The sequence below is a fragment of the Eisenbergiella tayi genome (assembly GCF_001881565.1).
Taxonomy (GTDB): domain Bacteria; phylum Bacillota; class Clostridia; order Lachnospirales; family Lachnospiraceae; genus Eisenbergiella; species Eisenbergiella tayi.
In genome coordinates this window covers 568271-625941 of the sequence record NZ_MPDJ01000001.1, presented here as the reverse complement: position 1 = coordinate 625941, position 57671 = coordinate 568271, and the positions used below count along the sequence as shown (strand labels likewise).

41 protein-coding genes (1 of these 41 cut by a window edge) are annotated in these 57671 nt (G+C 47.4%); 27 read left to right on the top strand and 14 right to left on the bottom strand.

Annotation, left to right across the window (positions count from 1 at the left end):
• The 4 genes from BLA28_RS02555 to BLA28_RS02540 form a co-directional block, all read left to right on the top strand.
• Nucleotides 1-1423, top strand: the 3' portion of a protein-coding gene (locus BLA28_RS02555) for an ABC transporter substrate-binding protein (RefSeq protein ID WP_071698876.1). It extends 191 nt beyond the left edge of the window; only the last 1423 of its 1614 coding nucleotides appear in the window; the start codon falls outside the window, past its left edge; its stop codon occupies nucleotides 1421-1423.
• A gap of 127 nt (nucleotides 1424-1550) precedes the next feature.
• Complete coding sequence (locus tag BLA28_RS02550; RefSeq protein ID WP_071698875.1) at nucleotides 1551-6026, top strand: beta-galactosidase; 4476 nt, start codon at nucleotides 1551-1553, stop codon at nucleotides 6024-6026.
• Nucleotides 6027-6251: 225 nt separating this feature from the next.
• Nucleotides 6252-7310 (top strand): AAA family ATPase, encoded by a 1059-nt coding sequence (locus tag BLA28_RS02545; protein ID WP_069151930.1) that lies wholly within the window; start codon nucleotides 6252-6254, stop codon nucleotides 7308-7310.
• Nucleotides 7300-7890: a DUF6661 family protein gene (locus BLA28_RS02540; RefSeq protein ID WP_069155895.1), complete on the top strand. Its 591-nt coding sequence runs from the start codon at nucleotides 7300-7302 to the stop codon at nucleotides 7888-7890. The genes BLA28_RS02545 and BLA28_RS02540 overlap by 11 nt, the downstream gene beginning before the upstream one ends.
• A 124-nt stretch (nucleotides 7891-8014) precedes the next feature.
• Here BLA28_RS02540 and BLA28_RS02535 read toward each other — a convergent pair whose 3' ends face one another.
• On the bottom strand, nucleotides 8015-8728 hold the full coding sequence (locus BLA28_RS02535; RefSeq protein WP_069151932.1) for a hypothetical protein: 714 nt from the start codon (nucleotides 8726-8728) through the stop codon (nucleotides 8015-8017).
• Nucleotides 8729-8962: 234 nt separating this feature from the next.
• On the opposite strand from BLA28_RS02535, the gene mscL reads away from it, so the two are divergent.
• Both mscL and BLA28_RS02525 read left to right on the top strand, forming a co-directional pair.
• The gene (gene mscL, locus BLA28_RS02530) at nucleotides 8963-9439 is read left to right on the top strand and encodes a large conductance mechanosensitive channel protein MscL (protein WP_069155894.1); all 477 of its coding nucleotides are present in this window, start codon (nucleotides 8963-8965) and stop codon (nucleotides 9437-9439) included.
• Nucleotides 9440-9580: 141 nt separating this feature from the next.
• Complete coding sequence (locus BLA28_RS02525) at nucleotides 9581-10186, top strand: cytidylate kinase-like family protein (protein ID WP_009251134.1); 606 nt, start codon at nucleotides 9581-9583, stop codon at nucleotides 10184-10186.
• A 71-nt stretch (nucleotides 10187-10257) separates the two neighbouring features.
• Here BLA28_RS02525 and BLA28_RS02520 read toward each other — a convergent pair whose 3' ends face one another.
• The 8 genes from BLA28_RS02520 to BLA28_RS02485 all read right to left on the bottom strand — a co-directional run bounded on the left by BLA28_RS02520 (nucleotide 10258) and on the right by BLA28_RS02485 (nucleotide 21028).
• On the bottom strand, nucleotides 10258-11766 hold the full coding sequence (locus BLA28_RS02520; protein WP_069155893.1) for an alpha-L-arabinofuranosidase C-terminal domain-containing protein: 1509 nt from the start codon (nucleotides 11764-11766) through the stop codon (nucleotides 10258-10260).
• Between the two features lie 12 nt (nucleotides 11767-11778).
• Nucleotides 11779-13248: an ABC transporter substrate-binding protein gene (locus tag BLA28_RS02515; RefSeq protein WP_069155892.1), complete on the bottom strand. Its 1470-nt coding sequence runs from the start codon at nucleotides 13246-13248 to the stop codon at nucleotides 11779-11781.
• Nucleotides 13249-13287: 39 nt separating this feature from the next.
• Nucleotides 13288-14118 (bottom strand): carbohydrate ABC transporter permease, encoded by an 831-nt coding sequence (locus BLA28_RS02510; protein WP_069155891.1) that lies wholly within the window; start codon nucleotides 14116-14118, stop codon nucleotides 13288-13290.
• Nucleotides 14119-14128: 10 nt separating this feature from the next.
• A complete protein-coding gene (locus tag BLA28_RS02505) occupies nucleotides 14129-15040 on the bottom strand; it encodes a carbohydrate ABC transporter permease (RefSeq protein ID WP_044969302.1) in 912 nt (303 codons plus the stop codon).
• A 234-nt stretch (nucleotides 15041-15274) separates the two neighbouring features.
• Entirely contained in the window at nucleotides 15275-16267 is a 993-nt protein-coding gene (locus BLA28_RS02500) for a LacI family DNA-binding transcriptional regulator (protein WP_069155890.1), read from the bottom strand.
• 257 nt (nucleotides 16268-16524) lie between these two features.
• Nucleotides 16525-18942, bottom strand: coding sequence for a transglutaminase-like domain-containing protein (locus BLA28_RS02495; RefSeq protein WP_069155889.1), 2418 nt, complete (start codon nucleotides 18940-18942; stop codon nucleotides 16525-16527).
• Nucleotides 18939-20093, bottom strand: coding sequence for a DUF58 domain-containing protein (locus BLA28_RS02490; protein WP_069155888.1), 1155 nt, complete (start codon nucleotides 20091-20093; stop codon nucleotides 18939-18941). The genes BLA28_RS02495 and BLA28_RS02490 overlap by 4 nt, the downstream gene beginning before the upstream one ends.
• A complete protein-coding gene (locus tag BLA28_RS02485; protein WP_069155887.1) occupies nucleotides 20090-21028 on the bottom strand; it encodes an AAA family ATPase in 939 nt (312 codons plus the stop codon). Before BLA28_RS02485 ends, BLA28_RS02490 begins: the two co-directional genes overlap by 4 nt.
• A 316-nt stretch (nucleotides 21029-21344) precedes the next feature.
• On the opposite strand from BLA28_RS02485, the gene BLA28_RS02480 reads away from it, so the two are divergent.
• The 3 genes from BLA28_RS02480 to BLA28_RS02470 all read left to right on the top strand — a co-directional run bounded on the left by BLA28_RS02480 (nucleotide 21345) and on the right by BLA28_RS02470 (nucleotide 26188).
• Nucleotides 21345-22559, top strand: coding sequence for an ATP-binding protein (locus BLA28_RS02480; RefSeq protein ID WP_069155886.1), 1215 nt, complete (start codon nucleotides 21345-21347; stop codon nucleotides 22557-22559).
• Nucleotides 22560-22706: 147 nt separating this feature from the next.
• Nucleotides 22707-24773: an MGH1-like glycoside hydrolase domain-containing protein gene (locus BLA28_RS02475; RefSeq protein ID WP_069155885.1), complete on the top strand. Its 2067-nt coding sequence runs from the start codon at nucleotides 22707-22709 to the stop codon at nucleotides 24771-24773.
• Entirely contained in the window at nucleotides 24770-26188 is a 1419-nt protein-coding gene (locus BLA28_RS02470) for an MATE family efflux transporter (RefSeq protein WP_069155884.1), read from the top strand. Before BLA28_RS02475 ends, BLA28_RS02470 begins: the two co-directional genes overlap by 4 nt.
• A gap of 11 nt (nucleotides 26189-26199) precedes the next feature.
• Here BLA28_RS02470 and BLA28_RS02465 read toward each other — a convergent pair whose 3' ends face one another.
• Nucleotides 26200-27993 carry a sigma-54-dependent Fis family transcriptional regulator gene (locus tag BLA28_RS02465; protein WP_069155883.1) on the bottom strand — a complete coding sequence of 598 codons (1794 nt, stop codon included), beginning with the start codon at nucleotides 27991-27993 and terminating at the stop codon, nucleotides 26200-26202.
• A gap of 277 nt (nucleotides 27994-28270) precedes the next feature.
• Between BLA28_RS02465 and BLA28_RS02460 the strand changes: the two genes are divergently transcribed.
• The 11 genes from BLA28_RS02460 to BLA28_RS02410 all read left to right on the top strand — a co-directional run bounded on the left by BLA28_RS02460 (nucleotide 28271) and on the right by BLA28_RS02410 (nucleotide 41638).
• Nucleotides 28271-29584, top strand: coding sequence for a four-carbon acid sugar kinase family protein (locus tag BLA28_RS02460; RefSeq protein ID WP_069155882.1), 1314 nt, complete (start codon nucleotides 28271-28273; stop codon nucleotides 29582-29584).
• On the top strand, nucleotides 29535-30710 hold the full coding sequence (locus BLA28_RS02455; RefSeq protein ID WP_069155881.1) for an iron-containing alcohol dehydrogenase: 1176 nt from the start codon (nucleotides 29535-29537) through the stop codon (nucleotides 30708-30710). The genes BLA28_RS02460 and BLA28_RS02455 overlap by 50 nt, the downstream gene beginning before the upstream one ends.
• A complete protein-coding gene (gene dapA, locus BLA28_RS02450; RefSeq protein ID WP_044970340.1) occupies nucleotides 30703-31596 on the top strand; it encodes a 4-hydroxy-tetrahydrodipicolinate synthase in 894 nt (297 codons plus the stop codon). The genes BLA28_RS02455 and dapA overlap by 8 nt, the downstream gene beginning before the upstream one ends.
• Before the next feature lie 13 nt (nucleotides 31597-31609).
• Entirely contained in the window at nucleotides 31610-32713 is a 1104-nt protein-coding gene (locus BLA28_RS02445; protein WP_044970338.1) for a PdxA family dehydrogenase, read from the top strand.
• 12 nt (nucleotides 32714-32725) lie between these two features.
• The gene (locus BLA28_RS02440; RefSeq protein ID WP_069155880.1) at nucleotides 32726-34390 is read left to right on the top strand and encodes a type 2 periplasmic-binding domain-containing protein; all 1665 of its coding nucleotides are present in this window, start codon (nucleotides 32726-32728) and stop codon (nucleotides 34388-34390) included.
• A gap of 82 nt (nucleotides 34391-34472) precedes the next feature.
• Nucleotides 34473-35444 (top strand): ABC transporter permease, encoded by a 972-nt coding sequence (locus BLA28_RS02435; RefSeq protein ID WP_050018810.1) that lies wholly within the window; start codon nucleotides 34473-34475, stop codon nucleotides 35442-35444.
• A gap of 16 nt (nucleotides 35445-35460) precedes the next feature.
• Nucleotides 35461-36336, top strand: coding sequence for a carbohydrate ABC transporter permease (locus BLA28_RS02430; RefSeq protein ID WP_044970333.1), 876 nt, complete (start codon nucleotides 35461-35463; stop codon nucleotides 36334-36336).
• Nucleotides 36337-36370: 34 nt separating this feature from the next.
• A complete protein-coding gene (locus tag BLA28_RS02425; protein WP_071698874.1) occupies nucleotides 36371-37540 on the top strand; it encodes a sialidase family protein in 1170 nt (389 codons plus the stop codon).
• Nucleotides 37541-37710: 170 nt separating this feature from the next.
• Nucleotides 37711-39483: a sensor histidine kinase gene (locus tag BLA28_RS02420; protein WP_069155878.1), complete on the top strand. Its 1773-nt coding sequence runs from the start codon at nucleotides 37711-37713 to the stop codon at nucleotides 39481-39483.
• Nucleotides 39461-41044, top strand: a complete 1584-nt coding sequence (locus tag BLA28_RS02415) for a response regulator transcription factor (RefSeq protein ID WP_069155877.1) — start codon at nucleotides 39461-39463, stop codon at nucleotides 41042-41044. Before BLA28_RS02420 ends, BLA28_RS02415 begins: the two co-directional genes overlap by 23 nt.
• Before the next feature lie 57 nt (nucleotides 41045-41101).
• The gene (locus BLA28_RS02410) at nucleotides 41102-41638 is read left to right on the top strand and encodes a DUF2284 domain-containing protein (protein WP_069155876.1); all 537 of its coding nucleotides are present in this window, start codon (nucleotides 41102-41104) and stop codon (nucleotides 41636-41638) included.
• Between the two features lie 473 nt (nucleotides 41639-42111).
• Here the strand turns inward: BLA28_RS02410 and BLA28_RS02405 are convergent, their stop codons facing one another.
• The gene (locus tag BLA28_RS02405; RefSeq protein WP_071698873.1) at nucleotides 42112-43683 is read right to left on the bottom strand and encodes a DUF5597 domain-containing protein; all 1572 of its coding nucleotides are present in this window, start codon (nucleotides 43681-43683) and stop codon (nucleotides 42112-42114) included.
• Nucleotides 43680-46310: a beta-glucosidase gene (locus tag BLA28_RS02400; protein WP_069155872.1), complete on the bottom strand. Its 2631-nt coding sequence runs from the start codon at nucleotides 46308-46310 to the stop codon at nucleotides 43680-43682. The genes BLA28_RS02405 and BLA28_RS02400 overlap by 4 nt, the downstream gene beginning before the upstream one ends.
• A gap of 209 nt (nucleotides 46311-46519) precedes the next feature.
• On the opposite strand from BLA28_RS02400, the gene BLA28_RS02395 reads away from it, so the two are divergent.
• The 5 genes from BLA28_RS02395 to BLA28_RS02375 all read left to right on the top strand — a co-directional run bounded on the left by BLA28_RS02395 (nucleotide 46520) and on the right by BLA28_RS02375 (nucleotide 53367).
• On the top strand, nucleotides 46520-48166 hold the full coding sequence (locus BLA28_RS02395) for a type 2 periplasmic-binding domain-containing protein (protein ID WP_069155871.1): 1647 nt from the start codon (nucleotides 46520-46522) through the stop codon (nucleotides 48164-48166).
• Between the two features lie 128 nt (nucleotides 48167-48294).
• Nucleotides 48295-49200, top strand: a complete 906-nt coding sequence (locus BLA28_RS02390) for an ABC transporter permease (protein ID WP_044973234.1) — start codon at nucleotides 48295-48297, stop codon at nucleotides 49198-49200.
• A gap of 13 nt (nucleotides 49201-49213) precedes the next feature.
• On the top strand, nucleotides 49214-50095 hold the full coding sequence (locus tag BLA28_RS02385; RefSeq protein WP_044973236.1) for a carbohydrate ABC transporter permease: 882 nt from the start codon (nucleotides 49214-49216) through the stop codon (nucleotides 50093-50095).
• Between the two features lie 48 nt (nucleotides 50096-50143).
• Nucleotides 50144-51658 (top strand): GH39 family glycosyl hydrolase, encoded by a 1515-nt coding sequence (locus BLA28_RS02380; RefSeq protein ID WP_069155870.1) that lies wholly within the window; start codon nucleotides 50144-50146, stop codon nucleotides 51656-51658.
• 83 nt (nucleotides 51659-51741) lie between these two features.
• Nucleotides 51742-53367, top strand: coding sequence for a glycoside hydrolase family 43 protein (locus tag BLA28_RS02375; RefSeq protein WP_069156575.1), 1626 nt, complete (start codon nucleotides 51742-51744; stop codon nucleotides 53365-53367).
• Nucleotides 53368-53512: 145 nt separating this feature from the next.
• Here BLA28_RS02375 and BLA28_RS02370 read toward each other — a convergent pair whose 3' ends face one another.
• Both BLA28_RS02370 and BLA28_RS02365 read right to left on the bottom strand, forming a co-directional pair.
• Entirely contained in the window at nucleotides 53513-54358 is an 846-nt protein-coding gene (locus BLA28_RS02370) for an aminotransferase class IV (RefSeq protein ID WP_069151957.1), read from the bottom strand.
• A gap of 27 nt (nucleotides 54359-54385) precedes the next feature.
• Nucleotides 54386-55531 (bottom strand): YkvI family membrane protein, encoded by a 1146-nt coding sequence (locus BLA28_RS02365; protein WP_044964585.1) that lies wholly within the window; start codon nucleotides 55529-55531, stop codon nucleotides 54386-54388.
• 210 nt (nucleotides 55532-55741) lie between these two features.
• Between BLA28_RS02365 and BLA28_RS02360 the strand changes: the two genes are divergently transcribed.
• Together BLA28_RS02360 and BLA28_RS02355 are read left to right on the top strand one after the other, a co-directional pair.
• Nucleotides 55742-56659 (top strand): LysR family transcriptional regulator, encoded by a 918-nt coding sequence (locus tag BLA28_RS02360; RefSeq protein WP_069155869.1) that lies wholly within the window; start codon nucleotides 55742-55744, stop codon nucleotides 56657-56659.
• A 124-nt stretch (nucleotides 56660-56783) separates the two neighbouring features.
• Complete coding sequence (locus BLA28_RS02355; protein ID WP_069151958.1) at nucleotides 56784-57395, top strand: DedA family protein; 612 nt, start codon at nucleotides 56784-56786, stop codon at nucleotides 57393-57395.
• Nucleotides 57396-57671: the final 276 nt, after the last annotated feature.

Below are 57671 nucleotides of genomic sequence, written 5' to 3'. Positions count from 1 at the left end.
CTATGATCTGGCGGAAAGAAAGAATGTAGTCCTGTATGTGCTGGGAGATGCGCCGGCGGATATGGACAAGGTTCTGGAAGAAGCCAATAACAAATATCTGATTCCCAACCTGAATACCACGCTGGAAATCAAATTTCTGAACTGGAGTGATTATCAGACCAAGTATTCCCTGGTGCTGGCAGGCGGCGAGGATGTGGATCTGATTTATACCGCATCCTGGTGCTATTATAATGAAGAGGCTGCCAAGGGCGCGTTTAAGGAACTGGATATGGATTTCGTGCAGAAATATCTGCCTTATACTTATGAGCAGCAGCCGGAGGTAAGCTGGGAACAGGCAAAAATCGGGGATAAGCTTTATGCGGTGCCGAAGGGAAATGCGTCCTTCAGTAATTATGACTTTATCGTAGCCAGAAAAGATCTGATCGACAAATACGGTCTCACCGAGCCTGAGGACTGGGAAACCTTTAAGGAATTTTTGACGGAGCTGGCGAAGGTACAGGGAGAAACAGGTGTGATTGCCCTGAACACCAATGCCAACAGAAATCAGACACTGGAACCTTATTTACAGGCAAAGGGCTATGACTATTTTACGGAAGGCTTTGATTATTTCTATAATGCGGAAAATAAAGAAGAGCTTCCTGCATGGGATTCCGTCATTTATCTGTATACCTCCGATTTATATCTGGAATATGCCAAAGAGATGGCTGAACTGGCGAAAGCCGGCGTATGGTCCAAAGATGCCATTAATGACACAAACGATGCTACTGCCTATTTTGAAAACGGAACCTCCGGATGTATCGGCTGGAACTTCTCCGCTATTGATGCCGGGGAAAAAATGGAGAAGGCGGGTCTGGGAACCTTTGCGGTTTACGATGTGTCTCCTGACATCCATATGGCAAGAAGCCGTTATAACGGGGATATGATTGCTATCGCAACAAATTCCAAGCAGCCGGAGAGGGCCGCACTTGTACTGGATTATATGAAGAGCGATGTGGATCTGAACCGTACCATGCTGGGAGGCATCCGGGGAGAGCACTGGGATCTGAATGAAGAAGGACAGCGGGAGGTACTGGACGCTGCAGAAAATTACAGCTGGAACAGCTGGGCATGGGCTCTGAACCGTGCGGATGAACCGGTTATGGCAGGGACTGATGAAAGAAGGCTGGCGATTACCGAGAGCATTGATTCCAGGGAGCTGTTCGCCGAAGTAGCGGGCTTTACCTTTGATTCCTCTTCCGTAGCCACGGAGCTTTCCGTAGTTAATTCCATTGTGGACGAGTATGAATACAGCTTTTCCCTGGGAATTTACGGGGATAATACAGAAGCTAAATTCAATGAATTCAAATCAAAGCTGGAAGCAGCCGGCCTTGATAAGGTGACCGAAGCGATGAAGACGCAGTATGAAGCGTTTGCCGCACAGTAAACGGAGCTTGCCGGATGATGAATTAAAATAAGAACGGAAATGGGAATAAAAAAAGGGTACCGGAAGGTAAAAGATTACCGGAGGGTATCCTTTTTTCTCAAACAGACAGAGGAGCAGGAGAAAAAGGATGAATGAAGAAAAAAGCAGCTATTCTTATAACAGTGACTTCCTTTTGAAAAACGGGAAGCCCTGGTTTCCGGTTATGGGGGAACTCCATTATTCCCGTTATCCGAAGAAGCTCTGGCCGGAAGCCCTGGCTAAAATGAAAGCGGGCGGAGTGACGATTGTCTCTTCCTATATTTTCTGGATCCACCATGAGGAGAAGAAAGGGGAATATGACTTTACCGGGAACCGGGATCTGAGAGGCTTCCTTCATGCGGTGCGGGATGCGGGCCTTCCTGTGTTCCTGCGGATCGGCCCATGGTGCCATGGCGAAGTGAGAAACGGCGGGCTGCCTGACTGGATCATGGAAAAGGACTATGAACCAAGGACGAATGATAAGGGATATCTGGAGGAGGTAAAGACCTATTTTGCCGTACTGGCGGAACAGATCCGGGGGCTGCTGTGGGAAGACGGAGGTCCTGTTATCGGCATACAGATTGAAAATGAATATGGCTGCTGCGGCGGGCTGGATGGGGAAGAAGGGGAAGCGCATATGCGTATTCTGAAAAAACTGGCCCTGGATGCGGGGCTTAAGGCGCCTTATATGACCGCTACCGGCTGGGGAGGCGCCCATACCGCGGGGCTGCTCCCGGTCATGGGAGGATACTGCGACGCCCCCTGGGACAGGAGCCTGGAAAAGCTTCCCCCTAATGGGAATTACGTATTCACGCCGGAACGGGATGATTCGAATATCGGAAGCGATTTTGGGAAAAAGGAGACCGCACGGACAGCGGATGGAAACTATCCTTACCTGACAGCGGAGCTGGGAGGAGGGCTGCAGCCCACCAGACACAGAAGGCCGGTGCCCTCCGCGAGTGATACGGGTGCCATGTCTTTGGTGAAGCTCGGCTGCGGAGCCAACCTGCTGGGATATTATATGTATCACGGCGGAATGAATCCGAAGGGGAAATACAGTTCGCTGCAGGAAACGAAGGCTGCAGGTTCCTGGAATGATCTGCCGGAATATAATTACGATTTCAACGCACCTGTGGGAGAATACGGACAGGTACGGGAAAGCTTCCGGGAAATAAAGCTGCTTGCCCTTTTCCTTCAGGATTTCGGAGAAGAGCTGTGTGCCATGAAGCCGCGGTTTCCCGAACCGCTGATGGATAATCCGGAAGATTTGCAGACGCTCCGGACCTGCGTCCGTGAAAAGGACGGCAGAGGCTATCTGTTTGTCAATAATCATCAGCGCTTGTATCCGATGAAAAACCATGCACAGGTGAGTCTGAAGGTAAAAGCAGGGGAGGAGGAGCTTTGCTTTCCCGCGGAGAATGTACGGGATGGAGATTATTTTTTCTATCCCTTTCATATGCCGGTGGGCGATCATGCGGAAATCGTGACGGCCATGGCTTCCCCTTTGTGTGTGTTAAGGCGCAGAAAAGGCAATATCTATGTATTTTATTCGGATACGGATCCGCAGTACCGTATCAAGGGGGATTTGGGGGATAACCGCATTGTGACCCTGACCAGAAGGGAAGCCCTGGATGCATGGAAGACAGAGCTGCAGGGAGAGGATTATCTCCTTTTCACCTCCGGGGTCATCCGGGAGCAGGAGGGAAAGGTGCTTTTCAGCCGGACCTTCACGGAACAGGAGGAGACGGCCGCCTTTTATTCTTTCCCGGAGCTGCCGCTGGTGCCGGAAGGCTTTCAGAAGGTGGCGGGTGAGGGGCTTACCCGCTATGAAATCAGGATGAACAGAGAAAGAAAAGCCGGGATTTCATGGAAGGAGACAGGAAAAGGGGAAGGATTTCGGGAATATGAACTGTTCCTGGATTACCCGGAAAATACCGGAGGGAAAGAATGCTTTCTGGAAATTACATATGACGGGGAAAGCGCCTGTATGGAAAGGGGAGGGGAAATATGCGCCGATCATTTTTATACAGGACAGCCCTGGTGTGTTGGAATGGGGCATTTGGGTTTCCCCGTCCGCACAAAAATTCGGGTGTACGCCCTGGAAGAAAACGCACCGCTGTACCTGGAGCAATGGCCGGATATGGTTCAGGGGAAAGCGGATACTTTGAAAGAGGTGAAGATATTGGAAGAATATGAATTCCCTTTATGGGAAAAGGAAGAGGAAAGCTATTTCCTGGCGCCGTTTTCCGGGCAGGGGCTGACGGATATAGCCCTGCATTTTAAATGGACTAAAGAGAAGGGCAGCAGGGCTGTGGAATACATTCTGGAGATGGCGGATAATGAAGAGTTTGCCGGTGCCAGACGGATGGAAGCCGTTATTCTGGAGGATTCGGAGGTTGGTTATTATTTTCCCCGGAAGGAGGAACTGCCATCCCACGGAGGCCGCTGGTTTGCCAGAGTGAGAGAGAAGGCAGGAGACAGATGGTCACGGACCGCGGATTTTTGTATCGATATGGAACATGGAAGAAGGCCGGTAAAAAGAAGGATAAATGCGCAGAATCCGTGGTTTACCGTCTTTGATTACAGTGAGCATGAACCGGCGGAGGTCTGGGAAATGCTGCCGGAAGATTTGAAGGCCTATACCGGAATGGGGCTGATCGCTTCCTATAAGGCAAAGGCGGATCAGGTCATCCGCTATATGATGGATGAGGATGCCAAGGGCTATTTGTGGCATCTGGGAGCGCTGGGCCCTCACGAAACCCAGTTTGGAAAGTATTGTATTACCAGCCTGTGCGAGATCGAATACGTGATGCAGCACAGCAGGAACCTGGTGAGCACAGGGTTTGTGGAGCAGTATCTGGGGACAAAGGACGAGGTCTACTGGAGGAATGAATACTTTTTCCGGCTGCTTGCCTTATGTGCCAAATATGGAATCCCCTTTATTTATTCCGATGGAAACCGGAATAACCTGGAACTGGCCGCGATGATAAAACGCCCGTTTTTCATGGATAAAATGAGGGAATATTCCGATTACTTTATTTTCTCCTTTAAGCAGAACCATGCCCATGGGGCCTATTCCTGCTTCGGAGCCATCCTTGGGGCCTGGATGGACGGGGCCTGCTGTGAAATAGGAGTACAGCCGGAAAACTGGTACTGGAATGACGCCGGCTTCCGTGACCGTCCGGGAGAATGCCATGGGTATCTGCAGGGAAACGAACAGCAGATAACAGCCTGCATGACAGCGGAAATGCTGCTGACCGGCTTATCCATAGGAGCAGCCCATTATTCCTGCGAAGGGGAAAGCTGGCTGATAGAAAGAGGCACGGACGGAAGGCTTGCCTGGTCTGCCCAGGGAACGGCGGCACTTTCCTTGTTCAGAGCTATAGTCAGCCACAGGCTGATCCCCAATAAACAGGAGGTCCTGAAAAAAATCCATATGGCGGTCGATTATGAAGGCTGGAGTCCTGAGGAGCTGGGAGATGCCTGGACCGGAGGAATCCTGCACGAGGTTTTTGAGCCGGTATACCATATCCGCAACGGATTTGAACTCATGCCGAAGGAATCACGCTTTTTCTACCTGCCGCTGGTTACGGACCGCAGGGATGCCTTTGAAGGGCTGGAAAAGCTAAAAGCAGGGGAAATGGACAGAGAAGAGGCACAGATATTCCTTTCAGGAGCCTACCAGGAAACCGGATATGGAAATGCATACTATGCTGTTTACCCGGAAGTGATAATTGTGATGAACTCCCGGGAGAATGAAGAAGAGTCTCAATGGTTCTGCATTCCGGGAGGGGATGATTTCCTGATGCGGATGCAGGGAGCTTTATCCCTGTGGCAGTATATTGTGGTAAAAAAGAAAGACAGGGGATATTTGTTTCATGTAAATACGGAAAAAGGGAAGAATCTGTGCTTCCGGCTGTATTTTTCACGCAGGCCTGTATGGACGGAGACTTCGAATCAGGTGAATATCCTGTGGCAGGATGATTTCCTAGAAATCCATGTGCAGGGGGATGGAAACCCTGTGGAATTCGGAGCCGCCGATATGCAGGAGCATCTGCCGCGGCCGGAGCAGGCGGTACGGAATCCGGCGCCTGAAGAGACAATCCTTCTTTCTGACCTGCCATGGTCTGTTCTGGAAGCGGCAGACGGGTGTGTGCCCCAAAAGGATGCCTGTGCAGATACCGCATTCGGCAGGCTGCCGCTTGCCGTGGATCATCTGCGTTACAGCCGCGGGCTGAGTATGGGGAATAAAACCAGGATTACATGGGATCTGGACGGACAATACAGACGTCTTTCTTTCTGGTATGGATTCGATATGGACGCGTGGATGCCGAAGATACTTGACCGGGAAACGATAATCTGGGACAGGGCGGATAAAAGTATCTCCATGCGGGTACGGCTGTTTGGCGACGGGAAAGAACTGTTCTGTTCTCCGGAGCTGATTAGTACGGGCGGCGTGCATGAGGGAGAGGCCGATTTGCAGGGGATTAACCGGCTGGAACTGGTGGTTGACGGGGCTGTGGTTTCGGAAGATCCGGAGGCGAGGGTTTACCTGGATATTCTGAATCCGGTGCTGGCGTTGTAAGACGGAGAACGCTGTTCCTAAACCGGTTTTGACAATATTCTTAGTAGCCCTTGATTGATAAAAGAAATATGAATAAGTTGTATCCGATCATGAACTAAGGTATAATCAGATTGATTATACCTTAGTTCATTTAAAGGGAAACCTATAATGATAGAAATAAGGATTATTTGTTTATCCAAAAAGAAAAGAGTCAAAAATATTATAGAATAGATGAGAGGTGAAAGAATGAAGATAACAGAATTAAAAATAAATAATTTTATGCTTTTTGATAAACTGGATATTAAATGGTCACCCAATATTAATATTATCAGCGGAGAAAACAGTACCGGTAAAACGACATTATTAAAATTGATGTATTCGTCATTAAAACCTTTAAGTAAAAAAAATTTTTCAACTCTGACACAGGAACAGATTGAAGATAGTATTGTCAGAAAAATGCTGGGTGTTTTTCGGCCGGATGAAGATAAGCTCGGCAGGCTGGTAAGCAGAGTACAAGGCAGCAACAGAACGGAGTTTACGCTGGGACTGGAAAAGAAGGGCAATATATCAATTGGGTTTGGAAACCGCCAGGAGCGCCATGCGGATATAGCAATTAATATAAATGATTACAAAAAATTTGAACCTATCTATCTGCCTCCTAAAGAAATGATATCTGCTACGGAACATTTTCAATCTTTGTATGAGGATTATCATATCGATTTTGAGGAGATGTACTATGATTTGACAAAGCTTCTTGACAGACCTTTAAAGAAAGGTGCAAATACTGCAGAACAAAATAAAGTATTGGCAAGCTTTGAAAAAATTATTGATGGCAATATCATTCAGAGAGACAAGAAATTTTACCTGAAAATGAAGGGGGCCGGAGAATTTGAAATGGGTCTGGTTTCAGAAGGGTACAGAAAGCTGGCTACAATTATATATCTCATAGCATCAGGCAGCCTGGATAAAAACGCATTATTTTTCTGGGATGAACCGGAAACGAATATGAATCCTAAAATGATGCAGTATTTGGCTGAAGCAATATTGGAATTGGCCAAAATGGGAGTACAGGTTTTTATTACAACGCATGATTATTTTGTACAGCAAAGCTTTAATCTGATTTCATCGTATCCTAAACTAAATGCTGAAAATTTAGATATTCAGTTTATATCGCTGTACAGAGACAGTGATAAAAGAATTCAATATACTTCAGCCGCCAGTGTCTCAGATTTGGAGCATAATTCAATAATGGAAGAATTTGACGCACTGTACATGAGGGAGCAAGATATATTATATGATAATTGAAGAAAGCGGTCTGCATTTTCGTTTCAGGGAAGATTCTTTTGTCAAAAAATATGATGACAGCAATTTTTACAGAAATTATGTGAATCAATTGCCGGAGGCCAAAGGAGTGGATTTTATCTCTATGGAAGATGGCCGTTTGGTACTGACTGAAATAAAAAATTGCAAAGGACATGAAGCAGATAATAACTGGAGAATATTTCCCGATAATAAAAAGGTAACTACCTCAAAGACATCCGTCAATACAACAGGGAGAGAAAGTCTGGACATAGAAGTATCTAAGAAAATAGCATTGACTATTGGCGGATTGATTGGCGCTTATACCAAATCTGCCGGCAGCAGTTCCGCTGAGGAATTAACGAAGTATGCTGAGGTTCTTGTTTCTCCGGCAGCTAAAGCAGGGAATAAACAGATACTGGTTATTCTGTTTCTGGAAGGGGATTTCGGCTGCGAGACAAGACGGAAGACAACGATTATGATGGAATTGCAGAGAAGCATTAAGAAGAAGCTGTCATGGCTTAACTGCGTTGTTTCCGTAGTTGATTCTGCTACATATCAAAACAAAATATTCAGTGTGGAATAGCCAATTGATAATACTCTTTCCATTTACTTATTTATAATGGTTAACATGAAAATATAGATGAATAAAAAATCAGCCAGGGCATAATGATTTTGTTATGCCCTGGCTGGTTAAAGTTAGACCAAATTTAAGAAACAGGTATTGCCGCACTGACTATTTCTGCCGGAACTGCCAGGTTATCATACATATTGTAGGTAATGACATACTCCATACGGTTGATATTGTTCGCAGGTGTACCCGGGAATTCTGCATGTATTGCGATAAGAAGCAAGGAAGCAGCATCAAAAGTATAAACAAGCGATGAGGATCCTTTGGAGGCCTGTTCGGTAAACTGATATACGACTCCGTCTGTATAGACCGGAATAGCGGCTTGGCCGGCATTCTTTTTAAGCAGACTGAAGGAATCCGGCATGCTGAAGCTTGTTACTCCTTTCTGCGTAACAGGGCGGGAGCGAAAACCCCAGGGCAGATTGTTATTATGCGTATATTCTTTCAGAGTGTTTCCCTCAAAAGAGGTATACCGCTCCACAGTTTTTGTCTCGGTACTTCCGCCGGTGGTAACACTTTCCACAACCTGATAATATATACAGCTGGGGGTTGCGGTGAGCTGGCTGGTCTCCACATAGGAAAAATTCGCCTGAGGAGTTGCCGGATACGTAAATTCCGTAGATTCGACACTGTCAACATGATAAGAAGAAACCCCTGCGAGAGCCGCGCGGGATAAATCTACCAGCTGATCCGCCGTATACGGCGCCGGAACCATCGGCGCGGCCGCTGCAGTCAGCGGGCACATAGTGAACAAAGCAATTCCCAGTACCAACCCCGTAATTTTTTTAAACATAAGATATCCCCCTCATATTCAGACTTGATTTTCGGTGCGGTATCCGCATCCGATGTCCATGAGAAAAGTATACAAAATTACGTAAAGGAATTCAATGACTAATTCGCTGCGTTTATGGTACCGGGCTGGACTATAACGTGTTTATTATTGCCAGATTGAAAAGCATGGCAGAAAAAGCTTGTATATGCTAAAATAACTATATAGAAATATTTACGGATGAGAAGGGGAAATGCAATGAAAAAGTTATTAAAGGAATTTGAGAAATTCATCATGCGCGGCAATGTTATCGATATGGCAGTCGGTGTTATCGTGGGAGCCGCCTTCCAGGGAATTGTGAATTCACTGGTAAATGATGTGATTTCTCCTTTGCTGGGGCTTATTGCCAATACGGATTTAAGTTACCTTGTACTCAACGTCAGGGGGGTGGATATTAAATATGGTTCGTTCCTGACTGCGGTGATCAATTTCCTTATCATGGCCTTTGTGATTTTCCTGCTGGTAAAAGGTATCAATAAGCTGGCGGAACTGGGAATCAGGAAGGATAAAAACAAAAAGGCGGAGGAACCGGCAAAGCCTGTCACAAAGATCTGTCCTTATTGTAAAAGTGAGATACCGGCCGATGCGGTTAAATGCTGTCATTGTACCTCTGATTTGGAGGAACCGGTTTCCGAGTCAAATACCCCGCCGCAAGTAACGGGGCAACAAACTTGAAACGCCGTGAACGGCGGGATATTTGACCCTCGCGGCAGTCGCCAAGTGGACACGCTGGCGTGCCCGTTTGGCTTGTTGCCCGCGGGAATAAACAAGCTGACTGCATGGGAATTGCATGGAAAAGAAAAGGAGGGATTCGGTATGAAGAAAAAAGTAACGGTTACCATCGGGCGTGAATATGGAAGCGGCGGACGGGAAGTGGGTGAAAAGCTGGCCGAAAAGCTGGGGTTTACTTTCCTTGACAAAAATATCCTGAATGAAATTTCAGGAAAAAGCGGCATCAGTGTGGAAGAATTGATGGAAAACGATGAAAAGCCCTCCAGTCCTTTCCGGGAGTCTTTCATCCCCTATGATTTTGATGCGGATACCCTGAGTGAAAGGCTTTTTGATATGCAGGCTGACTTAATCCTGAACAAGACACGGGAGGAATCCTGTGTGGTAGTGGGCCGCTGTGCCGATGTAATCCTCGAGTATCAGGAGGATGTGGTGAATATATTCATTTATGCGGATATGCAGGATAAAATCAAGAGGATCATGAGGCTGTATTCCATGGAGGATAAGCAGAAGGCAGCCAAGCTGATTAAAAAAACGGAAAAAATCCGCAGGAATTATTACCAGTATTATACGGATGAAGTCTGGGGGGATAAGAGGAATAAGGCCCTGATGATTAATACTTCGGCCACCGGTGTGGACGGCGCGGTGGAATTGATAGCGGACTATCTGAAAATGAAAGGTTATGTGGAATAAAGATACAGAATGATAGAAGGGCAGCCCTGAAATGATATTTCAGGGCTGCCTATTTTCCTGCAAAACAATGGTTACGGTAAGAAGGTAACAGTATTAATGGAGTGCGGCGGGAAAGTTATGCGGCATGCGTTATTTTCCAGAGGCAGTTCCCGGGAAACGGTTTTCACCTCATCCGGATTCTGCGTGTTATCTGCATGCAGATCCGGATGCCAGAGAGTGGAGACCGCAAGACGTTTATATGTGCGGCGGCATTCCTTCAGTTCAAGCAGGGCTTCCATTTCCTGATCAGGGCTGACGTTGGTTACAAAGGCGGTGACAGAATCATCTGTTGCGCGTGTGACCGCCACGTCCAGAAGCGGTATCTGACGTTCTTTTTTCTGAATCATGCCATATTTGGGCCATCGGTGATCTACCGGCATATCAATGGTTACCTTTTCCACATCGTTCCAGCTTTCAAGCAGGCTGTCACCCAAATGGTCTGCATACAGCTTCATCATATAGAATTCGGGCTGAATCAGCATCCCTTTTTCCGTAACCTGAATGGGACCGTTTCCTCCAACAAAGAAGGTGTAATTTGCCATTTCCACATATTTGGAATCCCGGATAAAGGAGTTTAAGATGGTGGATGACCAAAGAGCCATTTCCAGAGTGAATTCGCTTCCGTCTCTTTCCCCCATGGGATTCCATTCATCCCACACGACTTTGATCGGACATTCAGAATCATCGGCGGCATTTTCAATTGCGTGACGCATTAAAATGGTGCGTTCATGGAAGAATTCTCCCATTGTCATGCGGGTGCGGTAGTCGGAATTGGCGTAGGCGCTATCGTTTCCGATGGGATAATAGTGGGCGGAGATATAGTCTATGTATTCTCCGGCTTCCGGCGCATAGGGCGCCTGCCGGACATTGAGCTTTTCCACTGTTTTGTAATTCCATACAGGATCGGTTTCAAGTCCTACTGCGGTCAGTTTGATGGAAGGATCAACCCGTTTCATGGCATAGGCGAAATGAACCGCTTCTTTTGCATAATCATCCGCATTCAAAGCGCCGAACTGCCATTGTGCATACATTTCATTGCCGAGACACCAGTATTTCACATGAAAGGGTTCTTCATAGCCATGGGATTTCCGGAGATCGGCATAATAGGTGCCTCCGGAACCATTGCAGTATTCCACCCAGTTCATCGCCTCCTCAGGAGTGCCGCTGCCCATGTTCACCCCGATTACAGGTTCTGCACCCACTTTGCGGCACAGCTTGATAAATTCCGCGGTACCATGTGCATTATCTTCAATTCCGCCCCAGGCAAAATTGATTTTTGCGGGACGCAGCAGTTTGTCCCCCACTGCGTCCATCCAATGATAATGGGAACTGAAATTACCAGCCCATCGAATCTGTGTAACTCCTGCTTCTTTCATCTTTTCAATAACATCAGTCCGCATCCCGTCCGTATCGGACAGGGGATTTTCAGGCATATATATGCCGCCGGGTATATTCCCGCGAAACTGTTCTGCGAAATGACCGAGCAGAAAAGGACTTATTTTGTTTTTTACATGCTCCGGATAAATTGTAATACGATTCATTATGTCGCTCCTTTAGTGATTGATTCCCACAGATTTGAGGGCGGTATCAATTTCCGATACCATATTGTTTAAGGCATCTTCTGCGGATATGCTGCCTTTGTACATGGATTGTGTGTAGGTGTCTATGATGGAGCTTCCCTGGGAACCGAGATAAGGAAGGCAGATATCACCCCAGCAGGTTTTGTCACAGCCCAGGCTGTCTGTAATTGCAGTATAGTAACCCACATCTTCTCCGGCATCCATGAGACGTTGAATGTTTATATCACGGGCAGGTGCCACACCGTTGTCAATCCGTGTCATTTCGCCATCTTCCGAGGTGGCAAATTCGATGAATTTCCAGGCGAGTTCCTGTTTTTCGGAGAGTGCGTTGATTCCCAGGCTCCAGCCGGAAATAACGGGACTGTTTCCAGGGGTAACACAGCAGCCGATTTTCCCGGCCATATCTCCTGCATTGATGGAGGGGTAAGCGCTGCTCCAGTTTTCACACATAAAAACTTCGCCGGAGGCCATCATGGCGTTCACTTCATCAAAGCCATATTCATTCCAGTTGGCCGGACCGTATGAAAGAAGGGACTTGTTATAATTCATGGCGTCAATACCGGCCTGGCTGTTGAATTCAGCTGTCCAGTCATCGCCGAACATAGTTCCTCCGAAGCTTCCCAGGCGGGACATCCAGGACCACATGGCAGCATTAGTCACACCCTGTGACAGAAATCCATATGTGGTAGGGGAATCAGGATTTTCGCTTTTCGAGAAATAGGCGGCTATTTCCTTCAGCTCGTCTGTGGTTTCAGGAACGGTCAGCTCCTTTCCTGTTTTTTCCTTATAATCGGCTTGAATGGCAGGATCTTCGATAAGGTCTTTCCGATAAAAGCCCATCATTTCACAAACCTGGTAGGGAACAGCAAAAACTCCGTCAGAATCACTGGTTCTTTCAAGCAGTGCTTTGGAGAATCCATTCCAGTTATAGTCAGGGGAACCATATTGATCGGAAAGCTCCGTCAGGTTTGCCAGCTGCCCCACACTGTTAAAGGTATCCATGTAGGCGCTTACAAAGCAGGTGATATCCATTTCTTCATCTCCGGCCAGGGCCAGTGCGATTTTGGAGTTGAGTTCATCAAAACTGTAAATATAAAGGTTTACGGTTGCACCGCTCAGCTTCTGGAAAGCATCAATGGATTCCTGGAGCGGTTCGGAAAATTCACCGGTACAGCAGAAGACGGTGAGGGTCTGTCCTGCATATTGTCCGTTTAGGCTCCCGCCCGGATTGAGATTCAGTTCATATCCGAAGGCTTCTGCTTTGGCGGCATCTGAATTCTGGGCGGAAACAGCCGGTTCGCCGGAAGCTTCGGAAGAACCTTCTGACTGCGTCGTGTTTTCCTGGGGTGCAGGTGTTTCCGGCTGCTGACTGCCGCAGCCCGTGAGCAGCCCTGCGAGCATGGCGGCTGCCGTTAATGTTGCGAGTAAGGTTTTCTTTTTCATGTGTACCCCTTTCCGCGCGTTATGCGCTTGAAATCATATTTATCCCTTGACCGCACCGCTTACAAAGCCCTTCACCAGATAATTCTGTGCGAAGATGGTAATGATCACGGTGGGAACAATGCAGATCATGCCGGCGGCAGCCATACGCGCATAAGGCGTTTCCAGCGTATTTGCCGCCCAATATTTGATGCCGACAGCCATGGTTCGGTTTGCGTCCTTATTAATCAATACCATGGCGAGAGTGAGTTCATTCCATGCAAAAAAGAAAGTCTGCAGTACGACTACAACAATACTGTTAGCGATTAGGGGAAGGCCGATTCTGTAAAATAATTGAAATTCATTGGCACCGTCCACCACGGCCGCTTCATAAATACTGTCCGGAATATTCCGGTAAAAGCCCATGCACAGCCAGGTCGCCAAAGGAAGGGAAAGGGCGGTGTAGCACAGCGTCAGGGCAGGAAGGGAATTGATCCAGCCCAGCTGCTTAAAGAGCAGGTAGAAGGGGATAGTCATTACCATAACCGGAATCATTCGAAGCATCAGGATAGCTCCGGATAACCGTTCGCTGCTTTTTCCGGAAAGCCGCTGCAGGCCGTAGGCGCATGTGGCAGAAAAAAGAACGACAAGCACGGTAGTGCACAGGGAAACAAAGAAGCTGTTTTTAAAGAAAGTGAAGGCGCCGCTTGTCCCGAATACTTCACGGAAATTCTGCAGAGTCCAGGTATGGGGAAACAGGGGAGGAGTATTTGTGAAAATATCCGTCCGTTCCTTAAAGGACATGGTAAAGGTCCAGAATATGGGAAAAAGGAATGCTGCCGCTGCCGCCAACAGACATAATTTGAACAAAAAGCTTCCTATTTTATCTTTCATAACGCACCTCCTACAGGTCTGTCGGGACCAGCTTATCTGTGATTTTCAGAAACAGAAAGGTAATTATTATAATCATGGAAAAGAGCAGGAAAGCCGCGGCAGACGCCTCTCCGACCTTTAAATATTTAAAGCCGGTTTCATATATGAAATAGGCCAGTGTCTGTGTGCTTTTAGCAGGTCCTCCTTCTGTCAGGGCGTATGAGATATCAAACATACGCAGGGCGTCCATGAGACGTATGGAGACCACGAGTACAACAAAGTTTGAAATGCAGGGCAGGGTTACATGGAAAAATACCTGCAGCTTGTTGGCTCCTTCCAGTGCCGCGGATTCAAGAAGCTCGGCGGGGACTGTGGTCAGTGCGGCCAGAAGGATGATCATGACATAAGGGGTTCCCCACCAGAATTCTACGGATAATACAGCAAATTTGGCCCAGAAGGTATCACCGAAAAAGCTGATGGTAGACATCTGGATTCTGGAAAGAGTAGAATTGACCAGGCCATAGTTAGGAGCAAAAATGATGTACCATATATTGGCGACAATCAAAGGACAAAGCATCATGGGAAGAATAAATGCTGTTTTTACCAGCCGTCCGATAAATCCTTTTACTTTGGGAGAATTGAGTGCCAGCGCCAGCAGCATGGCAAGAAAAACGGTTCCTGTTACCGCGATGACAACAAATTCCAGTGTCCAGGAAAAGGAATGTCTGAAATCAGGATTTGACAGGACACTTTTGTAATTCGCAAGGCCGCAGAAGATTCTTGTAGATGCAGGCATTGCTATATTGTAGTTCTGAAAGCTTATTTTAAAGCCATACAGGATAGGAACTATTATAAATAGGAAAAGCAGAAGGAATGTTGGCAGGATAAAAAGGATAGAGATGAGTTTTCTTTTTTGGTTTATGGATGTTTTTGCTTTGCGCATGACAGGCCTCCCTTTACTTAAGTGGTAATATATGGATGCGTACACGTGTACGCAGCTACAAAAAAACCTAAAATTATTTCTGTGATCAACGAACCAAACGGGTATGGCAGAGTATTCATTTGGCGATTGCCGCGAGGATTAAATATCCTGCCATTCACGGTGCTTCAAATTTGATGCCACGTTGCTTGCGGCAGGGTATTTGACTTATAAACGGCTGTTTTATCAGCCGCAGGATTATAAAGAAGTTCCGTCAATAATCTGGTAAGGCACATAAATTGTCTGTTTTTTCCTGTCATTTTCAATCATATCAAGCAGCAGGCCGATCGCTTCATTTCCGATCTGTTCCACATTATTTTCAACGGATGCGAGAGATATGGGAAGCATCTGCATCAGATCAAGACGGTCAAACCCCATGATTCCATAATCCACTCCGGCAGTGAAGCCTTTTTTTTGCAGATTGAGAATGATATATCCTGCATAAATATCACCGGAACACAGAAAGGCGGGTTTTTCCCCTGCGTTCTTTGCAGCTGAAGTAATCCGGGCCGCCTGTTCCATATAATCATGATCACCAAGGACGGAAAAACTCATATTACAGCCTGCGGCAGCAGCCTGCGCGCCGTTCAGCCGTTCTCTGTGGCCGCCGTAAAAATCGGCTTCTTTTCCTTCAAATCCGGGGAAAACAAAGTGCAGGGAATGATATCCCTTCGCCGCAATAAATCTGGCGGCGCTGTCGGCAGCTTCAAATTCATTATTACCAACAAAAGATAGGTCTTCCAGTCTATCACCGCCGATGATAACAACCGGGAAAGGAAGTTTTTTCAGATAATCGTAGTGTGCTTTTTCACGGCTTGCGGGATCCAGGAGGAGGCCGTCGATTTTATGGCCGGCAAGCTGGGTGATTATATTTTCTTCTAAAATCTTGCTGTTGTCATGTAAGGTGATGTTCAGCAGATAACCATTGTCACGTGCGACCCGTTCCATGGCATCGATGATACTGGGAAAGAACATATTCTTTAAATCACATAAGACTACGCCGATAGTCATGGATCTTCCTTTAACCAGGCTGCGGGCAAGGAGATCGGGCTGATAATCCAATTCTTTTGCCATGTTCAAAATACGGTTCTTGGTTTCTTCGCTGATGCGGCCTGTTCCGGAAAGTGCTCTTGTAACAGTAGTTCTGGAAACACCGCAGACTTTGGCGAGATCCTTTGTCGTTATGCTCATATTATATAAAACCTTTATCTTTTTATTTGTTAATATGTATGCCGCAAAAATGTATTCTCGTAATCCTCATGGTATTTATTCTTGCGTTCTCGTGTACGCATTTATTGTATCTTATATATTGTGTTTTGTCAAGCAAAAAGGTTCGTTTCCTGATCAGACTGACTGAAATCCGGAAAACGAACCCAAAATGAAATAAACGGCATCTCTATTTATGTAATTTGAGAATAATCCCCCTTTGCCGTTGCTTATTCTCCCGACTATTTAAGCCGGTAAAGCAGTCTTTTCATCCTGCCGCAGCCGAAGAGATACTGTTTCTCCAGCATTTGTGTATAAAGCTCCGTTTTTTGTACCTGCTCCTCTGATGCCGGTACACTCCCAAAACGTACACTCTGATACAAATAAATGATGTCGGCAAACAGACACTCAGGAGTATCCAGGATACCGCCTGCACGCTTGCCATAGGAGGATAAGGTTTCCCCTTTTTCCAGCCATATGCCCTGAAGCTCTCCCAGGTATAAGGCTTTTTTCATCCCCGCCTCCAGCTTTTCTGCTGCACAGAGCTGGCTGTAGGCACGATGACGGAGCCGGTTCCGGCAGAAAAGAAACAGCATCAGAAGAAGGAGCAGCACCAGCAAAAGGATAAGAACTTCCCCAACATATATGATAATGGACTTACCATGAAGGGAAAGGTAAGATGCAGCCGGGGAAGGCTGGATTTCGGCAGCGGTTTCCTGTTCCATTTTCGGTTCCGGCTTTGACGGACCCGGGAGGCCTGAGGAGGAAGCTGCGGGGGCTGCAGGCTGGCTCCACGCGGCGGCGGCCGCTTCATAGTAACGAGGCGTGGGTTCGAACGGAATCCATCCGACATTGTCGATATAGCATTCTGTCCAGGCATGTGCGTTGTCTCCGGTGAGATAGACCTGCCGGCCGTCAGCCCTGCGTGTGTCGGTGGTTATATAGCCTTCCACGTACCGGGTGGGAATCTTGCAGCAGCGCCCCAGGACCGCCATGGCTGTGGCAAAATAGGTACAGTAGCCTTCGGGACTGTCAAACAGGAAATAATCAGTAAAATCCTGTCCTTTGGGGCATACCGAAGGGGAGGTAGTATAGGCCAGGCCGCTCAGCCAGACCTCTATCTGCTTCAGCTTGTCGTAATCAGTGGAGGCGCCCTGCGTGATTTCTTCCGCCAGTGCATAAACCCTTGAGGGTACCGTATCCGGCAGGACCGTGTAATTCTGATAGATATAAGCTTCCCGTCTGCGCTGATTTTCATCGGAAACCGGTGCCTGGGCCCAGGCTTCCTGACGGAGAAGCTGCTGTATCAGAGGGCTTCCCCAGTCCACATCCAGGCATAAAAGAGTATAGCTGTAGCCTACTCCCTGGGCCTTTGGAAGGACAAGGCTGTCATAGCGGGTATCCGGCGGCTTGCCTTTGGTGAATACAAATTTACTGGTATAGGGGGCGAAAAATAAAGTCTCTGTTTTCAGACCTTCATATTTTACCTCAAACCGGCAGGTGCGGATCAGGGAGGACTGTTCCTCCGGGGTGAGGCTGCTTTGGGCTAATGCGGATTCCAGCTGCTGGTATTGCAGCAGATATTCTTCTCCGGAATAGTTTTTATCGAGCGCTCTTTGCTCCCAGCCGTGTCCGTTATAAAAATCATGTATGGTGCCGGTGAGATAGAGCGGGGATTTGGTTCTGCTGCCCGTTACGGAAAGCTGGGAGGAGGGAGCGGGTAAAAGACTGCCCTCCACACTGCCGTCACCGCTGTAGCCAGTGAAAGAAAGGCCGTAGGTATCCCTGCTTCCTGAAAAAATATAGTTGGTATGGACAAGCAGGGCATTTGTTTTTTCTTCCAGTACGGCGGCAATCGAACGCAGCGTGTCCCAGCGCACCGGTTTTTCTCCCGCAGGGATCAGGGTGAGGAGCAGGGCGGCGGCGAGGAAGACCGGCGTCAGATACAGTATATTTTCCGATGGAGGGGAAAAGAAAAAGGCAAGCCCTTTTTTGAGGGTAACAGATGCCGTTTCTTTCCCACGGTTGATAAAGCATGCGGCTGTTTCCGCCATAAAAAGAAGCAGGCAGAAAAGAATCAGGGCAATCCCCAGCTTGGAAAAGGAAATCCGGAAGACAGCATAAACGACGAGAATGCTTATCTGGAACAACAGGATCAGTCCTTTCAGCCATAGCCTTCCCAGCGATATATAAGCCATAAAACCGCATAGCAGAACAAAAAGAGCGGTGATGACAAAAAGCAGATACAGTTCCCGTGCGGCGGCCGGATTAACGGAAGAAATTGCGGCCTCGGAAGAGGATATCCCTGTAATATTACGCCCCCGCAGGAACACAAATAATTCGGCCAGGATAGTTAATAAAAACAGACCGCCCCATACAGGTAGACGGAGCCTTTTTTCTTCCGACCAGGTAATAAGGAGCAGACAGACTGCGGAAAAAAGAAGAAGGCAGCCGGGAGAGTAAAAAAACTCCGCCCTGATGCTTTCCGTTTCCGTCAGTCCGGGCAGAAAGAAGGCAGCAGGAGCATCCGCAGCCCCTGCGGTAAGAGTACCTGTATAAAGCTCCCAAAAGCTTTTCAGGATAAGCAGGCTTCCGGTACAAAGGCAGGAGGCAGCAATAAGGGCATATGCTTTTTTTAGTCGGTTCGATCCAGGTTTCATAAAGAAAGCTCTCCCACATTGACAAGCAGTACTTCATTTCCGGCCAGCTGTTTCTCGGCCACACTGCGGGCCAGGGCATCCGTGACGGAAGCGGTTACGAGGATATAGGCATTGGGCCTGTCTTCAGAAGAAAGGAAGACCTCCCATACTTTTTCCGGAGGATAAGGAGAAGTGAAGGAGAGGTCGGAACACTTATCATAAAAAGGCTCAAACCCTGTGCTTTCATCCACCAGAATTTCCCGCAGCGTGTCCTCCATAAAAAGGATACGGATAGGGATATTCTTTAAATAATAATCGTGGACAAAGGACAGGGCGGTTTCTATGATATTATCTTCCCGCTGAAGTCTTTTTTCCATGGAGGATTGGTCATCGACAGTGTCTTTCGATACCGGTGCCCCATCCGCGGGAGCCAAATCCATAATAAGAATGGTGTCAAAAAGTTCCTCCGGCATCTGCTTCCTGACAAGGAGTTCTCCCGCTCTGGCGGAATTTTTCCAATGGATATATTTCATGGAATCTCCCGGAATATAGGAACGAAGCTCATAATCTGGCAGATCCTGAAGGCGGGATACCGGAAACAGGGAGGTTTTGGGATCTTGCTCCTGCAGGACGATTTTCAGCTGTTCCATTGGAATAATACGTGGTCTGGCCGTCAGGCGGATCTGTGACATCATCGGGTAGGGAATGGTGAAAAGGCCGAGGAAATCCGTTATTTCCACGCTTTTCACACCAACCGGATAGGTTCCCCTGTATTTGCAGTACATTTTGGTATCCACTCTGATTTCCTCGTGGGGAAGCAGAGAAATCACGCCGGTATCCTCAGGCTTCATACGGACCATATCGGAAAAGAAATGCAGGCGGATATGGGTAAAAGGCAGGATATCTTCGTTAGCCAGCAGCAGCCTGTAAGGAACTTCCTGGGCTTTTACAACCACCCGGGATACCTCCTGGACAATTTTGAAACGATTAAAAACATACAGGGAATAGAGAAAAGCCAGTACAGGCAGCAGGAGTGCAAAATAAAAAAGCAGATAGGAAATATTTCCTCCCCGGAAGCTGACCAGGATTGTGGAACCGATGAGGAAAAGCAGATAAATGAGCTTGCCCCATCGGTTTTTCAGGCGTTTTCCCTTCTTTTTCCTTCTCTTCATAAAACAGGCACTTTTGCTGCACGCATGGCTTCCTGCAGCACATCCTTTTCTTTTTTCCCTTCCAGACGTGCCTGCGCCGACAGGATCAGCCGGTGGAGAAGCACCGGCTGGGCAAGGGCGGCTACGTCCTCCGGCGTGGTGAAGCTGCGGCCTTCCAGGTAGGCCCGGCTTCTGGCGGCCCGGACGAGAGCGATGGCGGCCCTGGGGCTGGCACCCAGGGTGAGATATCTGCTTTTTCTTGTATTCCGTGCAATTTCCACGGCGTAGCTCATAATATCATCATGAACCCGGACATCCCGGAGTTCTTTTTTCATTTCTATGATTTCTTCCCTGGTGGTTACCGGGGAGAGCTGTTTTACCGGTTCTCCGTTCAGGGCACGGCGGACGATATCGGCCTCCTCTTTCTCCTTTTCCGGATAGCCCATGGAAATTTTCATCAGAAAACGGTCCAGCTGTGCTTCGGGAAGACGGTAGGTGCCCAGCTGTTCCACCGGATTCTGTGTGGCGATAACCATGAAAAGCTCCGGCAGAGGCAGGGTATTCCCGTCTACGGTAATCTGCCGTTCCTCCATGGCTTCCAGCAGGCTTGCCTGTGTCTTCGGGGAGGTCCGGTTGATTTCATCGGCCAGCAGGATATCGTTCATAACCACGCCGGGCATAAAACGGAATTCCCCGGTCTGCATCTGATAAATAGACATGCCCGTCACGTCTCCGGGCAGGGTGTCGGGGGTGAACTGAATGCGGGCGAAGCTGCAGCGGATAGACTGGGCCAGAGCCTTTCCCAGGGTGGTTTTCCCCACGCCGGGAACATCTTCCAGAAGAAGATGACCGTCCGAAAGCAGGGTGATTAGGGCCAGCTCAATGACCTCTCTTTTTCCTACGATTACGTTTTCCATATTAGTGATGATTTGCTGCAGGATTTGTGACTGGGCCATGGGGAACCTCCTTTATTGCCGCGGGCAGCTGGCTGGGTAAAATAATAGCTGTCGTGTTGTTCTTGTTACTTATACAATAGCAGGGGCGGGGGCAGATGTAAATGGATAAAGAGGGGAAATATTGGATGGAACCGGGAGACTGGTTGCCGGTGGGTAATTTACGGAAAATTGAGAATAGCTGGCCTCTGGGAATACATTTGGAATTGTTTGGTGAAAAATGCTGAAAAATAATAGTTTTTGGAATAGAATCCAAAAACATTTGACATTTAAATAGTTTTTGGAATAGAATATAACAAAATGGGTTTAGGAGGTTATCATGGCCATTCAAAGAATTGAAAGAAAAGAATATTTGGATAAACTTATTGCTTTCAGGGACAAAAAGATTATTAAGGTGGTTACCGGAGTCCGTCGATGCGGAAAGTCAACGATAATGGAAATCTATCAGGATTATTTGAGGGAACAGGGAGTAACGGGGGAACAGATTATAGCCATTAATCTTGAAGATTATGATTTCTATGAGCTGCGTGATCCGAAGAAACTCCATACCTATGTGAAGGAACGTCTGAAGGAAAATATAATGACCTATGTTTTTTTGGATGAGATACAGCATTGTGAAGATTTCGCAGGGGTAATTGACAGTCTCCATATAAAAAAGAATGTGGATTTGTATATCACGGGTTCCAATGCTTATATGCTTTCCTCTGAAATCGCGACGCTGATTGCCGGCAGATATGTGGAAATAAAAATGCTGCCATTATCATTTAAGGAATATGTGGGCAGCACGGGAAATAACAGTGAACTTGCACGAAAATATACCTCTTATATTGAAAACAGTTCCTTTCCATATGCATTGGAGCTGTCAGGACAGCCGAGAGAACTCAAAGATTACCTTGATGGTATTTACAATACAATCGTAGTCAAGGATATTTCTGTGAGGCATAAATTTTCAGATACCATGATGCTTGAAAGCATTGCAAGATTTGTTTTCGATAACATTGGAAATCCCCTTTCCACTAAAAAGATTACCGATACGATGACTTCAGATGGAAGAAAAATCGATGTAAAAACGGTTGAAAAGTATCTTCGGGCACTTATGGAAAGTTATATTATCTATCAGGCAAAGAGATATAATGTTAAGGGAAAACAATATCTCAAAACCCTGGAAAAATATTATGTAGTAGACATTGGTATGAGATATATGCTGCTTGGTTCCCGTTCCACTGATGTGGGACACATACTTGAAAATGTGGTATACCTGGAGCTTTTACGCAGAGGCTATGATGTTTTTGTGGGTAAAGTTGATGAACTGGAGGTTGACTTTGTTGCCATGGAACCCAAAAAGACCATTTATTATCAGGTTGCCGCTTCCGTACGGGATGAAACAACTTTGAAGAGGGAATTAACGCCGCTTCAAAAAATAACGGATCACTATCCCAAAATCATACTGACGCTTGATGAAGATCCTGAAGCGGATTATGAAGGCATTCGACGGATGAATGTTTTGGATTGGCTTATTGGCACAATTGAATAAATACAGCAACTAAAAGGCGGCTCCGGTGTTTTTTATCTCGCCCGGAGGAAGGCAGATTGTTTAATTTTGTAACTGATAGGCCCAGTCGTTTTCTTGCTAATTTATAAGCCCTGCGGTATGGTTACAAATAGGGAGGAGGTAATTGATATGACTATGATTATCGATACGATACTGGAGGGAAAAAGACGAAGACTGCGTACGAATCCTGAAAAAGTGTTAATGGATGCCAGCGGACTCAGGCTTTGGGCGGATTATCTGGATGTGGAGCCCGGGTTTTCCGGAAGGATAGATTTTATTCACAAAATAAATATCCCTTCCCTTTTCCGAATCCGATGTTCTGCGGTGAAAGAGTACGAACCTTCCCAAATAACATGGAAACCGAGCCACATTACATTACGTTTTGAAAAAGAGGGAATACGGCTGAAGGAACGGAAATTTATAACCATATATGACACTGCAGTTTCCTGTATGACATGGGAAAATACAGGAAACAGTCCTTTTACCCTCTTTTTGGAATTGGGTACGGAGGACGGCAGTTTTCCCACGACTTACGGGAAAAGGTTAGCTGCCGTTTATTTTTGTAATGGGGAGCGGATAAAAGAAAGGGAGTGGGCAGTCTCTCCCGGAGAAAAAAAGGATCTCTGCGTGGCAGTACAAATCTGTCTGGAAGAAGAAACGGAACGGATGGAATCAGCCTGCAGGGAAATCGGTAAGAAATTCCGCAGCGGAAAGGAAGGGCTGGATATTCACATAAAAGAGTATCAATCCTGGTTTGATAAAGCGCCGGAATTCATATCGGATAATCCCGTGATTGATAAAACATGGGCATACCGTTGGTTTATATTCCGGCATAATATGATGGAACCCGGGATCGGTAATTTAAAAGAACGATATTTCTGCGAAGGCCGTTCCCATAAAATGAGCAAAATTCCGTATAAGCCGGAGGGATGGGAATTTTCCAAGCTGATACCTTTGAGCGTACCCATGCACCTTCTGGATCTGCGCTGGTATCAGGATAAAGAGTATGGAAACTCTATTCTGCATACCATGCGGGACAATCAGGACGAAACGGGAGAATTCCATTGTGCCAGGGTAGATGGGAGAGGGAATCCTTATGCCAATTTTTTTGGCTGGTCGGTGTGGCAGTATTATCTGGTCAGCGGAGAAAAAGCCTTTGCACAGGAAGCGCTTCCTGTAGTGAAAAAGCAAAGGGAAGCATGGAAAAAGGTATACGGCAATGAGGAAGATTCTCTGCTCATCCAATATGTCCATCAGCTTACCGGAATGGAATACCAGCCCAGCTACTGGTATTTTCATGACTTTCCCCTCGACTGCCGGGATAATAAAAAATTCACGCCTTTAAAACGTGTGGACAGGAATGTATATCATTATCTGAATACGCTGGCCACTGCGTATCTTTGCGGAGTCTGCGGTGATCCGGAGGAAGAAAGATACCGGAAGGAAGCAGAAGAAATTAAGAAAGATATCCTGGAAAAAATGTGGGACGGAGAAAGTGGTTTTTTCTATGACCTGCATTATCAGACAGATGAAAAAGCATATGTAAAAAATATTGTGGGAGCTTTTCCATTTTTTGCAGGGATAACGGACGAAAATCATGTCAAATGTATGGAAACCTTATTCTCAGAGGAATTTGACACCGGCTGTCCCTTCCCTTCCGTAAGTAAGGAATGTAAGGTGTTTACTCCGGAGGGAGGCTGGATGGGGCAGTTCTTTAAAGGAAGAAACGGCTGCATATGGGATGGACCGGCCTGGCCTTATGCCAACAGTATTATACTGGACGGGATAGGCAGAGAGAGCCTGGCAAAAGGACATGAATGGGATAAGGATTTCGGCCGGTATTTTATGAAATTCACCAGACTTCACTATTATGGCGGAGATGGGGAGACTCCTTATCTTGTAGAGCATTATAACAGTATGACCGGGGAATGTATCAGTGACGATGTGGATTACAGCCATTCGTATTATATTGATTTGGTGGTAAAGTATATTGCCGGGATATCTGTATATCCGGGGAAAATTGTTGTGGAACCGCTGGATATCGGGCTGGAACATTTCTGCCTTAACAATCTCACCATTCAGGGGCATGATATCAGGGTCTGCCTGGAAAAAGAAAACAGAAAGCTCACTGTTTCTGTAGACGGGGAGGAAAGGGGAAACTGTGAGGGCCTTGGGCGCCTTGAGGTAATATTATGAAAAAGAACGCTTTGGAGCAGGAAGAGGCTTTCCGAGACTATGCCCTGCAGGAAAATCTCTGGAAGGTGCTGCTACGGACAGGGACCCCGCTGGCCTTTTATCAGGCCTTGAATACCTTATATAAAATGCTTGACTCTCTGATGGCTTCCCATATTAATGCGGAAGCTGTCAGTGCAGTAGCCTATCTTTCCCAGATTAATATTACGGTTTCCGCCATAGGGATGGGGCTTTCCATGGGCAGCAGCCTGAAAATCAGCGAAGCATATGGGGCAGGAGACTATGGCCTGGTTAAGCAGCGGGTCAGCAATCTGTTTGCCATGGTGGGAATTCTGGATATCCTTTTGCTTTCATGTATTCCTTTTACGGGCATTCTTCTGAAAGCAGCCCGGACACCGGAAGAACTGATTGCCATGGGAAGCACCTATTTTAATATCGAACTGGCAGGATTAGCGGTGGCCTTTTTTAACAATGCATATATTGCAGTGGAACGCTCGAGGGGCAATACGAAACGTATTTTCCGGCTGAATATGATTGTTATTGTTCTTAAACTGGCGTTTACTGCTTTTTTTGTATACGTGCTTGAGAGCGGAATTACCATGATTGCCATAGCCAGCGTGATTTCTCAGGCCGTTCTAATGGTTATAGGATTGAAGAATATAAGCCAAAAGGGGAGTTCCTTCCGTTTTTCCATGGGAAATGTCTGCCTGCATTCCAAAGCGGTGGCTCCTCTGCTGAAGATTTCGTTTCCGCTCATTGTGGAAAAGGCGGCTTTTTCCGCAGGAAAGGTTATTGTGAATTCCATGTGCAGTGCATATGGCTCCCTTACCGTGGGAGCGTTGGGGATATGTAATAATATTACCGGAATTTTTTCCAATGCCCAAAGCGGATATCAGGAAGGCTGTGCGGCTATTATCAGCCAGAACCTGGGAGCAGGGAAACCTGCAAGAGCCCTGGAGGCATTTAAGAAAATTTTTGTGATCAATTTGCTTTTCGGCAGTGCGGGACTGATCATCAGCCTGCTTTCCATTGATACACTCAGCTATTTATATGCCAGCTCCTCCCATGGGCTGAATGCGGAATTCAGGGATATTATCCGTAATATTTTTCGTTATGATGCACTGGGGACCATAGTTCCCTGGGGGATAGGCGCTTCAGTCATGGCATTTATGTACGGTCTGGGAAAAACACGGAAAATCCTGTTTATCAATGTGTGCAGGCTGTTTTTATTCCGTATTTTGTTGTTATGGATTCTTCAGCGATTCACTTCGTTAGGAAGTGAAAGCGTGGGTATTGTCATGATGGCCAGCAATTCTCTGACTGCTGTACTGGCCTGTATATTGGTAATATTTGATATCCGTTCTTTCTGCCGGGAGAACCATTTGACTTCAGGGAAATGCAGAATATCAGATGAATAAGAGTATTAAAATTACAGCTTTAATATGCGCCAGAGTGTAGTGCGGCTTATTCCAAGCCTCCTTGCTGCCGCGCTTTGATTGCCGCCTTCTTCTTTTACGACAAGCTCCACGATTTCACGATTAATCTCTTCCAGAGTGCGGTGAAGATTCAGATTGGCATGTTTTTCAGAGGAAGAAGGAACCAAAGTCTGAAGCCTGGCTTCTTTTTCCTCTGACAGCAGCACTTTTCGGACATCGGTGCTCTTTATAAAAGGTTCCTCGGTGATGTTCCCCAGGCGTGTGATCACTCTGCGCAGCTGTGCATAATTAAACGGCCAGTCGAATTCCTGAAGCATGTTGAGGGCTTCCGGCTCAAAGCCTGCAATTTCCTTACCGAAATCAACATTAAAGGTACCGATGAAAAGCCCGGCCATATGAGGAATGTATTCTTTTGTTTCCCGTAAGGGAGGAATTTCAATGGTTACACAGTTCAGAATATTTTTTGTAAATACAAACCGATCCGGATAGGGTGTGCTTTCTTTATGGGATAATTCAAAAATAATACGGTTTCGTTTGTGAAGCCCTGTGTCTTTGATGGTATATAACAGTTCCTTAAAGTGCGCCTCCGGAAGCAAATCAATATTCCGTATGTAAATGGTGGTGCCGGTATCGCTCAAAGGGGAATTCATATCCTGCATCAGGTAATCCCAGTTCCGGCTGTTCAGCAGACGGGAGCAGTCTATCAGGGCCAGAGGATTATTCTGTTCACTGCTCTGCAGATAAAGCATTTCCACAAAATGCTGTTTATCCATTCCCCTTTCGGCAAGGACAAATAATGGGGAACGGGAATTGAGGGCATCTTTCGTCAGGCTTTCAATGAATTGCTGAGGGGCCGTATTAAGATAGAAATTTTCCGCATTATTAAGCAGCTCCTCTTTGTCCAGATAATGAAGCCCATTTTTCAGGAGGGAAAGGGGAACCTTTCTGAAATTCACATAAAACTGGATCAGATCTTCCTCGTCTATTTTCTTCAGGGATCCCGAAATAGAAGCCAGGATGCCGGAGTATTTCCGGTATACCTTTTTCTGTCCGTCTTTTATGACGGAGGGGACAAGCCCTGCCATGATATTCGTCAGCTCTCTGGAATATAAATCATCTCTGGAATGGTAAATCATTTCCCCTTCGGGACTGAATACATAGACATCAAACGGATGAGTTTCCAAAAGACAGCGGAACATTTTGCTCTGGTGAAGTGTTTCTTTATACATGTTTCCATAGGAAACTACCTGTTCAAAGGTGGCATCGATGCTTTCCGTACCGGAAGTTATCAATATGGAACGGAAATGATAGGACTTTGCCAGAGAGTTGCTGATGGAATCACTTAATATAACCTCAATATCGGAGGATGCAATATCTTTCAGCACCTTTTCGGCTTCTTTCTGATTGTGAATGGTATAAATATCCATTTTATAATTCAGAAGGGTATTGATAAAATGGGTATTTTTAGTGATATTCGGGAAACCGATAAGGGCATAATGGTTCGACGCGCTCTGCGCCAGCTGGATGCACCGGAGCAGATCGTAAAGGGAAATAGTAATTTCTATCACAGGTATGCTGCTTACCTGACGGATCAGCTGTGCAGTCCCTCCGCGTGAGATAATAAAGTCAAAATCATTCTGTGTATATCGGGAAGCGATTGCAGCCCCGTCTTCCAAATCTCCTGTATAAACAGTGAGGGAAATATCATTTCTTTTGGCACCTGCCTGGAGCATAAGGGTGCTCATACTTTCAAAAGGGGCAATCCCCAGTACTTTTATTTTCTTCATTCCTCTTCCTCCTTACAATATTACTACAGAATAATGGATATTTATTCTGGTAAATGTTTCAATATAAAACACTTATTTCGATTATTTGCCTTTTGTTTCGTTGATAAAACGAAAGTAAATTGCTAGACTAAGTGTAAATTAGATAAAAACATTGCGTAACAGACCAATAATTTATATAAAATATACAAAAAACTCTATTGGTAATGGAAGTGCAGGAAAATGAAAATAAAACAAAAGTGTTTCGATTTGAAACATCTTTGAAATTAAGGTGGGAGTCATGGAAAAATTGTTGATAATTGCGGATGATTTTACCGGGGCACTGGATACTGGAATACAGTTCGCCGCATATGGGGCCAGGACAGAAATCATGACAGATACCGACATGGAATTTGGAGATTATCCTTCAGCAGAAGTTTTTATTGTGGATACGGAAACCAGACATTTGTCGGGGCCGGAAGCTTATGATGTGGTTTACAGGCTTGCAAGAAAAGCGAGGGAGGCAGGAATTACATATTTGTACAAAAAAACAGATTCCGGTCTGAGAGGAAATATAGCCCAGGAAATTAAAGCTGTGTTGGATGCATCGGAAGAAAGTTTTCTTGCTTTTCTGCCGGCATTTCCCGAAATGCACAGGATTGTGAAGAATGGGGTGAGTTATATTGACGGTATACCTATTACAGAAAGTGTTTTTGGGCAGGATCCCTTTGAACCGGTTACCTGTTCCCGGGTAAAAAAACTGTTCGGGGAATACCAAAATATAGTCAGGGAATACAGGTGTCCGGAGGAACTAGAGATTAATAGGGGAGAAAAACAAATAGCAATCTTTGATGCTTCCTCAGATGACGATTTAAAGAGGACAGCAGAGATTCTGCAGGAAAAAGGACGTCTGAGGGTATTGGCAGGCTGTGCCGGGTTTGCTTCTGCAGTAACCGAATATCTGCCTGTATTCAGACATGAAAGAAAAAAAGAGACCGTAAGGAAACCGCTGCTGATTATGTGCGGAAGCATCAATGATATTTCAAAAAAACAGATAGCATATGCGAAACAGGCGGGAATATCCGGAATTACCCTTACATTGGAACAGCAGCTGCAGCAGGGATATCTTGATACATTGCAGGGGAAAAAGCTGATAGCCGGTATTATCAGCACATGTGTCCGTGAAGGCGCCTGCATGATAGATACACAGTCGGAGATGGAGCGTGTGAATCAATATCTGGGCAGTCAAAACAGGACACTGGAAGAGGCTCGGGTTGACATAGCAGACAGGCTGGGCGAAATTTTGGGAGAAGTAATAAAGGGAGGCCTGGATGCAACCATTATGGTTATCGGCGGAGATACCCTGATACATTTTATAAAAAAAGTGAAGTGCAGACAGATTTCTCTTCTTTGTGAATTGGATAAAGGAGTTGTATATTCCGATATGAAGCTGCAGGGAAAACATTATAAAGTGATTTCCAAGTCAGGAGGTTTTGGAGAAGAGGATTTATTGGTTAAGCTCGTAAATTTAACAGAAGATAAGTGGGAGAAAGGATGTGGTGGGAATGGCGGCACAATATTGTTTGAGGATGCCCGGAAATGTTTATTGCGGTGAGGGCGCGCTTTCGCAGCTCCGGGGAATTCTGAGCGGATATCAAAAAGCGGCTGTGTTTACGGATAAGGGGATTGAGAAAGCCGGACTGCTGGATGAACCTGTGAAGTATATGAAAGAGGCCGGTGTGGATATTGTTATTCTGGACGAACTGCCTTCGGAACCTACCTATGCTCAGGCACAGAAGGTCATTGATGAGTTCAAAGCATCGGGAGCCGATGTGATTGTCGGGATTGGGGGAGGGAGCGTTCTTGATATTGCAAAGCTTTCTTCGGTTGCCGCATCAGAGGAATACGGAGTGAAGGAATTACTGGACGAGCCTTTGCTGGGAAAGAAGAAAACAGATACTATACTGATTCCCACAACCGCAGGAACCGGCTCCGAAGCTACTCCCAACAGTATTGTTGCAGTACCGGAAAAGGAATTGAAGGTGGGCATTGTGAATCCGGCAATGATTGCGGATTATGTGATTCTGGATGGGAGCATGATAAAAAAGCTTCCTTTGCCGATTGCGGCAGCAACGGGGATCGATGCAATGGCCCATGCGGTGGAATGCTATACCTCCAACAAAGCTAATCCTGTCAGCAATTTATTTGCAGGGGAAGCGGTGAAGCTCATATTTCGTAATATCGAAGAAGCCTGCCTGAATCCGGAAGCGGCAGCTGCAAAGAATAATATGCTTCTGGCGGCCTTTTATGCGGGAGCCGCAATAACCTCGTCCGGCACGACCGCCGTACATGCTTTATCCTATCCGCTGGGAGGAAAATATCATATAGCCCATGGTATTTCCAATGCGATTCTTCTTATGCCTGTTATGCGTTTTAATAAAGATGCCTGTCTGGAAGAACTGTCTCAGATTTATGATATGACGGAGCTGGGGGAACGAAGCATAAGGGCTGGGGATAAGGCGGATAAGGTTTTAAGCAGGATGGAAGAAATTATAGCTAACCTGAAGGTACCGGTTACCCTGGAGCAGTTCCATGTGGAGGAAAAAGATTTGGACAGCCTGGTGGAGGCTGGTATGCAGGTGACACGACTTCTTGACAATAATAAGAAGAAGGTAACACCTCAGGATGCAAGGAAAATTTATCGGGAAATTATCAGCGGCAGGAGGAAAGAGGATGACTGAGATCAGAGGGATTATTCCTCCTATCATAACACCAATGGATGAGGAGGAAGCTGTCAACGAAAAGGAACTGGCCAATCAGGTAAACCGTCTTATTGAAAGTGGGGTCCATGGCATTTTTGCGCTGGGAACCAATGGGGAAGGCTATATACTCAGCGAGGAGGAAAAGGAAAGAGTACTTTCCGTGGTAATAGAGACAGCTGCAGAAAGGGTGCCTGTATATGCAGGAACCGGCTGTGTGTCCACGAAGGATACGATAAGGATGAGCAAAAAGGCACAGGCGCTGGGAGCAGATGTATTATCGGTGATAACTCCCTGGTTTGCGGCAGCATCTCAGGAAGAATTGTATATCCATTACAGACAGGTAGCCGAAGCGGTTGATATTCCCATTGTGCTTTACAATATCCCGGCCAGGACCGGAAATGCGCTGGCTCCTGCCACGGTGGCGCGGCTTGCGGATATTGATAATATTGCGGGGGTAAAGGACAGCAGTGGTAATTTTGATAATATGCTCCAATATATAGAGCTTACCAGAGGGAAGAAATTCTGTGTCCTTTCGGGAAATGATTCTCTTATCCTGTGGAATCTGCTGGCAGGCGGAGCAGGAGGAATAGCAGGATGTGCGAATGTATTTCCTGAAAATATGGCGGCGATATACGAGAATTTCATAGCTGGAAATCTGGATGCCGCCAGAAAAGCGCAGGATAATATCCGGCCTTTCCGGAATACATTCCGATATGGAAATCCCAACACAGTGGTTAAAACCGCAGTGGAACTGCTGGGTTATCCGGTAGGAAAATGCAGAAGTCCTTTTCATCAGATTCCCCGGGAAGGAGTGGAAGCGATTAAACAGGTACTTAAAGACTGCAGAGAGGCCGGCATCAGGTAGGAGAGGAGTTTAAATGAAACCGATTCTTGGAATTACCATGGGGGATCCGTCAGGTAACGGACCCGAAATCACCATTAAGGCACTGATGAAGCCGGAGATATATGAAAGATGCAGGCCGGTAGTCATCGGGGATGCCGTTTGTATGGAAGCCGCTGCATCAATGGTGGAAGGCGCGTATGGATTCCGGATTCATGCCATACGTAAAGTGGAAGATGCGGTATTTGCTTTTGGAACGATCGATGTGCTGGATATGGGACTTGTAGATGTTTCCAAAAGGCTGTACATGAAGGACTGGAAAGAAATAGAGGAAGAAGTGGGAGAGGAGGCTGTGAAGAAGGCATATCTGGAAAGCCATAGAATGTGCGGAGAAGCGGCGTTCCAATATGTAAAGAAGGTTATTCAGCTGGCTATGGATGGTACGGTGGATGCAACGGTTACGAATGCCCTGAATAAGGATTATATTAATTTAGCCGGACATCATTATTCGGGACATACGGAAATTTATGCGGATTATACAGGAACCTCCCATTACACCATGATGCTTGCCCATGAAAATCTCCGGGTGGTGCATGTGTCCACCCATGTTTCTTTAAGAGAAGCCTGTGATCGGGTAAAGAAGGAACGAGTGCTGGAGGTTATCAAAATAGCCGATAAAGGCTGTCGGGCGCTGGGGATTAAGAATCCTAAGATTGGAGTTGCGGGACTGAATCCGCATTGCGGGGAAAACGGATTATTCGGCAGGGAAGAAATCGAAGAAATCCAGCCGGCCATTGATGAAGCTCTGGCCCTGGGGATTTGTATCCCGGAAAGGAAACCGACTCCGCCGGACACGGTATTTTCCAAAGCATTAGGAGGCTGGTATGACATTGTGGTGGTTATGTACCATGACCAGGGGCATATTCCGCTGAAGGTGAAAGGCTTTGTCTATAATCAGGAACGGCAGAAGTGGGATGCGGTTGCGGGCATCAATGTTACGCTGGGACTGCCGATTATAAGGGCCTCAGTGGATCATGGCACAGGAGAGGGCCACGCAGGCGATGGAAGCGCAAATGAATTAAGTCTGATGAATGCAATGGATTATGCCATACGTATGGCGGAAGCCAAAATAACAAACTAGGAGGATTGGGTTATGAGAAACAAAAAGAAGGTTATTTCCATTATTGTAGCGTTGGCTATGACAGCAGCATCCCTGACCGCATGCGGATCCGGCGGCAAAGGAGCGGAAAGCGCACCTGCGGCAGCGGAAGGAACAGGGAATACCACAGCGGCTTCCACGGAAGCAGAAAGCAGCACGACAGGATCAGAAGAGAGTGATGCGGACGGTTATGTGGGAAGCGGCGGTACGTATACGATGTATCTGCGTTCTACCTTTGTGGACTGGATTAACGATCTGGAATGGTACAAGGAGGCGGAAAAGAGAACCGGTGTTACTGTGGAATATCAAAAAGGCACCAGTGTGGAAAACGATGTTTATACGGAAGTGGATCAGATGGTATTGAGCAATACCTTAACGGATTCCACCATGTGCAAACAGGATCAGGCCAATATTTATGGAGCCCAGGGTGCATTTTATGATTTAAGGCCTCTGATTGATGAATATGCCCCTCATATTAAGGCATACCTGGATGCAAATCCGGATTATGAATCGCTGGTAACGAATGAGGATGGCTCTATCTATGGACTTCTGGTTGAAGGGATCCAGAAAGGAAGCTTCATTTTTTACCGTCAGGATCATTTTGACAAGGCAGGTGTGGATGTATCCGGAATCAAAACTGTGGATGATTTTACAGAAGCACTGCGTACTTTAAAGGCTTACTATAAGGATGTTCCCAACTATTATCCGTTGAACGGCCGTGAAACGCCGCTCCGGTTCCAGAGCCTTTTTAACTGTAACAGCAATATATCGGCAGAGGAATCCAACGGATTTTATTACAACAACGTGGAACTGGGATACGACATTCATGCGGATGGCGCTTATACCATGGTGGAAACCATGAAAAAATGGTATGACGAAGGCCTGATTAATCCCGAATGGATAGCCGGTGCATTTTCTGAAGGAGACTGGGAAGCGGCAATGTGGGAAGGACGCGGTTCCATCAGCTTTGACTTTTACACGAGACCGGCTGCATTTAATCTGGAAGGCAAGAATTATGATCCGGATTACAATATGGCTATCATGGACTTTTTCAACGATACAGACGGCAATCCCATGAAGGTTCAGACTGATACCAGATATAATCAGAAAAGAGCAACCGTTATTAATGCAAAGGCATCAGAAGAAACGGCCAAGACAATTATTCAGTTTATTGATTACTTCTACAGTGATGAGGGACAGACTCTGGCGAACTGGGGTGTGGAAGGCATCAGCTATGAAGAAAAAGACGGACAGAAGGAATATATTGTCAGCTATGATGAGGAACTGGCAAAACCGGACGGAGAGATGGAATGGAGCTTCTTAAGCGACCGTTTCACTATCTGCAAACCGCTTGATACCACTGCATTTTATTCCTTTAACTCAGAAATTGTAAAGGATGCGGCGTTAAAGCTTTTTACAGATGAGCATTTACAATATGGCATTAACATAATTTATTCGGATGAGCAGTCTGAGGAGCTTGCCACACTGACTGCATCTTTGAAAGACAGCTGTGACGCGGGAATTATCGCATTTATCAGAGGAACGAAGGAACTGAACGAAGACAACTGGAAAGCATTTCTGGACGAAATGGATGCGGCAGGTTATACCAGGATGGAAGAGCTTCAGCTGGCAGCCTATCAGAATACTTACAATGACTGATACAGCATTGCCCTGAAGCAATATAAAATCAGACCGGAAGAGATTCTGTTCCGGTCTGAATAATAAAGAAAGAGGTGTATGTATGGCCGGTAAGATAAAAAAGCGGGTACCTGATATCCCGGTACATAAAATACCGATGAAAGAACGGATAAAAAAGGATTTAAAAAGAAACTATCTTTTATATCTTATGCTGTTACCCGGCATTTTTATCTTGATCTGTTTTAAGGTCGGGCCGGTAGGAGCAATGGTGATCGCGTTTCAGGACTTCAGCGCATTCAAAGGAATTCTGGGCAGCGAATGGGTCGGCTTGAAACAGTTTATAAAGATATTCCAGGATCCATATATGCTGAAACTGATAAAGAATACGGTTGTACTTGCGATTTTATCTATTGTAGTCGTATTTCCTTTCCCCATTATTTTTTCTCTGTTTTTAAATGAAGTGAGGATAAAGAAAATACGGCATGCGGTACAGTCGCTCAGCTTCCTTCCGTACTTCATATCATCGGCGATTATGGTCAGTATTCTTTATACTCTTGTATCCCCATCCTATGGCCTGGTAAATAAAATCATTGAATTTTTCGGAGGGGAGGCCATATTTTTTATGGCAGAACCGCAGTGGTTCAGGCCTTTGTATATTATACTTCAGATATGGCAGACTTTTGGTTATTCTACGGTTATATATATAGCGGCTATGATGGCCATAGATACGGAACAATATGAAGCGGCAGATATGGACGGTGCCAACAGGTGGCAGAAAATGTTTTTCATAACACTGCCTTCCATTTCCAGTTCTATTATAGTAATGCTGATTATCAGTATAGGCAACATTTTTTCCGTTGATCTGGATCGGATACTGTTAATGTATAATCCAAGCGTTTATGAGACTGCGGATGTGATCCAGACTTATGTATACCGGATCGCATTCCAGGCAACAGGATTCCCCAATTACAGCTATGGTACAGCCGTTAACATGCTGAAATCAATTATAGCCTTTGTTCTGGTAATCGCTGCAAATAAGCTGGCTTCCAAATATTCGGAAACCAGACTGTTCTGAGAAAGGAGGAGCAAAGATGAAAAAGAAAATTGATCTCTTTGAAATCATTAATGACTTTATCCTGTGTATTATTGGATTCATCTGTATCTATCCTTTCCTGTATGAAATATTTGTGGCTGTGAGCGACGGCAGGTTTTTAGCAGCGGGTCAGGTGACTTTTCTGCCGAAAGGGTTAAACTTAGAGGTTTTTAAATATGTGCTTTCCAATCCGAAGCTGGATATAGCCGTGGGAATGAGGAATTCCTTTATGTATACGGCCGGAGGGACACTGGCAGGGGTGCTGACAACATACATTACGGCCTACGCACTGTCCAGGCCGCAGATTAAATCTCGTTATCTCCTTATGGGGATTTTTACAATGACCTGGGTGTTTGAAGCGGGAATTATACCTACCTATATTGTATACAGCCAGTTCGGGTTTATTGATAATCCGCTGGTGATGATTGTGCCCGGTGCGATAAATACCCAGTACCTGATCATCTGCAAAACCTATCTGGAAGGGCTGCCATATGAACTGGAGGAAGCGGCTACTGTTGACGGGGCCAATCAGTTCCGGATCCTGTGGAATGTGTATCTGCCTATTTCCAAACCCATTGTGGCAACAATCGGAACCTTTTACGCAGTTAATATATGGAATCAGTATCTTGTTCCCCAGATATATCTGAAAGCAACAGGTCTGAAGGTAATACAGCAGATTCTTAAAGATGTGGTAATTTCATCCGACGGGGCCGGGGAAATGATGCAGACGGTAATCAGGAACGGAGTATCAATAAATCAGTATAATATGAAAGCGGCTGCGGTTGTTATTGCCATGCTGCCTATCGTATGTGTATATCCGTTTGTACAGAAATACTTTAAATCAGGTATTTTGATAGGATCCGTAAAAGGATAGGAAAGAGGGCTGTAAGCCGGGAAAGGAAAAATTTATGGCGAGAACTTATGTAACCTTGGAGACAATGAAAGAAGATGGAAAATTATATGACAATAAGCTTCGTGATACGATTGAGAGCCTGATTCCCAACCCTTATGAGAGCTGTCATGCAGCGGATCTGCTGGAGCTGCCGGGGGGAGATCTTCTGTGCTGCTGGTTTGCCGGTTCCAATGAGGGAAATGCGGATATCAGCATCGTTGTTTCACGTCTCAAAGCCGGAGAGAGTCAGTGGAGCATTCCTGTCAAGGTATCGGACGATGCTGAAAGATCGGAACAGAACCCATCGCTTTTCCTGACGCCGGAAGGAGAAATCTGGCTGATGTATACCGCGCAGATATCTCGTGCGGCCAGGCCGGATTCGAAATTCAATCTTCAGTATACCGCAGAAATAAGAAGGAAAATATCTAAAGATAATGGAGAAACATGGGGAAAGACGGAAGTCATGTTTTCCAGGGAAGGCTCTTTCTGCAGACAGAAGATACAGATTTTGAGCAACGGAAGATGGGTATTCGGGAACTGGATTTGTTTTAATGATGATACTCATAACGGCAGTGATATTACCATAGTACAGATATCGGATGATAATGGCATCAGCTGGAGAAGTGTGGAAATACCGGGCAGCAGAGGAAGAGTCCACGCCAATATTATTGAAACGGAACCCGGCAGACTGCTTGCCTTGTTCCGAAGCCGTTCAGCCGACAATATCTATATTTCTCATTCCGATGATTGGGGAGAAAGCTGGAGTGTGCCTGTCAGAACGGAATTGCCGAATAACAATTCCAGTATTTCTGCCATACGTTTACAGTCAGGTGCATTGGCTGTGGCCTATAATCCGGTATGTGCGAATGATAACCCTGACATAACCGTATGGCCGCGCCAGAGATGTCCGGTAGCGGTTGCCGTTTCTTTCGATAATGGAAGAACCTGGCCGGCAGCCAGGCTGGTGGAGCAGGGAGAAGGCTTTATCGGAAGCGGAAATGATATAAGCAACCGAAGATATGAATATCCGGTAATAATGCAGTCTTCCGATGGATGGATACATGTGGCTTACAGCTATGGAGATCGGAGATGTATCAAGTACGCAGCGTTTAAGGAAGAATGGATAATGGGTAAAGATACAAGCGTAAACGGCTGTCTTAACCCCACAGAAGAAAAAGATAAATAAACGGATTCGTAAACACAAAAAACACTGTTTTCAGGATAAGTCCAATAAATTATCGGACGCAACCCGGAAACCGTGTTTTTTTGTGCGAATGGGAAAATAGTCTCCTAAGTTCCGTCCGGATCTGTTATGATAAAGAAAAGAGACAGCGTATTCACAGGGCGGGTGACAGGATGAAAAAAGAAAAATGGGAAACACGGGTAAAGCGGATTCTGGGTAATATTTCCCTGGGAAAAAGCCTGGGGATAAAAATGCTGGTGGTATCTCTGATCATTGCGGGGCTTGGCATCATCAGTCTGTATGCCAACCGTACGATTGAAAAGCAGGCCAATGACGCCAATCTGAAAATTTTGTCCATGACGATTGATAAAATTGACGAACAGATTCTGACTGCGGAAAACCAGATGGCCAGCTATCTGACAAGCCGAAGAAGCGAATTGGTGGAAATTAAAAGAAATACGGCTAACAGGGAGTATCTGTATACCATCCTGGATAAAGAAATGAAGAACAGTTTTTCGGCAAACAGCTGGATCCAGGCCAGCTTCCTGTATAACAGCGCCGGACAAAGGATGGTTTCCTTCCGAAGCTTCGAATATTCGCTCCTGGAGGATGTAAGAGATTATAACCAGAGCATCATATCCGGAGAAGAGTCTTTTTCCAATGAATGGGTTGCCAGGAAAATCGGTGATAAGGTTTATTTTGTCAGGACTATGCACACACTCGGATATTACCTGACGGTGTATATGGATGGAGATCCCTTTTTAAAGGTGATTGAAAAGGGGGAAAACAATCCCTTCTCCCTTCTTTTCTTTACGGATGAAAACAGAAAGGCCATAAGTGATGAAAAGCTTTCGGCGAGCGCAGAACAGCAGATTAAAGACTTCGGGCAGGAATTGATCTATAATGATCCCAGAGAGGCAGTGACTGTAATCGGCAGTGCTTCCGACCGGACGGGGCTCAGTCTGATTGGACTGCGTTATAAATCTTTTCTCCAGAAAAATATAGGGGCACTGCAGCTTCTTCTGGCCATGTTTATGATGCTGGCGGTGGCTTATGTGGTAGGCTGGAGCTGGTTTAACAGGAAGACTCTTGTGCATCCGGTAGACAAGCTGGTAAAAGCCATGGAAGAAGTGGAAAACGGAAATCTGCACGTAAAAGTGGAAGAGGAGGCTTATTACCAGGAATTCCGCTGCCTGAATTATCAGTTCAACCGCATGGTATCGGAAATCGAAAAATTAAAAATCGATGTATATGAGGAGCAGCTGAACCGGCAGAATTCGGAGCTGAAGTTTCTGCTTCTGCAGATCAATCCCCATTTTTTCCTGAATGCCCTGAATATCCTGTATACACTGGCATTGACCAGGCAGACGGATAAAATCAAGGAGCTGGTTGCCCATCTGATGAAGCACAGCAGGTATATCCTGAAGGCCAGAAATGAAAAAATAGAGGTGGAGGAGGAGCTGAAGCATATAGAAAATTTTATAGAAATACAGAGGATCCGTTATACCTATCCGATACTGTTTACGAGAGAAGGGGAGGAGGAATTGGAGGATTGCCTGATTCCGCCGATGATGCTGTATACTTTTGTGGAAAATTCGGTGAAGTATGGTCTGGTGGATGAAGCGGAAGGAGTACATATCACTCTTCAGATTGAGAAAAGCAGGGAAGGGGAAAAACAGGGATATTATTTCCGCATCCGGGACAGCGGCCCCGGATATGCAGAAGATGTGCTTCCTGTCCTGAACAGCGGGGACACCCTGCTGGATCGGCGGGGGGAAGAACATTATGGCGTGGCAAATGTTGTACAGAGACTTGCGATCCTGTATCATGGAGATGCGGAAATAAAATTTGAAAACGGGACAGAAGGCGGCGCCGCAGTGGAAATATGGCTGCCGGAAGAACAACGGGAAGAGGCGGTAAAGGATGAAGGTTTTACTGGTGGATGATGAAAAACTGGCACTGGACGGGCTTCGGATGGTAACGGAGGTCCAGAAAGATCTGGTGGATCAGGTTTTTACGGCATCCAGCGCGGCGGAAGCGAAGAAAATCCTGGAGGAAGAAGTGATCGACGTAGTGGTGACGGATATTGAAATGCCCTTGGGAAGCGGGCTGTCGCTGCTGCGCTGGCTGCGGGAGGAAAAAATAGATATTGAATGTATTTTCCAGACCTGTCATGAGAGCTTTGCATTTGCCAGAGAAGCGCTGTCCCTCGGAAGTTCCGATTATCTGGTGAAGCCGGTTCAGGAAGAGGAAATCCGTGAAGCCCTGATAAAGGCCAGGAATAATATGGAGCATAAGCTGCGCCTGAAAAATGATGCTGTCCATGAAAGTACGCTAAAACAATACCAGGGTGTTATGAAAAGTGTTTTCCTTACGGAACTGCTTCGGGGAAAATTCGGTGCGGACAGGGAAAAAATACGGGAGAATTTCGCCGCTCAAGGTGTTGAACTGAAGGATGGGGAGCGGGTTTTGCTGCTTTCTGTCAGTGTTGCGCGGATTGGAAAGGCTATGGATGGCTGGGAAAAGGATATTTATGACTTCGCCATGCGTAATGTCATAGGGGAATCCCTGAATATTGCAGGAAAAAACAGGATATGCCAGACAAATGTGGGGACGGATATTAATTATGCCGTGTTTCTGCTGGAAGGGGAGGTCGGAAAAGACAGGATCCGGGAAGAATGCAGGCAGTTGATCCGGTGGATGCATAATGAATTCGATACGGATATCCAGATTTATATGGCGGGTTTTGTGGAGCCGGAGGAGCTTCCCCTGCAGTTTGAAAAGCTGAGGCAGATGCAGCAGGATATTATCTGGAAGGACAGCTTCTGTCTGTGTGAAGGAAGATTGGGAAACGAAGGGCCGAAAGGGCCTAATTACCAGGCTTGGGAGGTCCTTATCCGGAAAGGGAGGCAGGAGGAGCTGCTTTCCCAGGTGGAAAAGTATGTGGACAGAATGGCAGGGGATATGGAAATGACACGGCCTGTCCTTCAGTCTCTTTTGGCAGGGCTTCATGCCCTTATAGTCAAAAATGAGAGGGAGAGGGCGGAACAGGGGCTCGATGTACGGCGTATGGATGAAAAGGAATATTCCGACCGCTTCCAGGCTGCCTTTGCCTCACGGGAAAATGCCGACGATTTCCTGAGGTGGATGCTGCTGCGGGATGAGGTGCAGGAAGAACGTTCTGTGGTGGATCAGCTGAAGGAATTCATCGATAATAATATTAATAAAGAAATTACAAGAAAGATGCTTGAGGATGCCGTGCATTTGAACCGGGATTATTTAAACCGTCTGTTTAAGAAGGAAACCGGGGTTTCCCTGGCGGAATATATTGTGGAAAAGAAGATGGAGACTGCCAAGGAGCTTCTGGTGATGACGGATCTCTCCGTGGGAGAGGTGGGTTATTGGGTGGGATATGAGAATTTTTCCTACTTTTCCAGGTATTTTAAAAAGATAACCGGTGATTCTCCGGCCAGTTACCGGCAGAAGTACAAAGAAAGCGATTTATAATAACAATTAATTTTGGTGTCAGTCAAATGTCCGGCAGAGGACAGGAGGGAGCAAGGAATGGAAAGTCTGGATACTATTTTTGAACTGTGTAAAGAAGCAGGTGTCCATGAGCAGGCGGTGATCCCGGTGGAAAAAATAAAGTTTTCCGATGAGGTCCGTCATCTCTGTGAGGTCAATTACTGCGGAAGCTATGGGAAGACATGGGCCTGTCCTCCCGGGGTGGGCAGTGTGGAGGAATGCCGGGAAAAATGTATGGCTTTTACCCAGGTGTATATTTTTACCACATGGCATCCGCTGGAGGATTCCCTGGATCTGGATGGGATGCAGGAAGGGAAGGCGGCTCACGAAGAGGTATGTGCCAGAGTGCGTAAAATATTTGAAGAGAACTTTGCCGAAACGTTGGTATTGACTTCGGAAGGCTGCGGAAACTGTCAGACATGTACCTATCCGGATGCTCCCTGCCGGTTTCCGGATCGTATGTGCCCTTCGGTGGAAAGCTATGGGATTTTTGTCAATGAAGAGGCGGCGGAGGCGGGGATCCATTACATTAACGGGGCCAATACGGTAACGTACTTCGGCAATGTGTTCTTTTAAGTGAGGGCCCGGCCATAGCCCACGCGGAATGCGCTCCGGATAACCTCCCCTGCCGCTGCATGTGCTGCCCTCCCGGACACGATCCTGCCTTTCGGATGCCGGTATGTCATGTTAGTTTCAGGTTCAATCTCAAAAAAGGGATATTTCTAACTATTTTGCATTTACCAGCCGTGGTCAACGCGGCTGAACTCCTCCCACTGGTCGTCGTAGTGACTTTAGTCGCTTACAGCGCCGCTAAGGGCGGACCACGTCCGGTAAATGCAAAACAGTAAGAAATATCACCTTTTTTTCAAATGAACCTGGAACTAACATGACATACCGGCATCCGAAAGGCAGGATCGTGTCCGGGAGGGCAGCACATGCAGCGGCAGGGGAGGTTATCCGGAGCGCATTCCGCGTGGGCTATGGCCGGGCAGGGCAGGGTGAGGTTAGCCGGAAGCCACGGGAAAGGGGCTTCCGGCTATTATATTTGTTTAATACAGGCAGACCTGGAAACGGAGGACGGAGGCCATGGGGCCTATGGCGGCTTGCATGCGTTCGTCGCCGTTGAGGATGCGGCCGGGGTGGAATTTGTCTTCGGAGAAGGTTCCTTCTTCCAGGCGGATGAGGCTCACTTTTTTTTCACTGCCTTTTTTGGGGAGGACTTCGATTTGGAAATTGCAGCCTGTGATGTAGAAGCCCAGGGGGCCGTTTTCCAGGAGGAAGCCGGCGGTACCGGGAAGGCCGGGGCGGTTTCCTGTGTAAGTGAGTTTTATGTCGGTTTCGGGCAGAGGAATGATGATTCCTTTGTCATGTTCATTTTTTCGTATGAAGGCATGGAGTTTGCCTGAGCCGCGGTGTTCGGCAAGGAGGCCGGTCATGCCGGAGAGGATTTCGTAGCTTCTCTGCAGGTAGGGGGCTGTTCCGGTGTTGGAAAAGGCGGAAAGGTCGATGTTCAGGGCGGCCATTACGGCAGGGGCGGGGGCGGGAGCTTCCTCAGGGGCGGAGCCGGACGGAGAGGGTACAGGGAACATGTCTTCTATGCCGAAGGGAGAAAAGCCCAGTGCGTTGTATTGGCCGAAGGCATAGAAGACGTTGGAGGCTGTAACGGGGTCTCTTCTGGCTTCGGGGATGAAGAGCGGGTTGTCTCCGGCGGTGTAGGCATCGCAGACTCCTTTGAAATCTGAGAGGTAAATATCAGGAGAAAGCATGTCGATGGAGGGCACCAGTTTTTTCCACAGATCCATGTATTTGGCGATGGGGCCGCCGCAGGGATAGGAGCCGGGGATTTCGGGGAACTGTTCGAGCCAGGCGTTTACGTTGAAGGGGAGGGGATATTCGGCTTTCCCGGCGGAGGCGATGTGCTGGATGGCAAGGCAGTAGTGGTAGGTCATGAAAAGCTCGGGGGCATCTTCACCGAACAGGGGATACCAGGAGTCGGTATTGTCTGCAGGGATGCCTGCGTATTCTTTCATGGCAGGGGGGACGGGGGCGAGGTAGGCTTTCTGCGCTTCCTTGCTGTAGTCCCTTTGTGCGCCGAGAAAGCCGATTTCATTTTCCACCTGTACCATGATCACGGTATTTTCTTCGCCGTCTGTTTCCCGAAGGTGGGACATGAGGCGGGCGAATGCGCAGGCGTCGGCTTCTATGGCGGCGGTGCAGAGAGGGGATACGGTATCGGAGGGGTTGTCGGGGCTGTAGCATGCACGGAAGTAGGTTATCGGATCCTGTTTTACCCAGGAGGGGGCATACATGGTTTCGCCATTCTTCCAGATACCGAACCACAGGAGTATCAGCTTCTTCCCTTCCTGTCTGGCCTGGAAGAGAAGGCTGTCTGTGAGACTGAAGTCAAAGGAGCCTTTTTCCGGTTCCAGCGTCTCCCAGCAGACCGGGGCGATGACGGTATTCAGGGCAAGGGGACGCAGGGCGGGCCATACATTTTTCTCCATGTAGCCGGCGGAGGAACTGCTGGAATTATGGAGCTCGCCTCCCAGGATCAGGAAAGGCTGATCGTTTACATATAGGGTGGGTACTCCGTATTGGTTTGGTGCGATTCTAGGTATCATTTTTGTGTGACCTCCTCTTTTTTGGGTGATGTTTCGTAATTGGGATGATTGACATAATCGGTAAAGGATTTTGTTTTGCAGATGGTGCTCATCAGGTGGGCAGCGGCCTGAAGGAGCTGCTGTCTGTTTACGCGTCCCTCATCATAGCCCTTTAATACCTGGGCGATTACGGGAGGGCCTCCCGGCATGACGATATCGTTTCCTGCCGCTGCGGCATCGGCACCGTCCACTACAATGTCCATGTCGCCCCAGTCGGTAACAACAATGCCTTCGTAACCCCATTCTTCCCGCAGGATACGGGTACACAGATCATAGCTGCCGCCGGCAAAGGTTCCGTTGATTTTGTTGAAAGAGGACATAAAAGTATGGACGTGGCTTCCTTTAACAGCCATTTCAAAGGGTTTCAGGTACAGCTCCCTTGCGGCACGTTCGGTGAGGACAGAATCCACTGCATCATAAGAAAAACGGGCGCTGCCTCTGCGGTAGGTTTCCTGCTCGTTGACGGCAAAATGCTTGGGGCAGGCGGTAACCGGATTGTTTTCTTCTGCGCCCCTGCAGACAGATACGCCGCAGACGCCTGCCAGTACCGGATCTTCAGAAAAGTATTCGAAGTTCCTGCCGCCGATGGGACTGCGGTGCAGGTTCAGCGCCGGGGCGAGCCAGCTGTCAACGTTCTGGGTGAAGGCTTCGTAGCCGCAGGCACTTCCGAAATCCATGAGCACCTTCGGATCAAAGCTGCAGGCCAGCAGCATACCGGTGGGCCAGGCTGTTTGGCCGACGCTGGCGGGACCGTCCTTATAAAAGATAGAAGGGATCCCGTATTTGGGGAGGGCCGGTGATACATAGCCCATGCTGCCGGTGGGATGGGTACAGACGGCGACAGGTTCCTTGTTTTCGTAGAAAATGGTGGGCGCCGCCTGGGAACCGAAGCCGCCGAAGGGAAGCCCGGGGCCGTAGCCGTTTGCAAGGACGGCCAGCTCTTTTGTGCTCATCTGGGCAAGAAAAGCATCCATGTCCACTCTGCCTGCAGCCACATCGGATAACCGGGAAGGCTTTGGCTCCGCCTGGGCAGGTACCGTCTGTTTTTGGGGATGGCGGACGGTGATATCCTCCTGGGTTATGAGAAAGGACGGAGGGACTTGTTTTTCCTGTTCCTCTCCGGGATAGGTGATGGGAGAGATATTTTGTGCGGACAGAAAAGCCAGCTTGTTTCGGTTGCAGGGCTTCAGGCCCAGGCAGTTAGAATATTGTGCGCAGATGACCGGGGAAGGCACAAGGAGGGAGCCTGCAATGTGGGTGTTCCGGGAGGAATTGCCCACGCGTATATAGTAGGTTCCGGCTTCCAGCAGATAAGAGGCGCTTTCTTCATCATAGGAAGAAAGCTGGTCCAGCGGTATCGTGAGGGTGAGCTGCTGTGACTCGCCAGGAGCCAGAAGCTTTGTCTTTTCCCAGGCTTTCAGCTCCTGGTACGGTTTTTCCAGCCGGCCCCAGGGTGCGGAAACATATATCTGTACCACCTCTTTTCCTGCATAGCAGGAGGAAAGGTTTTTAACAGCCGTCCGTACTACAAGGTTTTCCTCTTCCTTATGCAGTGTGGTATCGGTTATGGAAAACGCAGCATAAGAAAGCCCATGTCCAAAAGGATAGACCACATCTTTTCCGAAGGAATCAAAATACCGGTATCCCATGTAAATATTTTCCAGGTACACAGTGACCGGGCTTTTTGCAAAACCGGAGCTTCCGTTAGCTTCCGCGTCCAGGCCGTAATCGCGGTATTCCTTCAGGGTTTCAGGATGCTCCTTGTCCCAGCTGAAATGTCCGGCGCTGGGGTAAGCTTCATAGGAGCAGGCAAAGGTGGAGCACAGTTTTCCGGAAGGGGTGTGCTTTCCCACAAGGATATCCGCCAGTGCGGCGGCGCCCTGTTCCCCGGGAAGGCCTATGAATAATACGGAATCGATGGAAGGATAGTCCTTAATCCAGCCTGTGTCCAAGATACCGTTGGTATTCAGTATCAGGACCACATGGGAAAAGGACGTGCAGACCTGGCGGCAAAGAGCCGTTTCCTGCGGGGTAAGATAGTAATCATCCGGCACATGCCTATCGCATTCTTCACCGCCTGAAGAGCGGCCCAGGATCAGGAAAGCCGTGTCCGTCCGGGAGGCTGCTGCATCCACAAGTTCTGCCGGCACAGGAAATTCTTCCCTGGGAGGCTCATATTTGCCGAATATTTCATAAATAATACCGCTGTTTATCAGATCGACTCCTGCTTCCGCCAGCCGGGCAAAGGGATCCTCCACGACCTGGGCCGCCAGCTGCTGCTGATAATAGGAGACAAGTTCGGGAACCGGTGTGATTCCGGCTTTCCGGCACTCATCCAGGATGTTGGCGGGCTGTTCCGCATTCCGGGAAGCGCCGGAGCCGGCTCCTCCGATCAGGGTATCCAGCTGGGAACGGCCGAAAAAGGCGGCTGTACTTCCGGTTTTCACAGGAAGAAAATGATGGTTGTTGGCGAGAAGGACAATGGATTCCGCCGCCAGCTGCTTTGCCGCCGCCCTCAGATTTTCCCTGGAACGTTTTCCCGGATCCGGTGGGCAGAAGCTCTGCTTTGTTTTGTATAAATTGGACATTTTGTACTCCTTCTTTATATAATGAAAAAAATATTTCATACATGTTTATATGATTTTATCATAAAGAATCCTGAAAATATACAAAGATACTAAAAATGTCGCGATAGGTAAAAGGATTGGTCGTGTTTGTGAAAGACGCAGACGTAAAATAATGCTACACTGAAAATACTTCAGGAAACAACGATAAACTGATTAAAGGAGAGGATTATATGAAAAGGAAAAGTCTTGCAATGCTTATGGCACTGACTCTGGCGGCAGGGACACTGACGGCCTGCGGAGGTTCTGCGGCAACAGCTCCTGCGGAATCCGCACAGACGGGCACAACGGCAGGTACAGAGGCAGGTTCAGAGAATGGGGACGGACAGGCAGCGGAGGAAGGCACCGCGGCTGCGGCGGGGGAGGTACAGCTGCCGCTTACCGAGGAGCCGGTAACCTTGAAAGCCTGGATGGCCATTGATGCCACGACTGCCAATAATATAACGACCTATGCAGAGACACCTGCGGCACAGGAAGCGGAAAAACGTACAGGAGTACATATTGAATATTCCCATCCTGCCACAACTGCCACACAGGAACAGTTCAACCTTCTGGTGGCAAGCGGCAACCTTCCTGATATTATGTGGTATAACTCCAACAGTGCCAAATATACAGGCGGTATGGATGCGCTCATTGATGACGGGATTTTCCTGGATCTGACGGACTATCTGCAGTATATGCCCAATTATGTGGCTGCCATGAAGAGAAACGAAGAAACAGGGCTGCAGTGTAAGACAGATACCGGACGTTATGCGGTGGCCTGGATGCTTAATGTGGAGAAGGAATGGGACTGGGGAGGCCCGCTGGTACGTAAGGACTGGCTGGAGGACTGCGGCCTGGATACACCGGTAACCTATGACGACTGGTATGAAATGCTGAAGGCATTTAAAGAGCAGAAGGGTGCCACGGTTCCTATGCTTACCGGTGCCAAGGAATTTTATAATATGCTGGAGGATCTGAATGCAGGTTACGGCGTAACGGATGATTTCATCAATAAGGACGGAAAAGCAACCTATGCGCCGATACTGGATGATTATAAGGACTTCATGAAGCTGATGAACCAATGGTACGCGGAAGGATTGATTGATCCGGAATTCATGACCAGAGATACCCAGGATCAGTCCACCATGGCCAATGACCAGACCGGTGTGCATTTGTTCGGTGTATGGACCTTCCCCAGTATTTTTGAAGCAAAATATGGACAGGAATGGGTGCCGGTACCTTATCCCGTAAAGAGTGAAGGCGAGGTTGCCCATCTGGGATGGCAGCAGTATGAAATCTGTTCTGACGCCCTTGGTATTACCACCAGCTGTAAGGATCCCGTGCTTGCGGCAAAATGGATTGATTATTTCTATTCTGAGGAAGGATCCCTTCTGAAGAATTATGGTATTGAAGGAGAAACCTTTGAATATATCGACGGTGAACCTCAGCTGAATGATGAGGTCCGCAAGGCTAAGGCGGACGGCACCAAATCCGGCTATGATTATCTGGGAGTTGCGCTGACAGGCATTTATGACTGGAAAAACTCTCTGTACGGCAACGATGAAAAGAACCTGGTATGCTATGATGTTTGGGACGCATCAACAGACGGCTCCTATGTCATGCCTCCTATTTCCATGACCTCCGATGAAGGCACCAATTATTCCGCAATCATGGGCGATATTACCACCTATGTACAGGAATGTACGGTTAAATTCATTACAGGGGCTATGGATGTGGATAAAGAATGGGATAATTATGTTTCCCAGATTCAGTCCATGGGCATCGAGCAGGCAACCGAATATCAGCAGGCAGCATTGGACAGATACTTTGCCCGTTAACCGGCTCATTTTCCGGCTGCAGCGGTAAAGAAAACGCAGCAGGAACACCGTGATGGCAAAAGGGAAGAAGGGCGCCGCTCTACGGGGCGGCGTCCTTTCCCCTATTTCAAGTAAATAAGGAGAAGGTTATGAATGCGTTAAAAAAAGACCTTAAGAGGAATTATTCTCTGTACCTGATATTCCTGCCTACAGTTATCTTTTTTGTTATTTTTTCCTACGGCCCCATGGTGGGGCTGCTGATGGCTTTTCAGAACTACAAGCCTCAGCTGGGATTTTTCAGAAGCCCTTTTGTCGGTTTCAAGCATTTCCAGGATTTTTTCCAAAGCTATTATTTCTGGAGATTGTTAAAAAACACTTTTTTGATCAGCTTTCTGGATCTGCTGGTTGGATTTCCTCTTCCCATTATTTTCGCTTTGCTTTTGAATGAGGTGAGAGGGAAATTTTTTAAGAAAAGTATTCAGACCATCAGCTATATGCCTTACTTCGTATCCATGGTAGTGGTCTGCTCCCTGGTAAACCAGTTCTGTTCCCAGAATGGCGCGATTACCCAGCTGTGGTCCATGATTACCCAGAATGAACCGGCAAGCCTGATTGCCCAGCCCCAGTTTTTCCGGGCCATATTTGTGGGAAGCAATGTATGGCAGAGCCTGGGCTATAATTCCATCATATATATCGCGGCCCTGGCCAGTGTGGATCAGGAGCTTTACGAGGCTGCCGTAATCGACGGAGCCAACCGCTGGAAGCAGACGCTGCATGTAACGCTTCCCGGTATTTCCAGCACCATCATTATTCTTTTGATTCTTCGCTGCGGACAATTGCTGAATGTGGGATATGAAAAAATCATCCTGCTCTATGGTCCCAGCACCTATGAAACTGCGGACGTTATTAATTCCTTTGTATACAGAAAAGGTCTGCAGGAGTTTAACTATGGCTATTCAGCTGCGGTGGGTCTGTTTAATTCTGTGATATCCTTCATCCTTCTGATGACGGTAAACAAGATCAGCGCCAAGGTTTCAGATACAAGTCTGTTCTAAGGAGGAAAGAGGAATGATTCGATCCAAAACTGTGGGATATAAAATCTTTACCGTAATTAATTATGTCATACTCACCCTGATAGGATTCCTCTGCCTGGCGCCCATGCTCCATACAGTGTTTGCATCCTTCAGTGAACCGGGGCCCTTAAGCGCCCATATCGGTTTTATTTTCAGGCCTCTGGGCTTCACCCTGAACGGCTATGTCCTGGTATTTCAGAATCCCAATATCTATACAGGTTATGTAAATACCATCATTTATGTAATATTTGCCACCCTTCTGGGGACGGTGCTCACCATAACTAGCGGCTACGTATTATCCAGAAAACAGCTGCTGCTGAAAAACCAGATGATGTTTTTCCTGGCGTTTACCATGATGTTCAACGGGGGCATGATCCCTTTCTATATGGTGGTGCGTAACCTGGGAATGCTGGATACCAGATGGGCGCTGATTATACCGGGCTGTGTGAATGTATTCAATATCATTATCATGCGTACCTCCATGGCGGAAATCCCGGATTCTCTGGAAGAAGCAGCCAGAATCGACGGCGCCGGGAATATGACCATTATGATGAAGATCGTAGTGCCTCTTTCCAAAGCAACCATTGCGGTTGTGGTTCTGTTCTATGCGGTAGGACAGTGGAACTCCTGGTTCAATGCATCTATTTTTCTTCAGGACCGCTCTTTGTACCCGCTTCAGCTCATCCTGAGGGATATTCTGATACAGAACGATTCTTCCCAGATGAACCGAAGCGATCTGGAAAATAACATGGCTATCTATAAGGACTTAATCAAATATTGTACCACGGTAATTGCCACGCTGCCTATTTTGTGTATTTATCCGTTTGTACAGAAGTACTTTGTCAAGGGAGTCATGATCGGTTCCGTGAAAGGGTAATAAAGCAATACTATAAAAATCAAGGGAAAAACAGGGAGGGATTATCTGATGAAGCAATTTGTCTGGGATTATAAGGATGAGGTAAAGCCTTTAAAACCGTATTGGAATATGTGTGTGGGAAGCTGTCACGGCACGACTGCTTTGCGGCAGGATTACAGGGAACAGCTGGAGAAATGCCAGAGGGAGCTGGGCTTTCGGTATGTACGGTTCCATGGGCTTTTTGATGATGATATGAGTGTGCTCACCCGTCCCATGATGGGGGCCAAGGATGAGTGGGTGGTTTCGTTTACCAATGTGGATTCTGTGTTTGATTTCCTGCTGTCCATAAATATGAAGCCTTTTGTGGAGATCGGTTTTATGCCGGAGGCTCTTAAAAGTAAGGAGACTACAATTTTTCACTATAAAGGGAATACTTCCCGGCCGGCAAGCTATGAAAGATGGGACTGGCTGATCCGTCTGTTTGCGGAGCATCTGACAGAGCGGTATGGGCTGGGAGAAGTGCGGCAGTGGTTTTTTGAAGTTTGGAATGAACCCAATCTGGGCGGCCCGGATTCTCCTTTTGGTTTCTGGGCGGATACGATGGAGGAATATTTTAACCTGTATTCCCATACCGCACGGGCGCTGAAGGCGGTGGATGAACGGCTGAAGGTGGGAGGGCCTGCCACTTCGAATAATTCCTGGATCCCGGAGTTCCTGGAGTATTGTAAAAAGACGGGAACGCCTGTGGATTTTGTTTCCACCCATCATTATCCCACGGATGTGGTTTTGGGGTATGGAGTGGAGGACAGCCAGAATTTCATGACGCCTGAGGAAGGGGAAAGTGTGGAGGATTTTCTGGAACGCAGAAAAGAGCAGCATGAGAGGCTGTGGGAAAAGGTGGACAGGGGCGTCCTGACGCAAATGACCCAAAAGGCCGTGAAAGAGGCCGGCGGTCTTCCTGTTTATTATACGGAATGGAACAGCGGGGCGGGAATTGCTTCCGACGGCCCTTTTGGTTCCTCTTTTATCCTGAAAACGATTATGGATTCCGTGGATCTGGCGGAAGGATATTCTTACTGGACCTTTTCCGATATTTTTGAAGAAGGAGGAATGCCTTACAAACCTTTCCACGGCGGTTTCGGCCTGCTGAATCTGCAGGGGATACCCAAGGCGTCCTACCGCGCTTTCCAGCTGCTGAATAAACTGGGGGATGAAAGGTATGTCAGAGCCGGGGCCCAGGGAACCGTCGATGTATATGGAATAAGAAAAAATGCATGTCAGGCAGTCCAGTTCCTGGCGGTGAACCATCATTCCCTGCTTCATGAAATAAGGGAAGAGGAGATTCAAATCCGCCTTACCGGGGCAGCCCCTGTAACAGCTGCCGTCGAACGGCTGGATGAAGCCCATGGAAATGCTTTGGCATGCTGGCAGGGGATGGGGGAACCGGATTATCCTGACCGGGCACAGCTGGCGCTGCTGGAAGCGGCGTCTTATACGAAAGAAGAGACAATGGAAATAAATGATGGTACAATAACCTTAACCCTTCCCCCCATGGGAGCGGCGCTGATTACCATGTATTTATAATGAAAATAGAGTCCGCACATACAGGCAGCAGAGGAAGCCGGTATGTGCGGCGCCAGTATGGCAGAGACAGGGAGGATTGTATTATGAGCTATGAAATTAAGAACCCGCTGCTGCCGGGATTTTACCCGGATCCGTCGATTGTGCGGGTGGAGGATGATTTTTATATGGTGACCTCATCCTTTTCCTTTTATCCCGGAGTTCCGGTTTTTCACAGCCGCGATTTGGCACATTGGGAGCAGATCGGGCATGTGCTGGATCGGCCGACCCAGCTTCCTTTGGGGGCGGACTGGATATCGGGAGGTATTTTCGCCCCTACGATCCGGTATCATGACGGACTTTTTTATATGATCACCACCAATGTGGATCACGGCGGGAATTTTATTGTTACCGCTCAGGATCCGGCGGGGCCCTGGTCGGAACCGCACTGGATTGAAGGGGCTGAGGGGATCGATCCTTCCCTGTTCTGGGATGAGGACGGGACCGCCTATTATACCGGTACCAGTTCCGGAGAGGACATGCGCCATAATAAGATATGGATCAGCCGGATAGACCTGACGGATTTCAGGCTTGTGGGAGAAAAGAAAAAAATCTGGGGCGGTTCCCAGGTGCTGGCATGGTGTCCGGAAGCGCCTCATCTGTATAAGAAAGATGGCTGGTATTATCTGATGATAGCCGAAGGGGGTACCGAGCATTTCCATGCGGTGACCATAGCCAGAAGCAGGGAAGTGATGGGGGACTACGAGGGTTATGACGGAAACCCGATCATGACCCACAGACATCTGGGAATGGGAGCCCCTATTGCCAATACGGGACATGCGGATATTGTGGAGCTGAAGGACGGCAGCTGGTATATGGTCATGCTGGCTTCCCGGCCGTACGGCGGCTATCACAAAAATATGGGAAGGGAAACCTTTATAGCCCCCATGGTCTGGGAAAACGGATGGCCTGTGGTGTGTCCGGGAACCGGAAAACTGGATTGGGCTTACCCAGCCCCGAATTTGCCGGAAGCGCCGGTGGAAGAAATACCGGAAACTGATGATTTTGACGAAAAAGAGCTCGCTTTCTGCTGGAACTGTCTGGGAACTCCCGCGGAAGGGGACTTCCGGCTGGAGGACAGCTGTCTGAAAATCAGAACTACGGCGAGGCCCATGGAACCGACAAGCCCGGAAGTCATGGAAAAAATACGCTCCGGTATGCTTCCCAACGTAAACTGTTCCGGTTTTGTCGGACGCAGGCAGCAGCATATGAGCTATACGGCGGTTGCCAGAATGCGGTTTGAACCGGAAGAAAGACAGACGGCGGGGCTGATATTGCTGCAGAATAACTACCATTCCCTGAAGGCGGAAATGACCTGTGAAAAGGGGAAACGGATACTGCGGGTGGTTAAAGGATATCTGACCCAGGAAGCGGAAGTCACCTATCATAATGTGGATATGCCCTATCAGAAAGAAATCTGCGGGGAAAGGGAATGGAATTCGGATACGGTAATTCTGGAACTGAAGGCGGAAGGACAGAAGAATACGTTTACGGCGGTGGAAGAGGATGGCACCAGACATGTACTGGCATCGGAACTGGACGGAGGTTTCCTTGGTTCGGAAACAGCCGGAGGTTTTGTAGGGGCCTATGTAGGGATGTTTGCAAGCGGGAATGGAGTGGAAGGAACGAACTTTGCCTGCTTTGATTCCTTTATGTACCGGCCGGAAAGTTAAAAAGTGCTTTACGCAGGATTATGAAAAAATAAAAAATTCCCGGCCGCCGCTGCTGTATGCATCGGCGTACCGGGAATTTCAGTTTTCGTTCGTTTACAGACAGTTTTTTGGAATGTGAATGCGTAATATCCACAGCAATTCCGGCTTAATAGTTCGTGTCCTTTTCATAAAATGCCGTATAAGCATCCTGCAGCTTTTTCAATGTAACCGGATCTTTTCCGCCTATCGGATTCCCGTCCAGTTCATCCGCGGCAATACAGAGGCCGCCGGAACTGCTGATTATCACTTCATCCGCCGCCCTCAGTTCATCCATGGTAAATACCGCTTCTCTGGTGGGAATGCCGTTTGTCTCTGCAAGCTCCAGCAGGTGCTTCAGGGTAATACCGGGCAGAATCAGGTTATCTCTGGGAGGCGTACACAGAACGCCGTCTTTTATCATAAGGACGTTGCTGTGGGCACATTCCGTAACCCTTTCCCCTCTGTGGAAGACTGTTTCCTGGCAGCCTGCTTCCGTGCAGCGCTGATAAGCGATTACGCTGGGAATCAGGTTCAGGGTCTTGATGTTGCAGTGGAGGAACCGGGTGTCCTCCATGGATATCAGCTTAAAGGTACTGTCCATGGGAACCAGTTCGCAGGGAACGGTAAAAATCATCAGGTTGGGAGTAACATCCGCAGGCGGGAAATTATGGGCCCGCAGCGCCGTACCGCGGGAACACTGCCAGTAAAGCATGCCGTGATCGATTTCATTGGCGTCGATGCATTTCTGTAATTCATTTACCAGGGTTTCACGAGGCATATCAAAAGGAATTTCCAGCATCCTGCAGCTGTTGTAAAAACGGTCCACATGATCCTTAACCGCAAAAATATGATTGTGGGCAAAGGTAGTGGCATCGTAGCAGCCGTCTCCGAAATATACGGCCCGATCCAGCATGGGGATTTTCATTTCCTCCAGAGGCCCGATTTCTCCATTGTAATAACCTACATATTTCATACTAACCTTCTCCTTATATGTAATCCTCTATTTTTTATTTTTATACCGGATAATTTTATAGCCGCCGATAAATAAGGTGGGCAGCAGATAGAACAGGATAAATCCATAGGAAAGATAGGAATATCCTTTTTCAATCAGTGTCACAACGCCGATACGGGAAAGAAGCAGCGCCGCAAGCAAGGTGATCACCGTGATAAGCCCTCTGTTTTTATCGGTCAGTCTGGCATTTCCCCTTTCCTCCAGGGCGATATCAAAACGGTCGATGATCATATGGATACAGCCTGTAGCCGTTTCCACCAGGGTCCAGCCCATGACGATGCTGAACAGGGCCAGAAGGACCGGGCCGCCGTTAACCGCCTTGATCATTTCCATCCAGGGAGTGGCTACATCAGCCCCGACAATGGAGGTATCCCCATAGAAACACATCATGGCAAAATAAGAGAGAAACCAGGGGATAACCATCAAAAGCCCTGCAATCAGGCCGGAAAAGAAGGTTTCCTTCCGTTTCGTCTGTCTGGTAAGGGAGAACATCCCCATGGGGATTGAATTAATATTATACGCCACATACAGGATTCCTGTCCAGATGCACAGGCCAAGGGTAACCTTGCCGTCGTAAGCGCTGGTGTCCGCAGCGGCGAATACCTGGGGAATATTGCTGCCCTTGCTTATCAGGACAATGATGGTAAAAAGGATATAGCCTCCGTACAGAAGAATGGTTCCCACGGACTCGAATTTTTCAATGACCTTGGAGCCTTTGAAATTCAGAAGCCCGCATAGAAGGACGATGACAACCGCTCCCAGGAAATTAGGAAGCCCGACCTGTTCGAAAATACTTCCGGTGGCCGCTGCCATAACCGCAATGAGCATGATCGCAATTAAGACGGTGAGAACATCCATCACCGGCCATAAGGGGCCGATTACCTGTTTGATGTAATTTTTATAATCATATACCTTGTAAATGCGGCAGATTTCAAAGGTAAGGAAGGCGAACAGAGCAAAACCGATACCGATGGTAAGACCGGATATCCAGCCCATTGCCCCGAATTTGGCTCCATAGGAATAGATTTCGCGTCCTGTGGCATATCCCCCTCCTATCAGAACGGACTGCAGCAGCACGCCGGGCAGAATATATTTGGCATAACCGCCCTCGTAAAATTTTTTCAGACTTTTCAATGGTAAGCACCCGCTTTCTTCAGTAATTCACCCAGGCATCGCAGGGTTGGAATGGATTGCTGCCTGCAAAGCTGTGTAATTAATAAATAGAATTATAGAATAAAAAATAGGCAGTTGCAAATAGGAAGATTGCATATTACAATAAGAAAAACTTATTACAGAGTTCGAGGAGATCACAAAACGGGTTTTTATGGAAATGGAGGGAAAGGGATGAACCTGAAACAGCTGGAATATTTTGTGTCCGTGGCAGAAACCTTGAATTTTACGAAGGCGGCAAAAAAATGTTTTATATCCCAGACGGCTATGACGCAGCAGATCCGGGCTTTGGAAGAAGGAATCGGGGCCGCTCTTTTTATCAGGGACAAGCATCATGTGGAGCTGACGCCTGCGGGCAGGGTATTCATGAATGAAGCGAGGGTAATACTGGCCCGGGCGGAGGAGGCCGTAAAGCTGGCCCGATCGGCGGCGGAGGGAATTTCCGGCTCCATTTCCATCGGCTTTATCAGGGGATACGAGCAGAGTCTGTTTTCCGAAACGCTCCGGAATTTCCATGAAGCCTATCCGAATATTTCCATACGTCTGATCCGGGAAAATATGAATGCATTATATGGCCTGCTGGAGGATGGGGAATGTGACGTGGCATTCAACCTTTCTCCCAACGTGTGTAAATTTCAGGAACTGAGCCATCACTTCCTGAAGGCCTATCCGCTGATGGCCGTTCTGTATCCGGGTCATCCGCTGGCGGCAAGAAAGCATCTGAGCTATCGGGAACTGGCGGGAGAAGAATTTATTATCATGCAGCCCAAGGGACGGCCTAATGATGAGGCGGAGGAGGTGATCCTGTGTTATAACAGGGGCGGCTACGTTCCCAATATTGTCAGCAGGGAAAAGGAGGTACAGACCCTTCTTCTCATGGTTTCCGCAGGGCTTGGCATCGCCATACTGCCGGAATATGCCGTCAGATATTACAGAAATACCCGTAATCTGGTGGTTATCCCCATGCTGAAGGAAGAAGGGGAAAAGGAAGAGGAAACACTGGACTTTGAAGTGAGCTGGTTAATGGAAAATCATAATCCGGCTATTGAGAAACTGCTGCAGTGGGTGAAGGTAATGAATGTGACCGAATAGGGTGCAGAAACATGCGGGGTTCCATGGCTTCGGAAGGAAAGAAAGCAGGAAGCGGCATATTTGGTACTGTTATGGAAAACAGAGACATAAACTGGATAATAAACACAGATAACAGAGACAGGATATGCAGAATATTGTTATTGATATCATGAATCAGTTCGGATATCTGGGAATCGGGCTTTTAATCGTGGTGGAGACCGTGTTCCCGCCCATTCCATCGGAACTGATCCTCACCTTCGGAGGTTTTTTGACAACCTGTACAGAAATGACGGTCATTGGCGTGATACTTGTTTCCACTGCGGCATCGGTGGCAGGGGCCTTCCTGCTGTACGGACTGGGGGCACTGTTAAGTCCGCAGAGGTTTGAAAAATTACTGGACAGCAGGCTGTGCAGGAGGCTGGGGTTTAAAAAGGATGAAATCGCCAATACGCTTCAATGGTTTAACGGACAGGGAAGAAAAGCGGTATTTTTCGGAAGATGCATTCCTATTATACGAAGCCTTATTTCCATTCCCGCGGGTATGGCCAGGATGAAGCTGCCGGTGTTTACCCTGTTTACGGTGGCGGGCAGCCTTATCTGGGATACCGTACTGGTAACGCTGGGGGCGGTGGCAGGAGAATCGTGGAACATAATTACGGAATATCTGGATACTTATTCCGCACTGGCCTGGATCGGGATTGGGACATTCGCGGTGACTTTGGGGCTGAGTATGTGGAAACGGAAAAAAAAGGCATGAAAAAGGCAGGGGTATGCCCTGCCTTTTTCGATTCCTTAACCTTTATAAATGAAATTCTTTGAACAGTTTTTCCTGATATTTCTCATCTCCTGCTGCTTTTATAATGTCATCCGTCCGGTTTTGTTCAGCCAGAAGACGGTTCAGGCGGTTGACTCTGTCTAAAGTGTACCCCTTGTCAAGGACAAATTTAAGAAGAAGGGATACTATGTTCTGAATAGATATTGTTATATTTCTTCTTCCTTTTCTGGTTCATTTATTATTCCTCTAAGAGGATAA

Coding starts and splice junctions, on each gene's coding strand:
- BLA28_RS02550 (WP_071698875.1), top strand. CDS start 1,551: ATGAATGAAGAAAAAAGCAGCTATTCTTATAACAGTGACTTCCTTTTG.
- BLA28_RS02545 (WP_069151930.1), top strand. CDS start 6,252: ATGAAGATAACAGAATTAAAAATAAATAATTTTATGCTTTTTGATAAA.
- BLA28_RS02540 (WP_069155895.1), top strand. CDS start 7,300: ATGATAATTGAAGAAAGCGGTCTGCATTTTCGTTTCAGGGAAGATTCT.
- BLA28_RS02535 (WP_069151932.1), bottom strand. CDS start 8,728: ATGTTTAAAAAAATTACGGGGTTGGTACTGGGAATTGCTTTGTTCACT.
- mscL (WP_069155894.1), top strand. CDS start 8,963: ATGAAAAAGTTATTAAAGGAATTTGAGAAATTCATCATGCGCGGCAAT.
- BLA28_RS02525 (WP_009251134.1), top strand. CDS start 9,581: ATGAAGAAAAAAGTAACGGTTACCATCGGGCGTGAATATGGAAGCGGC.
- BLA28_RS02520 (WP_069155893.1), bottom strand. CDS start 11,766: ATGAATCGTATTACAATTTATCCGGAGCATGTAAAAAACAAAATAAGT.
- BLA28_RS02515 (WP_069155892.1), bottom strand. CDS start 13,248: ATGAAAAAGAAAACCTTACTCGCAACATTAACGGCAGCCGCCATGCTC.
- BLA28_RS02510 (WP_069155891.1), bottom strand. CDS start 14,118: ATGAAAGATAAAATAGGAAGCTTTTTGTTCAAATTATGTCTGTTGGCG.
- BLA28_RS02505 (WP_044969302.1), bottom strand. CDS start 15,040: ATGCGCAAAGCAAAAACATCCATAAACCAAAAAAGAAAACTCATCTCT.
- BLA28_RS02500 (WP_069155890.1), bottom strand. CDS start 16,267: ATGAGCATAACGACAAAGGATCTCGCCAAAGTCTGCGGTGTTTCCAGA.
- BLA28_RS02495 (WP_069155889.1), bottom strand. CDS start 18,942: ATGAAACCTGGATCGAACCGACTAAAAAAAGCATATGCCCTTATTGCT.
- BLA28_RS02490 (WP_069155888.1), bottom strand. CDS start 20,093: ATGAAGAGAAGGAAAAAGAAGGGAAAACGCCTGAAAAACCGATGGGGC.
- BLA28_RS02485 (WP_069155887.1), bottom strand. CDS start 21,028: ATGGCCCAGTCACAAATCCTGCAGCAAATCATCACTAATATGGAAAAC.
- BLA28_RS02480 (WP_069155886.1), top strand. CDS start 21,345: ATGGCCATTCAAAGAATTGAAAGAAAAGAATATTTGGATAAACTTATT.
- BLA28_RS02475 (WP_069155885.1), top strand. CDS start 22,707: ATGACTATGATTATCGATACGATACTGGAGGGAAAAAGACGAAGACTG.
- BLA28_RS02470 (WP_069155884.1), top strand. CDS start 24,770: ATGAAAAAGAACGCTTTGGAGCAGGAAGAGGCTTTCCGAGACTATGCC.
- BLA28_RS02465 (WP_069155883.1), bottom strand. CDS start 27,993: ATGAAGAAAATAAAAGTACTGGGGATTGCCCCTTTTGAAAGTATGAGC.
- BLA28_RS02460 (WP_069155882.1), top strand. CDS start 28,271: ATGGAAAAATTGTTGATAATTGCGGATGATTTTACCGGGGCACTGGAT.
- BLA28_RS02455 (WP_069155881.1), top strand. CDS start 29,535: ATGGCGGCACAATATTGTTTGAGGATGCCCGGAAATGTTTATTGCGGT.
- dapA (WP_044970340.1), top strand. CDS start 30,703: ATGACTGAGATCAGAGGGATTATTCCTCCTATCATAACACCAATGGAT.
- BLA28_RS02445 (WP_044970338.1), top strand. CDS start 31,610: ATGAAACCGATTCTTGGAATTACCATGGGGGATCCGTCAGGTAACGGA.
- BLA28_RS02440 (WP_069155880.1), top strand. CDS start 32,726: ATGAGAAACAAAAAGAAGGTTATTTCCATTATTGTAGCGTTGGCTATG.
- BLA28_RS02435 (WP_050018810.1), top strand. CDS start 34,473: ATGGCCGGTAAGATAAAAAAGCGGGTACCTGATATCCCGGTACATAAA.
- BLA28_RS02430 (WP_044970333.1), top strand. CDS start 35,461: ATGAAAAAGAAAATTGATCTCTTTGAAATCATTAATGACTTTATCCTG.
- BLA28_RS02425 (WP_071698874.1), top strand. CDS start 36,371: ATGGCGAGAACTTATGTAACCTTGGAGACAATGAAAGAAGATGGAAAA.
- BLA28_RS02420 (WP_069155878.1), top strand. CDS start 37,711: ATGAAAAAAGAAAAATGGGAAACACGGGTAAAGCGGATTCTGGGTAAT.
- BLA28_RS02415 (WP_069155877.1), top strand. CDS start 39,461: ATGAAGGTTTTACTGGTGGATGATGAAAAACTGGCACTGGACGGGCTT.
- BLA28_RS02410 (WP_069155876.1), top strand. CDS start 41,102: ATGGAAAGTCTGGATACTATTTTTGAACTGTGTAAAGAAGCAGGTGTC.
- BLA28_RS02405 (WP_071698873.1), bottom strand. CDS start 43,683: ATGATACCTAGAATCGCACCAAACCAATACGGAGTACCCACCCTATAT.
- BLA28_RS02400 (WP_069155872.1), bottom strand. CDS start 46,310: ATGTCCAATTTATACAAAACAAAGCAGAGCTTCTGCCCACCGGATCCG.
- BLA28_RS02395 (WP_069155871.1), top strand. CDS start 46,520: ATGAAAAGGAAAAGTCTTGCAATGCTTATGGCACTGACTCTGGCGGCA.
- BLA28_RS02390 (WP_044973234.1), top strand. CDS start 48,295: ATGAATGCGTTAAAAAAAGACCTTAAGAGGAATTATTCTCTGTACCTG.
- BLA28_RS02385 (WP_044973236.1), top strand. CDS start 49,214: ATGATTCGATCCAAAACTGTGGGATATAAAATCTTTACCGTAATTAAT.
- BLA28_RS02380 (WP_069155870.1), top strand. CDS start 50,144: ATGAAGCAATTTGTCTGGGATTATAAGGATGAGGTAAAGCCTTTAAAA.
- BLA28_RS02375 (WP_069156575.1), top strand. CDS start 51,742: ATGAGCTATGAAATTAAGAACCCGCTGCTGCCGGGATTTTACCCGGAT.
- BLA28_RS02370 (WP_069151957.1), bottom strand. CDS start 54,358: ATGAAATATGTAGGTTATTACAATGGAGAAATCGGGCCTCTGGAGGAA.
- BLA28_RS02360 (WP_069155869.1), top strand. CDS start 55,742: ATGAACCTGAAACAGCTGGAATATTTTGTGTCCGTGGCAGAAACCTTG.
- BLA28_RS02355 (WP_069151958.1), top strand. CDS start 56,784: ATGCAGAATATTGTTATTGATATCATGAATCAGTTCGGATATCTGGGA.